Source organism: Streptacidiphilus sp. ASG 303 (genome assembly GCF_020991365.1).
GTDB lineage: Bacteria > Actinomycetota > Actinomycetes > Streptomycetales > Streptomycetaceae > Peterkaempfera.
In genome coordinates, this window is the sequence record NZ_JAJLRA010000031.1 from 1 (window position 1) to 56,526 (window position 56,526).

50 protein-coding genes are annotated in these 56,526 nt (G+C 75.2%); 30 read left to right on the forward strand and 20 right to left on the reverse strand.

The genetic code is table 11. The features are described from left to right. Positions 1 to 123 precede the first annotated feature (123 nt). Positions 124 to 708: a TetR/AcrR family transcriptional regulator gene (locus LO771_RS26045; protein WP_230747038.1), complete on the reverse strand. Its 585-nt coding sequence runs from the start codon at positions 706 to 708 to the stop codon at positions 124 to 126. A gap of 122 nt (positions 709 to 830) precedes the next feature. Here LO771_RS26045 and LO771_RS26050 point away from each other — a divergent pair, with 122 nt between their 5' ends. The 3 genes from LO771_RS26050 to LO771_RS26060 all read left to right on the forward strand — a co-directional run bounded on the left by LO771_RS26050 (position 831) and on the right by LO771_RS26060 (position 4,108). Then, a complete protein-coding gene (locus LO771_RS26050) occupies positions 831 to 2,048 on the forward strand; it encodes an alpha/beta hydrolase (RefSeq protein WP_230747039.1) in 1,218 nt (405 codons plus the stop codon). A 218-nt stretch (positions 2,049 to 2,266) separates the two neighbouring features. Next, on the forward strand, positions 2,267 to 2,779 hold the full coding sequence (msrA, locus tag LO771_RS26055; protein ID WP_230747041.1) for a peptide-methionine (S)-S-oxide reductase MsrA: 513 nt from the start codon (positions 2,267 to 2,269) through the stop codon (positions 2,777 to 2,779). Positions 2,780 to 2,950: 171 nt separating this feature from the next. Next, positions 2,951 to 4,108: a cystathionine gamma-synthase gene (locus tag LO771_RS26060; RefSeq protein WP_230747043.1), complete on the forward strand. Its 1,158-nt coding sequence runs from the start codon at positions 2,951 to 2,953 to the stop codon at positions 4,106 to 4,108. A gap of 81 nt (positions 4,109 to 4,189) precedes the next feature. Here LO771_RS26060 and LO771_RS26065 read toward each other — a convergent pair whose 3' ends face one another. After that, positions 4,190 to 4,678: a MarR family winged helix-turn-helix transcriptional regulator gene (locus LO771_RS26065; RefSeq protein ID WP_230747045.1), complete on the reverse strand. Its 489-nt coding sequence runs from the start codon at positions 4,676 to 4,678 to the stop codon at positions 4,190 to 4,192. A 317-nt stretch (positions 4,679 to 4,995) separates the two neighbouring features. On the opposite strand from LO771_RS26065, the gene ilvA reads away from it, so the two are divergent. The 3 genes from ilvA to LO771_RS26080 all read left to right on the forward strand — a co-directional run bounded on the left by ilvA (position 4,996) and on the right by LO771_RS26080 (position 8,388). Continuing rightward, the gene (gene ilvA, locus LO771_RS26070) at positions 4,996 to 6,213 is read left to right on the forward strand and encodes a threonine ammonia-lyase (protein WP_230747047.1); all 1,218 of its coding nucleotides are present in this window, start codon (positions 4,996 to 4,998) and stop codon (positions 6,211 to 6,213) included. A gap of 314 nt (positions 6,214 to 6,527) precedes the next feature. Next, positions 6,528 to 7,532: an ATP-binding cassette domain-containing protein gene (locus LO771_RS26075; protein ID WP_230747049.1), complete on the forward strand. Its 1,005-nt coding sequence runs from the start codon at positions 6,528 to 6,530 to the stop codon at positions 7,530 to 7,532. Between the two features lies 1 nt (position 7,533). Continuing rightward, complete coding sequence (locus LO771_RS26080; protein WP_230747050.1) at positions 7,534 to 8,388, forward strand: ABC transporter permease; 855 nt, start codon at positions 7,534 to 7,536, stop codon at positions 8,386 to 8,388. 139 nt (positions 8,389 to 8,527) lie between these two features. Here the strand turns inward: LO771_RS26080 and greA are convergent, their stop codons facing one another. Then, positions 8,528 to 9,025: a transcription elongation factor GreA gene (greA, locus tag LO771_RS26085; RefSeq protein ID WP_230747052.1), complete on the reverse strand. Its 498-nt coding sequence runs from the start codon at positions 9,023 to 9,025 to the stop codon at positions 8,528 to 8,530. A 329-nt stretch (positions 9,026 to 9,354) separates the two neighbouring features. Then, on the reverse strand, positions 9,355 to 9,777 hold the full coding sequence (locus tag LO771_RS26090; protein ID WP_230747055.1) for a DUF4307 domain-containing protein: 423 nt from the start codon (positions 9,775 to 9,777) through the stop codon (positions 9,355 to 9,357). Positions 9,778 to 9,902: 125 nt separating this feature from the next. On the opposite strand from LO771_RS26090, the gene mca reads away from it, so the two are divergent. The 4 genes from mca to LO771_RS26110 all read left to right on the forward strand — a co-directional run bounded on the left by mca (position 9,903) and on the right by LO771_RS26110 (position 14,422). Next, positions 9,903 to 10,784, forward strand: a complete 882-nt coding sequence (mca, locus tag LO771_RS26095; protein WP_230747057.1) for a mycothiol conjugate amidase Mca — start codon at positions 9,903 to 9,905, stop codon at positions 10,782 to 10,784. 95 nt (positions 10,785 to 10,879) lie between these two features. Further along, positions 10,880 to 11,122 (forward strand): hypothetical protein, encoded by a 243-nt coding sequence (locus LO771_RS26100; protein ID WP_374228251.1) that lies wholly within the window; start codon positions 10,880 to 10,882, stop codon positions 11,120 to 11,122. A gap of 177 nt (positions 11,123 to 11,299) precedes the next feature. Beyond that, positions 11,300 to 13,408, forward strand: coding sequence for a thioredoxin domain-containing protein (locus LO771_RS26105; RefSeq protein ID WP_230747059.1), 2,109 nt, complete (start codon positions 11,300 to 11,302; stop codon positions 13,406 to 13,408). Between the two features lie 153 nt (positions 13,409 to 13,561). Further along, entirely contained in the window at positions 13,562 to 14,422 is an 861-nt protein-coding gene (locus tag LO771_RS26110) for a GNAT family N-acetyltransferase (RefSeq protein ID WP_230747061.1), read from the forward strand. A 583-nt stretch (positions 14,423 to 15,005) separates the two neighbouring features. Here the strand turns inward: LO771_RS26110 and LO771_RS26115 are convergent. Continuing rightward, positions 15,006 to 15,803, reverse strand: a complete 798-nt coding sequence (locus tag LO771_RS26115; RefSeq protein ID WP_230747062.1) for a hemolysin III family protein — start codon at positions 15,801 to 15,803, stop codon at positions 15,006 to 15,008. A 274-nt stretch (positions 15,804 to 16,077) separates the two neighbouring features. On the opposite strand from LO771_RS26115, the gene LO771_RS26120 reads away from it, so the two are divergent. Beyond that, complete coding sequence (locus tag LO771_RS26120) at positions 16,078 to 17,895, forward strand: phosphoenolpyruvate carboxykinase (GTP) (protein WP_230747066.1); 1,818 nt, start codon at positions 16,078 to 16,080, stop codon at positions 17,893 to 17,895. 164 nt (positions 17,896 to 18,059) lie between these two features. Here LO771_RS26120 and LO771_RS26125 read toward each other — a convergent pair whose 3' ends face one another. Together LO771_RS26125 and LO771_RS26130 are read right to left on the reverse strand one after the other, a co-directional pair. Continuing rightward, positions 18,060 to 18,578, reverse strand: a complete 519-nt coding sequence (locus LO771_RS26125) for a hypothetical protein (protein WP_230747067.1) — start codon at positions 18,576 to 18,578, stop codon at positions 18,060 to 18,062. A gap of 193 nt (positions 18,579 to 18,771) precedes the next feature. Continuing rightward, a complete protein-coding gene (locus tag LO771_RS26130; protein WP_230747068.1) occupies positions 18,772 to 19,986 on the reverse strand; it encodes a pyridoxal phosphate-dependent aminotransferase in 1,215 nt (404 codons plus the stop codon). Positions 19,987 to 20,296: 310 nt separating this feature from the next. Between LO771_RS26130 and LO771_RS26135 the strand changes: the two genes are divergently transcribed. Next, positions 20,297 to 20,917, forward strand: coding sequence for an A24 family peptidase (locus tag LO771_RS26135; protein ID WP_230747069.1), 621 nt, complete (start codon positions 20,297 to 20,299; stop codon positions 20,915 to 20,917). Between the two features lie 98 nt (positions 20,918 to 21,015). On the opposite strand, the gene LO771_RS26140 is transcribed toward LO771_RS26135, so the two are convergent. Beyond that, positions 21,016 to 22,605, reverse strand: a complete 1,590-nt coding sequence (locus tag LO771_RS26140; RefSeq protein ID WP_230747070.1) for a chitinase — start codon at positions 22,603 to 22,605, stop codon at positions 21,016 to 21,018. A gap of 291 nt (positions 22,606 to 22,896) precedes the next feature. Beyond that, positions 22,897 to 23,937, reverse strand: coding sequence for an L-glyceraldehyde 3-phosphate reductase (gene mgrA / locus LO771_RS26145; RefSeq protein WP_230747071.1), 1,041 nt, complete (start codon positions 23,935 to 23,937; stop codon positions 22,897 to 22,899). A gap of 137 nt (positions 23,938 to 24,074) precedes the next feature. Here mgrA and LO771_RS26150 point away from each other — a divergent pair, with 137 nt between their 5' ends. From LO771_RS26150 to LO771_RS26165, 4 genes are all read left to right on the forward strand, one after another. Next, positions 24,075 to 24,866, forward strand: a complete 792-nt coding sequence (locus LO771_RS26150; protein WP_230747072.1) for an isoprenyl transferase — start codon at positions 24,075 to 24,077, stop codon at positions 24,864 to 24,866. A gap of 346 nt (positions 24,867 to 25,212) precedes the next feature. Beyond that, entirely contained in the window at positions 25,213 to 26,532 is a 1,320-nt protein-coding gene (locus LO771_RS26155; protein WP_230747076.1) for a PhoH family protein, read from the forward strand. 619 nt (positions 26,533 to 27,151) lie between these two features. After that, entirely contained in the window at positions 27,152 to 27,847 is a 696-nt protein-coding gene (locus tag LO771_RS26160) for a transglycosylase SLT domain-containing protein (protein ID WP_230747077.1), read from the forward strand. A 426-nt stretch (positions 27,848 to 28,273) separates the two neighbouring features. Beyond that, positions 28,274 to 29,713, forward strand: a complete 1,440-nt coding sequence (locus tag LO771_RS26165; RefSeq protein WP_230747130.1) for an AI-2E family transporter — start codon at positions 28,274 to 28,276, stop codon at positions 29,711 to 29,713. 123 nt (positions 29,714 to 29,836) lie between these two features. On the opposite strand, the gene LO771_RS26170 is transcribed toward LO771_RS26165, so the two are convergent. Continuing rightward, positions 29,837 to 30,373: an alkyl hydroperoxide reductase gene (locus LO771_RS26170; RefSeq protein WP_230747078.1), complete on the reverse strand. Its 537-nt coding sequence runs from the start codon at positions 30,371 to 30,373 to the stop codon at positions 29,837 to 29,839. Positions 30,374 to 30,375: 2 nt separating this feature from the next. Beyond that, positions 30,376 to 30,930: a peroxiredoxin gene (locus LO771_RS26175; RefSeq protein ID WP_230747079.1), complete on the reverse strand. Its 555-nt coding sequence runs from the start codon at positions 30,928 to 30,930 to the stop codon at positions 30,376 to 30,378. 140 nt (positions 30,931 to 31,070) lie between these two features. Here LO771_RS26175 and LO771_RS26180 point away from each other — a divergent pair, with 140 nt between their 5' ends. Next, positions 31,071 to 32,006: a LysR substrate-binding domain-containing protein gene (locus LO771_RS26180; protein WP_230747131.1), complete on the forward strand. Its 936-nt coding sequence runs from the start codon at positions 31,071 to 31,073 to the stop codon at positions 32,004 to 32,006. Between the two features lie 80 nt (positions 32,007 to 32,086). Here the strand turns inward: LO771_RS26180 and LO771_RS26185 are convergent, their stop codons facing one another. The 3 genes from LO771_RS26185 to LO771_RS26195 all read right to left on the reverse strand — a co-directional run bounded on the left by LO771_RS26185 (position 32,087) and on the right by LO771_RS26195 (position 36,494). Then, positions 32,087 to 33,301, reverse strand: coding sequence for an MFS transporter (locus LO771_RS26185; RefSeq protein WP_230747080.1), 1,215 nt, complete (start codon positions 33,299 to 33,301; stop codon positions 32,087 to 32,089). Positions 33,302 to 33,512: 211 nt separating this feature from the next. Next, positions 33,513 to 34,970, reverse strand: a complete 1,458-nt coding sequence (locus tag LO771_RS26190) for a catalase (protein ID WP_230747081.1) — start codon at positions 34,968 to 34,970, stop codon at positions 33,513 to 33,515. A gap of 126 nt (positions 34,971 to 35,096) precedes the next feature. After that, positions 35,097 to 36,494 (reverse strand): aspartate ammonia-lyase, encoded by a 1,398-nt coding sequence (locus tag LO771_RS26195; protein ID WP_230747083.1) that lies wholly within the window; start codon positions 36,492 to 36,494, stop codon positions 35,097 to 35,099. A gap of 179 nt (positions 36,495 to 36,673) precedes the next feature. Here LO771_RS26195 and LO771_RS26200 point away from each other — a divergent pair, with 179 nt between their 5' ends. Both LO771_RS26200 and LO771_RS26205 read left to right on the forward strand, forming a co-directional pair. Next, a complete protein-coding gene (locus LO771_RS26200; RefSeq protein ID WP_230747085.1) occupies positions 36,674 to 36,976 on the forward strand; it encodes a hypothetical protein in 303 nt (100 codons plus the stop codon). 30 nt (positions 36,977 to 37,006) lie between these two features. Then, entirely contained in the window at positions 37,007 to 37,813 is an 807-nt protein-coding gene (locus tag LO771_RS26205) for a DUF2637 domain-containing protein (protein WP_230747086.1), read from the forward strand. Positions 37,814 to 37,867: 54 nt separating this feature from the next. Here the strand turns inward: LO771_RS26205 and LO771_RS26210 are convergent, their stop codons facing one another. After that, a complete protein-coding gene (locus LO771_RS26210; RefSeq protein WP_230747133.1) occupies positions 37,868 to 39,526 on the reverse strand; it encodes a fumarate hydratase in 1,659 nt (552 codons plus the stop codon). Between the two features lie 196 nt (positions 39,527 to 39,722). Between LO771_RS26210 and LO771_RS26215 the strand changes: the two genes are divergently transcribed. Together LO771_RS26215 and LO771_RS26220 are read left to right on the forward strand one after the other, a co-directional pair. Further along, positions 39,723 to 40,460 carry a DUF1707 domain-containing protein gene (locus LO771_RS26215; protein WP_230747088.1) on the forward strand — a complete coding sequence of 246 codons (738 nt, stop codon included), beginning with the start codon at positions 39,723 to 39,725 and terminating at the stop codon, positions 40,458 to 40,460. 417 nt (positions 40,461 to 40,877) lie between these two features. Continuing rightward, a complete protein-coding gene (locus tag LO771_RS26220) occupies positions 40,878 to 41,285 on the forward strand; it encodes a WhiB family transcriptional regulator (protein ID WP_230747091.1) in 408 nt (135 codons plus the stop codon). A 73-nt stretch (positions 41,286 to 41,358) separates the two neighbouring features. Here LO771_RS26220 and glpX read toward each other — a convergent pair whose 3' ends face one another. Continuing rightward, a complete protein-coding gene (gene glpX, locus LO771_RS26225; protein ID WP_230747099.1) occupies positions 41,359 to 42,399 on the reverse strand; it encodes a class II fructose-bisphosphatase in 1,041 nt (346 codons plus the stop codon). Between the two features lie 181 nt (positions 42,400 to 42,580). Between glpX and LO771_RS26230 the strand changes: the two genes are divergently transcribed. Next, the gene (locus LO771_RS26230) at positions 42,581 to 43,105 is read left to right on the forward strand and encodes a DUF4245 domain-containing protein (RefSeq protein ID WP_308189007.1); all 525 of its coding nucleotides are present in this window, start codon (positions 42,581 to 42,583) and stop codon (positions 43,103 to 43,105) included. A 123-nt stretch (positions 43,106 to 43,228) separates the two neighbouring features. Here the strand turns inward: LO771_RS26230 and LO771_RS26235 are convergent, their stop codons facing one another. After that, positions 43,229 to 43,840, reverse strand: coding sequence for a malonic semialdehyde reductase (locus tag LO771_RS26235; protein WP_230747101.1), 612 nt, complete (start codon positions 43,838 to 43,840; stop codon positions 43,229 to 43,231). A gap of 160 nt (positions 43,841 to 44,000) precedes the next feature. Continuing rightward, complete coding sequence (locus LO771_RS26240; protein WP_230747102.1) at positions 44,001 to 44,246, reverse strand: exodeoxyribonuclease VII small subunit; 246 nt, start codon at positions 44,244 to 44,246, stop codon at positions 44,001 to 44,003. Positions 44,247 to 44,382: 136 nt separating this feature from the next. Here LO771_RS26240 and LO771_RS26245 point away from each other — a divergent pair, with 136 nt between their 5' ends. Further along, complete coding sequence (locus tag LO771_RS26245; protein ID WP_230747104.1) at positions 44,383 to 44,922, forward strand: GNAT family N-acetyltransferase; 540 nt, start codon at positions 44,383 to 44,385, stop codon at positions 44,920 to 44,922. 8 nt (positions 44,923 to 44,930) lie between these two features. Here the strand turns inward: LO771_RS26245 and xseA are convergent, their stop codons facing one another. Continuing rightward, on the reverse strand, positions 44,931 to 46,208 hold the full coding sequence (gene xseA, locus LO771_RS26250; RefSeq protein ID WP_230747105.1) for an exodeoxyribonuclease VII large subunit: 1,278 nt from the start codon (positions 46,206 to 46,208) through the stop codon (positions 44,931 to 44,933). Between the two features lie 105 nt (positions 46,209 to 46,313). Between xseA and LO771_RS26255 the strand changes: the two genes are divergently transcribed. Further along, the gene (locus LO771_RS26255; protein WP_230747106.1) at positions 46,314 to 47,300 is read left to right on the forward strand and encodes a 4-hydroxy-3-methylbut-2-enyl diphosphate reductase; all 987 of its coding nucleotides are present in this window, start codon (positions 46,314 to 46,316) and stop codon (positions 47,298 to 47,300) included. Between the two features lie 168 nt (positions 47,301 to 47,468). Further along, complete coding sequence (gene ppgK, locus LO771_RS26260) at positions 47,469 to 48,209, forward strand: polyphosphate--glucose phosphotransferase (RefSeq protein ID WP_230747107.1); 741 nt, start codon at positions 47,469 to 47,471, stop codon at positions 48,207 to 48,209. Positions 48,210 to 48,323: 114 nt separating this feature from the next. Here the strand turns inward: ppgK and LO771_RS26265 are convergent, their stop codons facing one another. Then, the gene (locus LO771_RS26265) at positions 48,324 to 48,884 is read right to left on the reverse strand and encodes a DUF6542 domain-containing protein (protein ID WP_230747109.1); all 561 of its coding nucleotides are present in this window, start codon (positions 48,882 to 48,884) and stop codon (positions 48,324 to 48,326) included. A gap of 268 nt (positions 48,885 to 49,152) precedes the next feature. Between LO771_RS26265 and ychF the strand changes: the two genes are divergently transcribed. The 5 genes from ychF (at position 49,153) to LO771_RS26290 (ending at position 56,190) form a co-directional block, all read left to right on the forward strand. Continuing rightward, the gene (gene ychF / locus LO771_RS26270) at positions 49,153 to 50,226 is read left to right on the forward strand and encodes a redox-regulated ATPase YchF (RefSeq protein WP_230747114.1); all 1,074 of its coding nucleotides are present in this window, start codon (positions 49,153 to 49,155) and stop codon (positions 50,224 to 50,226) included. Between the two features lie 346 nt (positions 50,227 to 50,572). Further along, positions 50,573 to 51,925: a DUF4190 domain-containing protein gene (locus LO771_RS26275; protein WP_230747115.1), complete on the forward strand. Its 1,353-nt coding sequence runs from the start codon at positions 50,573 to 50,575 to the stop codon at positions 51,923 to 51,925. A 156-nt stretch (positions 51,926 to 52,081) separates the two neighbouring features. Further along, positions 52,082 to 52,585: an RpiB/LacA/LacB family sugar-phosphate isomerase gene (locus tag LO771_RS26280; RefSeq protein ID WP_230747117.1), complete on the forward strand. Its 504-nt coding sequence runs from the start codon at positions 52,082 to 52,084 to the stop codon at positions 52,583 to 52,585. Positions 52,586 to 52,745: 160 nt separating this feature from the next. Further along, positions 52,746 to 53,141 carry a (deoxy)nucleoside triphosphate pyrophosphohydrolase gene (locus tag LO771_RS26285; RefSeq protein WP_230747118.1) on the forward strand — a complete coding sequence of 132 codons (396 nt, stop codon included), beginning with the start codon at positions 52,746 to 52,748 and terminating at the stop codon, positions 53,139 to 53,141. Positions 53,142 to 53,466: 325 nt separating this feature from the next. Continuing rightward, entirely contained in the window at positions 53,467 to 56,190 is a 2,724-nt protein-coding gene (locus LO771_RS26290; protein ID WP_308189008.1) for a SpoIIE family protein phosphatase, read from the forward strand. The last annotated feature ends 336 nt before the right edge of the window (positions 56,191 to 56,526 follow it).

Genomic DNA, 56,526 nt, shown 5'->3' on the forward strand with positions numbered 1-56,526 from the left:
CAACGCTGGCTGCACACGATCGAGGGGCGGTCCCATGAAGACCGCCCCTGATGAGACGTTCGCCCACTACACTCACGCGCGCAGGCCTCTGAACAGGCAAAACGTCGAAGTCCTGCTGGAGTACTAGCCGCCCGCCCGGTGCGACGCGGAGCGCGGGTCGATGAGGCCGTGCAGCAGGGCGGCGATGGCGGGGGCGGGGGTGAAGTCGTCCTCCGGGTCGACCAGCTGGCCGGCGAGCAGCCCGTCCACCAGCGCGAGCAGCCGGCGCAGGTCGCCTGCGGGGTCGTGCGAGCCGAGGTCGGCGAGGAGCGGGGCCAGCCAGGCCGCCAGCCGGCGGCGGGCGGCCTGCAGGGCCGTGCGCAGCGCCGGCTGCCGGGCCGCCTCGGCGAACACGGCGTGCCGTGCGAGCGTGAGCTCCCGGTCGGTGCTGCCCAGTGCCTCCACCACGCTGCCCAGCCGTACGGCGAACCCGTCGATGCCGCCCGCCCCCGTCCGCACGGCCGGGCCCGTCCACAGCGCCGTCTCCCGCTCCAGCAGCCGCCCCAGCACCCCGGTCAGCAGGGCCTCGCGGGTGCGGAAACGGTTCGACGTGGACCCGGTCGGCACGCCCGCCCGGGCGTCCACCGCCCGGTGGGTCAGCCGGCGGATCCCGCCGTGGGCGAGGACGCCGATCGCGGCGTCGAGCAGGAGCAGTTCGCGGTCCGACACGGAGGAAGACTACACCGGTAGTCGCATCGACTACCGGTGTAGTACGTTGACGGGACCCCGCCTGCCGCGGCCCCGCACCGCCCGCCCCGGGCGGCAGGACCGCACCCCCCGGAGGAGCCGCCATGCCGATCGGCTACCTGGCCACCGTGGGCGTGGTGGTCGTGGGCACGCTCCTGGCCCTGGCGCCGCTGCGCCGCCCCCGTCCGCTCGGGACGCTGAGCTGGTTCCTCAGCGCCGTCGTCAACGAGTCGCCCTTCGCCGGGCTCTCCTGGGTGCTCGCGGCGACGGTGCTCGCCTGCGCGCAGGGCGACTTCCACGGGCCCGCCGTCCTGGCCGCCTCGGGCGCGGTCTGCACCGTCGTCGCCGCGACCCCCGTCCTGGCCCGGCGGGCCCTGCGCGCGGGAGCGGCCGTGGACCGTGCGCTCGACGAGGGCCTCGGCCCGGGGTTCCGCGCCGCCGGCGGCGTCGGCGCCGTGGACGGCGTCGGCGGCACCGGCGACAGGCCCCCGGCGGGCCGCGTCCGCCGGCTGCCCTGGGCCCGGATCCTCCTCGCCCCGCTGCCCCTGTCCCGCCGGGGCGTCCGGCGGACCGCGAACCTCCCGTACGGCCCCCACGGCAGGCGCAACCGTCTGGACGTCCACCGCGGCCGGGACCGCTCCCCCGGCGCGCCGATCCTGATCCACCTCCACGGCGGCGGCTTCCGGACGGGCCGCAAGAGCTTCTACGCCCGTGCCCTGCTCCACGGTTTCGCCCGGCAGGGCTGGGTGTGCATCAGCGCCAACTACCGGCTGCGCCCGGGTGCCGCGTTCCACGACTTCGTGGTCGACGTCAAACGGGTGGTCGTCTGGGCCCGGGAGCACGCAGCGGAGCACGGCGCTGATCCGGCCTGCATCGTCCTCGCGGGGAGCTCCGCGGGCGCCCACCTCGCCGTCACCGCGGCGTTCACCGCCGGCGACCCGGCGTTCCAGCCGGGTTTCGAGGACGAGGACACGTCGGTGGCCGCAGCGATCGGACTCTACGGCTACTACGGCCGCATCGAGCCCGGGCCGCAGCCCTCGTCCCCGGCCGACCACGTCCACCCCGGGGTGCCGCCCCTGCTGATCGCACACGGCGACCAGGACACCTTCGTGCCGCCCGGGCACGCGCGGCGGTTCGTCGCGGACGTGCGCGCCGTCTCGGCCGGCCCCGTCGTCCACGTCGAACTGCCCGGCGCGCAGCACTCGTTCGACCTGTTCCACTCGATCCGGTTCGCGATCCTCATCGACGGCCTGCAGGCGTTCACGGCGTGGGTCCGTTCGCCCGGGCGGGCGGCCGGGCCGGGGGCGCCGCCGCCGACGTGACCGGACCGGTCGCCCCCCCCGGCCGCGGCGGTGGGGGCGCCCGACCGCGTCCCGGCCGTCCGCCGGCCGTCCGCCGGTTGTCCGCCGGTCGTCCGCCGGCCGGGCGGCCGCGGAATCGCCCGGAACCCCCGCGCGTTGGAACGGGAGGCCAGGGAGGCCGGTGGTGTGCGAGCCGGGCGGCCCGGGTGACCGAGCAGACCGACAGTGGAGGGGCCGTAATGGCAACGCAGACGCAGAGGGCCGTGCTGGCGGGGGGATGCTTCTGGGGGATGCAGGACCTGATCCGGCGGCTGCCCGGCGTGACGGCGACCCGGGTCGGGTACACCGGCGGTGACGTGCCGAACGCGACGTACCGCAACCACGGCACCCACGCGGAGGCCATCGAGATCCTCTACGACCCCGAGAGGACCGACTACCGCACGCTCCTGGAGTTCTTCTTCCAGATCCACGACCCGAGCACCAGGAACCGCCAGGGCAACGACATCGGCCTCAGCTACCGCTCGGCGATCTACTACGTGGACGACGAGCAGAAGCGGATCGCCGAGGACACCATCGCGGACGTGGACGCCTCCGGACTGTGGCCGGGCAAGGTCGTCACGGAGGTCGAGCCGGTCGGCCCCTTCTGGGAGGCCGAGCCCGAGCACCAGGACTACCTGGAGCGCTACCCGGACGGCTACACCTGCCACTTCCCGCGCCCGGGATGGCGGCTGCCCGTCCGCGGGGAGGGCTGACCGCCCGCGGGGAGGGCCGGCCGCGCGGTGCGGCCCTCCCCCGCGGGCGGGGGAGGGCCGGGCCCGGGGCCGCGCCGCCGGGCCGGGCCTGCGCCCCGCAGCCCCGGCGGTGCCCCGCCGCGGGCCGTACGGTGCGCTGGCGGCCCCGCGCGCGGGCTACGCTCGGACACCATGAGCGACCAGCACGGGCAGCACTACGCCTTCGAGACCCTTGCCATCCACGCGGGCCAGGAGGCCGACCCGCAGACGGGGGCGGTGGTCCCGCCCATCTACCAGGTCTCCACCTACAAGCAGGACGGCGTCGGCGGCCTGCGCGGCGGCTACGAGTACAGCCGCTCGGCCAACCCGACCCGCACCGCGCTGGAGGAGAACCTCGCGGCGCTGGAGGGCGGCCGGCGCGGCCTGGCGTTCGCCTCCGGCCTGGCGGCCGAGGACTGCCTGCTGCGCACGGTCCTCAAGCCGGGCGACCACATCCTGATCCCGAACGACGCCTACGGCGGCACCTTCCGCCTCTTCTCCAAGGTGCTCCAGCGCTGGGGCGTGGAGTGGTCGGTGGCCAACATGCACGACCCGGAGTCGGTCCGGGCCGGGGTGCGCACCACCACGAAGGTGCTGTGGGTGGAGACGCCGAGCAACCCGCTCCTGGGCATCGCCGACATCGCCGCGCTGGCCCAGATCTCGCGGGAGGCGGGCGCGCTGCTGGTCGTGGACAACACCTTCGCCAGCCCGTACCTGCAGCAGCCGCTGGCCCTGGGCGCGGACGTGGTGGTCCACTCCACCACCAAGTACATGGGCGGCCACTCGGACGTGGTGGGCGGCGCCCTGGTGACGGCCGACGCGGAGCTGGGCGAGCAGCTGGCCTACCACCAGAACGCGATGGGCGGCGTGGCCGGCCCGTTCGACTCCTGGCTGGTGCTGCGCGGCATCAAGACCCTCGGCGTGCGCATGGACCGGCACTGCGAGAACGCGGTGCGGATCGCCGACATGCTCACCGGCCACCCGAAGGTGGTGCAGGTCCTCTACCCCGGGCTGCCGGAGCACGCGGGGCACGAGGTGGCGGCCAAGCAGATGAGGGCGTTCGGCGGCATGGTGTCGTTCCGCGTGGCGGGCGGCGAGCAGGCGGCCGTGGACGTGTGCAACCGGGCGCGGCTGTTCACGCTGGGCGAGTCGCTGGGCGGTGTGGAGTCGCTGATCGAGCACCCGGGCCGGATGACGCACGCGTCGGCGGCGGGTTCGGCGCTGGAGGTCCCGGCGGACCTGGTGCGGCTGTCGGTCGGCATCGAGTCCGCCGACGACCTGCTGGCGGACCTCACCGAGGCGCTGGGCTGAGACGGCCCGCCCGGGACGGCCGTCCCGGGACGCCGGGCCGGGGCGTCGCCCCCGGCCCGGCCCCGCCGCCGGGGCGCGCGGTCAGCGGCTCGGCACCGCCGCCGGGTCCTGGGCGCCGCCCCCGGCGGCGTAGGACTCCATGGAGAGGTTGAAGCGGGCCAGCAGCTCGCAGAAGGCCTCCCGATCCTCCTGCGGCCAGTCGGCGACGAGCCGCCTGACCAGCTCCTGGCGGCTGCTGCGGACCTCCTCCAGCCGTTCGCTCCCCAGCGGGGAGAGGCCGAGGAAGACGGCCCGCTTGTCGTCGGGGTTCTGGACCCGCTCGACGAGCCCGGCGTCGACCAGGGGCGCGACCTGCCGGGTGACGGTCGAGGAGTCGATGCCCAGGGCGTCCGCGAGGGCCTTGACGCCCATGGGCCCCTGCCAGTCCAGCCGGTTGAGCAGCAGGAACGCGGCGCGGTCCATCGAGTTGCGCTGGCTGCCGACACCGCCGATGCGGACCTGCTCGACCCGGCGGGCGAAGATCGCCACCTGGTACTGCAGGCGGTCGTGGAGGACGTGGTCCGAGGTCATGGCGGCTCGCGGTGTTCGATCGGTGCTGTGCGCCGCGGCCCTCCGGGTGCCGGGCCCGGCGCCTCCGAGGGTACGCGGACCGGGCCCTCGCACGTAACGCCCCGAACCGCGCGAACTTTCGGCTCCGCCGTGCCCTCCGTGCCCCCTCCGTGGCTCCTCCGCGCCCCCTCCGTGCCCCCTCCGCGCCCTGCCGCGCCTCCTTCCGCGCCCGCGCCGGGCTCCTGCCGGCCCCCTCCCGGGCGCCCGCCGGAACGTCCTCCGGTGCGCCGCCGCCCGCACGCCCGGTCCGGGGCGCCGCGCCGTCCTACGCTGGCACCATGCACAGCTGGACGGTCACCGTCGACGACGTGCGCGGCGCGCACAAGATGCTCGCGGGCGTGGCCCGGGTGACCCCCATGGAGGGCAGCCGCCACCTCTCCTCCCTGACGGGCTTCCCGGTCCACCTCAAGTGCGAGAACCTGCAGCGCACGGGCTCGTTCAAGCTGCGCGGCGCGTACGTGCGGATCGCCGGCCTCTCGCCGGTGGAGCGCGCCGCGGGGGTGGTGGCGGCGAGCGCCGGCAACCACGCGCAGGGGGTGGCGCTGGCGGCGTCGCTCCTGGGGGTGCGCTCCACCGTCTTCATGCCGTCGGCCGCGCCGCTGCCGAAGGTGGAGGCCACCCGCGGCTACGGCGCCGAGGTGCGGCTGCACGGGCTGAACGTCGACGAGGCCCTGACGGCGGCCCGGGAGTTCGCGGAGACCGCGGGCGCGGTCCTCGTCCACCCCTTCGACCACCCGGACGTGGTGGCCGGCCAGGGCACGGTGGGGCTGGAGATCCTGGAGCAGTGCCCCGAGGTCCGCACGATCCTGGTGGGGACGGGCGGCGGCGGGCTGCTGGCGGGGATCGCGGCGGCGGTGAAGCCGCTGCGGCCGGACGTGCGGGTGGTCGGGGTGCAGGCGGCCGGCGCGGCCGCGTACCCGCCGTCGCTGGCGGCGGGGCGGCCGGTGCCGCTGGAGTCGTTCGCGACGATGGCCGACGGGATCATGGTGGGGATGCCCGGCGACGTGCCGTTCGCCGTGGTGGAGGCCCTGGCGGACGGGGTGCGCACGGTCTCCGAGGACTCCCTCTCCCGGGCGCTCCTGCTCTGCCTGGAGCGGATGAAGCTGGTGGTGGAGCCGGCCGGGGCGAGCCCGGTGGCCCTGCTGCTCCAGGAGCCGCAGGCGGTCGAGGGGCCGGTGGTGGCGGTGCTCTCCGGCGGGAACGTCGACCCGCTGCTGATGCAGCGGGTGCTGCGGCACGGCATGGCGGCGGCGGGCCGGTACCTGTCGCTGCGCCTGCTGCTGGTCGACCGGCCGGGGGCGCTGGCGACCCTGCTCGGCGTGCTCTCCCGGGTGGACGCCAACGTGGTGGACGTGGCGCACGTGCGGACCGCGCCGCAGATCGGCCTCGCGGAGGCCGAGGTGGACCTGCACCTGGAGACCAAGGGGCCGGACCACTGCGCCGCGGTCCTGGCGGAGCTGCGCGAGGCGGGTTACACGGTGCTGCGGCAGGGCTGAGGCCGGGCCGGGTCCGCCCGACCCGACCCGCCCCGGCCGTCGGCCCGACCCGTCCCGGCCTGCGGGAACGTCAAATCGGTGGGCCGTTGTCAGTGGCACCCGCCATGCTGGTACCCGCCCCGCGACGCCGTCGCGGGGCCGGACGGCGTGCGAGGGGTCCCTGCACCCCCTTCACGCCTTGACGCGATACATCGCGTTCTGCCATCGTCGTCGCAACACGCGATGTATCGCCTTTGGTGCATCCGCGTGCGCACGGTCCGGCACACACCGCTGTGCACACCGCACCGGCCGGCCACGGGAGAAGAGAGAGGCACATGGCGGCAGCCATCACCGCCGAAGGACTGGTGAAGACCTTCGGCGACGTACGAGCCCTGGACGGGGTCGACCTGGAGGTGCCCGAGGGCACCGTGCTCGGTCTCCTCGGTCCCAACGGCGCGGGCAAGACCACCACGGTCCGGGTGCTCACCACCCTGCTGCGCCCCGACGCCGGCCGCGCCGTCGTCGCCGGCGTGGACGTGCTGAAGGAGCCCAACCGGGTCCGCAGCCTGATCGGGCTCTCCGGCCAGTACGCGGCCGTGGACGAGTACCTCACCGGCCGCGAGAACCTCCAGATGGTCGGCGAGCTGTACCAGATGAAGCCCCGGGAGGCGAAGGCCCGCGCCCTGGAGCTGCTGGAGTGGTTCAACCTCTCCGAGGCGGCCGACCGCACGGCCAAGACCTACTCCGGCGGCATGCGCCGCCGCCTCGACCTCGCAGCCGCCCTGGTGGTCCGCCCGCCGGTGATGTTCCTCGACGAGCCGACCACGGGCCTGGACCCGCGCAACCGGCTCGCCCTGTGGGAGGTCATCGAGACCCTGGTCGCACAGGGCACCACCCTGCTGCTCACCACGCAGTACCTGGAGGAGGCCGACCGCCTCGCCCACGACATCGCCGTGGTCGACCACGGGCAGGTCATCGCCCGCGGCTCCGCCGACGAGCTCAAGGCGCAGATCGGCGGCGAGCGGGTGGAGGTCGTGGTCCACAACCGCGAGCTCATCCCGACCGCGCTGGAGGCGCTCACCCCCTACGCCAAGGGCGAGCCCGCCGTCGAACAGCACACCCGCCGGATCACCGTGCCCGTCAGCGGCGGCGCCCGGGTGCTCGCCGACGTCATCCGCGAGCTCGACGGCCGGAACATCATCATCGACGACATCGGCCTGCGCCGCCCGACCCTGGACGACGTCTTCCTCTCCCTCACCGGCCACGCCGCCGAGGACTCCGAGGAGGGCGCCGCCAAGGACGCCGACGGCAGCGGCACCACCACCGGAAAGGACGCATGACATGGCGGCGACCACCCCTGCGGCGATCGGGCACGCGGTGCCGCAGCCGCGCGGCGGCGCGGTGCAGGTGCTGCGCGACTCCTGGGTCGTGGCCAAGCGGAACCTGCGCCGCATGACCCGCATCCCGGAGATCGTCGTCTTCGGACTGATGCAGCCCGTGATGTTCGTGCTGCTCTTCTCGTACGTCATGGGCGGTGCGATCAAGGTCCCCGGCTCCGGCGGGGAGAGCGCCTACCGCGAGTTCCTGATGGCGGGCATCTTCGCCCAGACCGTGACCTTCGCGGTCGCGGGCGCCTCGGCCGGCGTCGCGGAGGACATGACCAAGGGCCTGGTGGACCGGTTCCGGTCGCTGCCCATGGCCCGCTCCGCCGTCCTGGTCGGCCGCACCATCGCCGACGTCGTGCAGACGGCCTTCACCGTGCTGGTGCTGGCGGCCGTGGCGCTGCTGGTCGGCTGGCGGATCCACGAGGGCGTGCTCAAGGCCCTCGGCGCCTTCCTCCTGCTGCTCATGCTCGGCTACGCCTTCTCCTGGATCGGCGCGCTGATCGGCCTGTCGGTCCGCAGCCCGGAGGCGGCCACCTCGGCCGGCCTGATCTGGCTCTTCCCGCTGACGTTCCTGTCCAACGCGTTCGTCCCGGTCTCCACCATGCCGGGCTGGCTGCAGGCCATCGCGTACTGGAACCCCTTCAGCGCCACCGTCCAGGCCTGCCGCAAGCTCTTCGGCAACCCCGGTGTGGACCCCGCCCACGTGTGGCCGATGGAGCACCCGGTGGAGGCGTCGCTGGCCTGGTCCCTGCTGATCCTGGCGCTCTTCTCCTGGCTGGCGGTGCGCAAGTACCGCAACGCCGTGGGCTGAGCCCCGCCGTCGGGGCCCGTCGGGCCCCGACCGGCCCGGGCCCGCCGCAACCGGCCCGGACGCGCCGGAGGGCGGCCGCCGGAACCCCGTGGTCCGAGACCCGGGGCCGGCGGCCGCCCTCCGTGCGTCCTGGGACGGCTCAGCCGCTGTAGGGCTTGGCCCCGGTGATCCTCACGGTGGCCTTCTTGCCGTTCGGCAGCTCGTAGGTGGCGTCCTCGCCGACCTTCTTGCCGTTGATCGCGGTGCCCAGCGGCGACTGGGGGGAGTAGATCTCCAGGTCGTCGCCGGCGACCTCGCGGGAGCCGAGCAGGAATGTCATGGTGTCGTCGGGGTCGCCGTCGAAGGCGACGGTGACGACCATGCCGGGGGCGACCACGCCGGAGTCCGACGGCGCCTCTCCGACCTGGGCCTTCTCCAGGAGCTGGGTGAGCTGGCGGATGCGCAGCTCCTGCTTGCCCTGCTCCTCCTTGGCCGCGTGGTATCCGCCGTTCTCGCGCAGGTCACCCTCCTCGCGGGCCGCCTCGATCTTCTTGGCGATCTCCACGCGTGCGGGACCCGACAGATAGTCCAGCTCGGCCTTGAGCTGGTCATACGCCGCCTGGGTCAGCCAGGTGACGTTATCGCTGGTCTGGGTCACAGGTGCTCCTCGTCGGTACTCGGCTTACTACAAAGCAACGCCCGCTCCCGGGCCGTCTGGGCTCGGAAGGGGCGAAACCACGAGGGTAACAATTCCTCGGGGCAGAGGGGGAGTGGCTTGCGGCGCACCGCAGCCCGCCTGCCCCGGGACGCGTGCCCGCCCTCGTCTTCGACTATGCCTCACGGGTACGACAGCCGGGGGCGTGGCCTGGGCGGCCGCGCGCTCCCCCGGGGCGGCCGCACGCCGGGGCGGGGGACCTCCGCGCCTCCCGGGGGCCTCCCGGGGCTGCGGGAGCCCCTGGCGGCGGCGGGCAGGTCCGGGCGCGGCGGCTACGGGCGGGGGGTGCAGCCCAGCAGCTCGGCGGTGGTGCCGCGGCGGACGGTGCGCAGCACGACGTCCTCCTCCAGGGCGGTGCCCTTCGCGGGGATCGCGACGTCCGCCTGTCCCACCGTCTCCTTCTCCGCCGACTGGGACCGGATCGTGCACACCCCGCCCACGCCCTCCTGCTTGCGCACCGAGACGTGCGCCCGCACCTGCGTGTCGGAGACCACGGTGAAGGACGTCACCTCGCCGTGCAGCCGACTCTCCCGCATCAGGTAGGAGGTGCCCAGCCAGACGACCAGCGCCGCGAAGAGCACGCCGCAGACCACGGCCGCGGCCCGGAGCCGCCGGTCCGCCCTCGCGTCGTCCCCGCCGAAGCGGCCGGACCGTCCGTACCGGCCCTCGGGGACCCTGGGCGCTGTGGTGCTCATCCGATCGTTCCTTCCCCGGCAAGGCCGCGGAATGCACGGGCCCTCCAGTCCGTCACTATAGGAGTGGCCGACCCCGGCCGGACGCGCCGGGGCGGCGCGGTACGCATGCGGAAGGAATTCTGGCGTTGACTGAGCAGCTGCGACTGATGGCGGTGCACGCCCACCCGGACGACGAGTCCAGCAAGGGCGCCGCCAGCATGGCCATGTACGTCGCCCGCGGCGTGGACGTGCTGGTGGCCACCTGCACGGGGGGAGAGCGCGGCTCCATCCTCAACCCCAAGCTCCAGGGCGACCCGTGGGTGGAGGAGAACATCCACGAGGTGCGCCGCAAGGAGATGGACGCGGCCCGGGAGATCCTGGGGGTGAAGCAGGCCTGGCTGGGCTTCGTCGACTCCGGGCTGCCCGAGGGCGACCCGCTGCCCCCGCTCCCGGACGGCTGCTTCGGCCTCCAGGAGGTCGAGAAGGCCGCGGAGCCGCTGGTGCGGCTGATCCGCGAGTTCCGTCCCCACGTGATCACCACGTACGACGAGAACGGGGGCTACCCGCACCCCGACCACATCATGACCCACAAGATCACCATCGCGGCCTTCGACGCCGCCGGCGACCCGGACGCCTACCCGGAGTCGGGCGAGCCCTGGCAGCCGCTGAAGCTGTACTACAACCACGGCTTCCCCATGGGCCGCATCCGAGCCCTGCACGCCTACCTCACCGAGCACGGCCTGGACTCCCCGTACGGCGAGTGGATCGAGGGCTGGGAGAAGAGCGGCCGCAAGGAGCGGGAGATCACCACCCGCGTGGACTGCGCCGACTACTTCGAGGTCCGCGACCGGGCCCTGATCGCCCACGCCACCCAGATCGACCCGGACGGCCCGTGGTTCCGCGTGCCGCGCGAGGTCCAGCGGGAGGTCTGGCCCACCGAGGACTTCGAACTGGCCCGCTCGCTGGTCGACACCTCCCTGCCGGAGGACGACCTGTTCGCGGGCATCACGGCCGACGTCACCGTCTGACCGCAGCCCCGCCCCGCCGCCCGCCCCGGCCGGTCCCGCCGTCCGACCGGCACCCCGGTGGCCCGGTCCGCGCCGGGCCGGGCCACCATGGAGATGTGAGCACCCCCATGACCGACCCCGCCGTCCTCGCCCACCTCACCTCGCTCGCCGTCGACGAGGACAAGGTGACCCCCGGCCTGCTGGGCTTCGTGGTCTTCGCCGTCCTCGGCGCCGCGACCTGGTTCCTGCTGAAGAACATGAACAAGCAGTTCAAGAAGGTCGACTTCGTCGAGGAGCCGGAGCAGGACGACGCCCCGGCCGCCCCGGGCGGCCGCCCCGAGGACTCCCGGACCGCCTGACCGGACCGCCTGACCGGACCGCCCGACCGGCTCGCCCGGCCGACCGGACCGGCCGACCCGGGAAGCCCCGGCCCGCCCGCGCCCCGGGGCCCTCAGGCGTGTCCGCCGCCGCCCCGCCCGCGCCGGGCGGGGGGCGTCCTCCCCGCACCGGGCGGGCGGATGGGCGAGGATGGTCGCATGCCGAACCGCCTCGCCGACGCCACCTCCCCGTACCTGCTCCAGCACGCCGGCAACCCCGTCGACTGGTGGCCCTGGTCGGCGGAGGCGTTCGACGAGGCGCGGCGGCGCGGCGTGCCCGTGCTGCTCAGCGTCGGGTACGCCGCCTGCCACTGGTGCCACGTGATGGCCCACGAGTCCTTCGAGGACGAGGCCGTGGCCGCCTACCTCAACGAGCACTTCGTCGCCGTCAAGGTCGACCGCGAGGAGCGCCCCGACGTCGACGCCGTCTACATGGAGGCCGTGCAGGCCGCCACCGGCCAGGGCGGCTGGCCGATGACGGTCTTCCTCACGCCCGACGCGGAGCCCTTCTACTTCGGCACCTACTTCCCGCCCGGCCCCCGCCACGGCATGCCCTCCTTCGGCCAGGTGCTCCAGGGCGTCGCCGCCGCCTGGCAGGAACGCCGTGAGGAGGTCGGCGAGGTCGCCGGCCGCATCGCCGCCGACCTGGCCGAGCGGACCTCCGGCTTCGGCGCCGCCGGGCACACGGCCCCCGGCGAGGACGGCCTCCACCAGGCGCTGCTGGGCCTGACCCGCCACTTCGACGGCAGGCACGGGGGCTTCGGCGGCGCGCCGAAGTTCCCGCCGTCGATGGTGCTGGAGTTCCTGCTGCGCCACCACGCCCGCACCGGCTCGGACGCCGCCCTGGAGATGGCCGAGCGCACCTGCGACGCGATGGCCCGCGGCGGCATCCACGACCAGCTCGGCGGCGGGTTCGCCCGGTACGCCGTGGACGCCGCCTGGGTGGTGCCGCACTTCGAGAAGATGCTCTACGACAACGCGCTGCTGCTCCGCGCCTACCTGCACCTGTGGCGGGCCACCGGCTCCCCGCAGGCCCGCCGGACCGCCCTGGACACCGCCGCGTTCCTGCTGGCGGAGCTGCGCACCCCCGAGGGCGGCTTCGCCTCCGCGCTGGACGCCGACAGCCCCGACCCGGCCACCGGCGAGCCCGCCGAGGGCGCCTACTACGTGTGGACGCCCGCCCAGCTCGCCGCCGAGCTCGGCGAGGAGGACGGCCGCCGCGCCGCCGCGCTCTTCGCCGTCACCGAGGAGGGCACCTTCGAGCACGGCGCCTCCGTCCTGCAGCTGCCCGAGGACCCGGACGACCTGCCCTGGTACGAGTCGGTCCGCGCCCGCCTGCTGGCGGCCCGCGCCCGCCGCACCCCGCCCGCCCGCGACGACAAGGTCGTCGCCGCCTGGAACGGCCTGGCGGTCGCGGCCCTCGCCGAGGCCGGCGCCCTGCTGGAGCGCCCGGACCTGCTGGAGGCCGCCCTCGCCGCCGCCGACCTGCTGCTCTCCGTGCACCTCACCCCCGAGGGGCGCCTGCTGCGCACCTCCCGCGACGGCCGGCCCGGCCCGAACGCCGGCGTGCTGGAGGACTACGCGGACGTCGCCGAGGGGTTCCTGGCCCTGCACGCGGTCACCGGCGGCCCCGAGTGGCTGCAGCTGGCGGGCGGTCTGCTGGACACCGTCCTCGTCCACTTCGCGGACCCGGACACCGGGGCGCTGTACGACACCGCGGACGACGCCGAGCAGCTCATCCGCCGACCCCAGGACCCCACCGACAACGCCGCGCCCTCCGGCTGGACCGCCGCCGCCGCGGCCCTGCTGTCCTACGCCGCCCACACCGGCTCCGAGCGCCACCGCACCGCCGCCGAGCGGGCGCTGGGCGTCGTCGGGGCGCTGGCCTCGCGCGCCCCGCGGTTCATCGGCTGGGGACTCGCGGCGGCGGAGGCGTACGCCGACGGGCCGCGCGAGATCGCGGTGGTGGGGCCGGCCGGCGACGACGCCACCGCCCTGCTCCACCGCACCGCCCTGCTCGCCACCGCGCCCGGGGCCGTCGTCACGGTCGGTGCGCCGGGCGGCACGGAACCGGGCGGCACGGAACCGGACGGCGGGGACACGGACGGCGGGGAGGCGGACGGGACCGGCGGCGAGGTGCCGCTGCTGCGCGGCCGGCCGCTGCTCGGCGGACGCCCGGCGGCCTACGTCTGCCGCCGCTTCACCTGCGACGCCCCGACCGCCGACGCGGCCGAGCTCGCGGCCGCCGTCGGGGCCCACGTGCAGTAGCGTCCCGGGGCCCGCGCGGCCGCGGCCCCCGGGACCGGCCCCGGCCCGGGGCGCCCGCGTGCCCGGACGCCCGCCTGCCGGGGTGCCCGGGCGGCGGGGCGCCGTCCGCAAACCGCTCGCGCCCCGGCCGTCCGGTCCCCCAGGATGTCCGCCATGGGCTGGCGGCTGACCGACGACGTGGAGGAGTTCCTGGACGAGGCGGGCGGCTTCCTGGCCGCCCACCCGGCGGAGAACTCCGTGCTCCTCACCGTGACCGACGCCGTGCGCGGCCGCGGGCCGCAGGCGTTCGGCGGCGGGCGGCCCCGGTACGGCTGGTGGCGTCCCGGGCCGGGGGAGGAGGTCGCCGGGGCCTGCCTGCGGACGCCGCCCCTCCCGCTGGTGCTCGGACGGATGCCCGCGGCCGCCGCCGCCGGGCTCGCGGCCGCCCTCGCGGCGTGCGACGGGGACCTCCCCGGGGCCGGCGGGGACCGCCCGGCCGCGGAGGCGTTCGCCGCCGCGTGGCGGGACGCCACCGGGGCCGCGGTCTCCGTGCGGCGCGAGGAGATCCTGCACCGCCTCGCCGCCCTCGCCGCCCCGGACCCCGCGCCGTCCGGCGCCGCCCGGGAGGCCCGCCCGGACGACCGCGACCTGGTCGTCGGCTGGTTCGAGGAGTTCAGCCGTGAGACGGGTGAGCGGCTGCGGGACTTCACGGCCGACGTCGAGGCCCGCATCGCGCGCGGCGGGGTCGTGCTGTGGGAGGACGCCGGACGGCCTGGTTCGATGGCCTGCGTGAGCGCGGAGGCCGCCGGGACGGTGCGGATCGGCCCCGTCCACACCCCGCCGGGGCTGCGCCGCCGCGGCTACGCGGCGGGCGCCACCCACGCCGTCGCCGCCCGCGCCCTGGCGCAGGGCGTCCGCGAGGTGCTGCTCATCACCGACCTGGCCAACCCCACCAGCAACGCCCTCTACCGGCGGCTGGGCTTCCGGCCGGTCGCCGACCGCCTGGTCCTGGCGTTCGGCCCCGGCGAGGCGTGACGTCCGGGCCGTGCGGCGGCGCCCGGCGGGTCGCGGCGCCCTGCCCGGGGCGGCGGCGCACCCTCCGCCGCCGGGGCCCCGGGGCCGCCGTGGCGGGAGCGTCCGGTGTGCCGCGCCGTGCAGCCCTCCATGCCGAATTGCCCGGAAGTTGACGTCCTGTTCGCCTCCCCGCATCTCCGCACTGTCACCGTGGGTAGGTAGGGTGTCCCGGTTCGGTCACCTTCGGTCGGCTGAGGGAGAAGGTGTGGACGGTCGGATCCTGGGCGGAGCGGCGGCGGCCGGCGCGGCCGGCGTGGTCGTGGGCGCCTACCTGCTCGGCGGGCGGCTGCTGGTGCTGGCCGTGGCCGGGGCGGGCGCGGGCTGGGCGATGGGGTACGTGGCCCGGACCTGGTCGCAGCGGCTGCGGGGGCGTACGGGCCCGGCCGGGCGCGGGCCGGCCGCGGGGGCGCCCCGGCGCGGAGCCGCGGCGGGCGACCACTGCGAGCGCTGCCGCCGCGCACGGGAGGCGCGCGAGGCCCGCGGGGGTCGGGCCCCGGGTGCCTCGCCCGGGGCCCGACCCCCGCGGGCCGGCCTTCCGCTCCTGTCAGCGGCCCGCCGAGTACGCCACCATCGACACGCCCACGTACTGCACGATGAAGGCGGCCAGGGTGAACGAGTGGAAGACCTCGTGGAAGCCGAACCAGCGCGGTGACGGGTTCGGGCGCTTGAGCCCGTAGATCACGCCGCCGGCGCTGTAGAGCAGGCCGCCGACCACGATCAGGGTGAGCACGGTGGCGCCGCCGTGGTGCAGGAAGTCCGGCAGGAAGAAGACCGCGGCCCAGCCCAGCGCCAGGTAGCAGGGCGTGTACAGCCAGCGCGGGGCCCCCACCCAGAAGACCCGGAAGCCGATCCCGGCGAGTGCGCCCGCCCACACCAGCCACAGCAGCACCCGCTGCCGCCCGCCGTCCACCAGGAGCAGGGTGAAGGGCGTGTAGGTCCCTGCGATTATCAGGAAGATGTTGGCGTGGTCGAGCCGGCGCAGCACCGCCTCGCCGCGCGGGCCCCAGGTGAAGCGGTGGTAGACCGCGCTCACGCCGAAGAGCAGCCACGCCGAGACCGAGTACACGGTGCAGGCGATGCGGGCCTGGGGGGAGCCGGCGAGGCAGATCAGCACGATGCCGGCCGCCACCGAGGCGGGGAACATGCCCGCGTGCAGCCAGCCGCGCAGCTTGGGTTTCACGGGGCGCACCGCCTCGGCCACGTGGTCGGCCACGCGGTCGGCGGCGCGTTCGAGGGAGGCCAGGGGGCCGTCGGGCGTGCCGGAGCCGGTGCCGCCGGGCGTCCGCGCCGGTGCGGGAGCGGGTGCGGTCTTCGCGTGGTCCGGGATGTCCTCCGCAGTCATGGCCACATGCTACCTACGCACCCGTAGGTTACCGAGGGGTATGACGTGGCGCTCGTCACTCGGTCGGGCGCGCATGAGTGCAACCAGCGCGCCCTTGTGCCTTCGATGCGACGGATTTTCCGGTTCGTCGCCCGTTTGATCACTGGAAAGTCACGGAAGAAGCCCCTTCGACGTGAGGGGCGCTATGTCGTTAAAAGCCCCACGGGGATACCCTGCCGACAACCCTCAACCCCGACGCCGGCTCAAGGACGAACCGGCGTGAAACGGAGCGATCGTGTCGTACGAGAACTCTGCCCTCGGCAACTCCGCCCCCACCAAGCACAAACGACTTCTGGCCTGGGTGAACGAGATCGCGGAGCTCACCCAGCCCGACCGCGTCGAGTGGTGCGACGGCTCGGAGGAGGAGTACCAGCGGCTGTGCGAGCTGCTGGTCGAGAAGGGCACCTTCACCCGGCTCAACCCGGAGAAGCGCCCCAACTCCTACTACGCCGCCTCTGACCCCAGCGACGTCGCCCGCGTCGAGGACCGCACGTTCATCTGCTCCGAGAAGGAGGAGGACGCGGGCCCGACCAACCACTGGAAGCACCCCGACGAGATGCGCGGCATCTTCGCCGACGTCTTCCGGGGCTCCATGCGCGGCCGCACCATGTACGTCGTGCCCTTCTCCATGGGCCCGGTCGGCTCCCCGCTGGCCGCCTACGGCGTCGAGATCACCGACTCCGCCTACGTCGCCGTCTCGATGCGCGTCATGACCCGCATGGGCCGGGCCGTGCTCGACCACCTCGGCGAGGACGGCGACTTCGTCCGCGCCGTGCACAGCGTCGGCGCCCCGCTGGAGCCCGGCCAGGACGATGTCGCGTGGCCCTGCAACACCACCAAGTACATCTCGCACTTCCCGGAGACCCGCGAGATCTGGTCCTTCGGCTCCGGCTACGGCGGCAACGCCCTCCTCGGCAAGAAGTGCTACGCGCTGCGGATCGCCTCGACCATGGCCCGCGACGAGGGCTGGCTGGCCGAGCACATGCTCGTGCTCAAGCTCACCCCGCCGACCGGCGCCCCGAAGTACGTCGCGGCGGCCTTCCCGTCCGCGTGCGGCAAGACCAACCTCGCCATGCTCCAGCCGACCATCCCGGGCTGGAAGGTCGAGACCATCGGTGACGACATCGCCTGGATGCGCTTCGGCGAGGACGGCACGCTGCGGGCCATCAACCCCGAGGCGGGCTTCTTCGGCGTCGCCCCCGGCACCGGCACGGCCACCAACGCCAACGCCATCGACACCCTGTGGGGCAACACCGTCTTCACCAACGTCGCGCTGACCGACGACGGCGACGTCTGGTGGGAGGGCCTCACCGACGAGCCCCCGGCGCACCTCACCGACTGGCGCGGCAACGACTGGACGCCGGAGAGCGGCACCCCCGCCGCCCACCCCAACGCCCGGTTCGCCGTCCCGGCCGCGCAGTGCCCGACCATCGCCCCCGAGTGGGAGGACCCGGCCGGCGTCCCGATCTCGGCCATCCTCTTCGGCGGCCGCCGGGCGAGCGCCGTCCCGCTGGTCACCGAGTCCTTCGACTGGCAGCACGGCGTCTTCCTGGGCGCCAACGTCGCCAGCGAGAAGACCGCGGCGGCCGAGGGCACCGTGGGCGAGCTGCGCCGCGACCCGTTCGCGATGCTGCCGTTCTGCGGCTACAACATGGGCGACTACTTCGGCCACTGGATCAAGCTGGGCAAGCAGGCCGACCCGGCCAGGCTGCCGAAGATCTACTACGTGAACTGGTTCCGCAAGAACGCCGACGGCAAGTTCGTCTGGCCGGGCTTCGGCGAGAACAGCCGCGTGCTCAAGTGGATCGTCGAGCGCCTGGAGGGCACCGTCGAGGGCGTGGAGACCCCGATCGGCATCCTGCCGACCGAGGACACCCTCGACCTCAAGGGCCTGGACCTCACCCAGGACGACATCGAGCTGCTGCTCTCCGTCGACCGCGAGATCTGGAAGCAGGAGGCCGCGCTCATCCCGGAGCACCTGGAGCTCTTCGGGGACCACACCCCGCGCGAGCTGTGGGACGAGTACGAGAAGCTCGTCGAGCGCCTGGGCTGACGGCCCCTCAGCAGCACTCCACCGCACGGCCGGAGCCCCGGCCAGGCGATCGCCCCGACCACCGATCGCCTGGACCGGGACTCCGGCCGTCGGCGTGCCCGGGCCCCGGTGCCGCGCCCGGTCCCCGGCGCGGCCGGGCCGGGAGGCGGCCGGGCCGCCGCCCCTCAGGCCGCGGGGGCGGCCCCCGGGGCGCGGCGGGCGGCGTCGTGGGCGTCCATGCGGAGGCAGGCGAGCATGGCGGTGGCCGTGTCCTGCTGCGCGGCGGCCACGACGAGGACCCGGCCGGCCAGGGCGTGGGCCCGGGCGTGGAGGTCGGCGAGGCCGCGCCCGGCCGGGGCGGGCGCGGGGGTGGGGCGGCCGCCGGGCGGCGGCCCGCCCGCGGGCGCGAGCTCCGCGATCCGTGCCGCGATGCGCCGGGCGGCGTCGTCCAGGTCGGCGCGGTGCGCGGCGAGCGCCGGGTCGGCCGCGCCGCCGGCGGCGTCGGTGGCGCGCCGCAGGTCGGTGGTGGCGTCGAGCAGGGCGCCGAGGTGCCGGGCGAGCTGCTGCCGCAGGTGGGCGGGCCGGGCGGACGGCGCCGCCACGCGGTCGCTGCTGTTGTGGCGGACGGCGTGCGGGTGCGCGGGGGCCGTGGGGGCGGGCTCCCGGAGCGTGTGCACGGACCTGTGCCGTATCGGCTCGTACATGGGCGCTCCCTGCGGTGAGGTCATCCGGAACTGGACTTGGACCAAGTCTAAATCCGGAGCGGCCGGGACGCGGGGGCGGCCCGCCCGGGCCGGAGCGGTGGTTCGGGCCGCGGGACGGCACGTGCCGCGGAAGGAGAGCGGAAGGGGAGTGGAAGGGGGCGAGGGACGGGGCCGGGAGCGCCGCGGCGGCCGGTCAGGGCTGCGCGTAGCCCTCCAGGAAGTCCCCGATCCGGGTCACCGCGTCGGTGACGTCCTCCGGCCGCGGCAGGGTCACCAGCCGGAAGTGGTCGGGCTCGGGCCAGTTGAAGCCGGTGCCCTGCACCACCAGGATGTGCTGGGACCGCAGCAGGTCCAGCACCATCTGGGCGTCGTCCTTCACCTTGTGGACCTTGGGGTCCAGCCGCGGGAACGCGTACAGCGCGCCCTTCGGCTTGACGCAGCTGACCCCGGGGATGTCGTTGAGCAGCCGCCACGCCGCGTCCCGCGACTCCAGCAGCCGCCCGCCGGGCAGCACCAGGTCCTTGATCGACTGCCGGCCGCCGAGCGCCGCCGCCACCGCGTGCTGGGCCGGCATGTTGGCGCACAGCCGCATGTTGGCCAGGACCGACAGCCCCTCGATGTAGCTGGAGGCGTGCTCCTTGGGGCCGGACAGCGCCATCCACCCCGAGCGGAAGCCCGCCACCCGGTACGCCTTCGACAGGCCGTTGAAGGTGACGCAGAGCAGGTCCGGGGCGAGCGAGGCGGTGGGGGTGTGGGTGGTGCCGTCGTAGAGGATCTTGTCGTAGATCTCGTCCGAGTAGACCAGCAGCCGGTGCCGCCGGGCGATCTCCACCAGGCCCTCCAGCACCTCCACGGGGTAGACCGCGCCGGTCGGGTTGTTCGGGTTGATCACCACGATCGCCCGGGTGCGGTCGGTGACCTTCGCCTCGATGTCGGCCAGATCCGGGTACCAGTCCGCCTGCTCGTCGCAGCGGTAGTGCACCGCCGTGCCGCCGGCCAGGCTCACCGACGCCGTCCACAGCGGGTAGTCCGGCGCCGGGACCAGCACCTCGTCGCCGTCGTCCAGCAGGGCCTGCATCGACATCTGGATCAGCTCCGAGACGCCGTTGCCCAGGTAGACGTCGTCCACGGTGAGGCCGTGCAGGCCGCGCTCCTCGTAGTGCATGACCACGGCGCGGCGGGCGGCGAGCAGGCCCTTGGAGTCGCCGTAGCCGTGGGCCGTGGCGAGGTTCCGGAGGATGTCCTGCAGGATCTCCGGGGGCGCCTCGAAGCCGAAGGTCGCCGGGTTCCCGGTGTTGAGCTTCAGGACGCGGTGGCCCTCGTCCTCCAGCCGCATGGCCTCGTCGAGCACCGGCCCGCGGATGTCGTAGCAGACATTGGCGAGTTTGCTGGACTGGATCACCTGCATGCCGGCCACTCTACGGGTCGTCCCCGCCCGCCGCCCCGTGTTGTCCGCCACGCGAATCAAAACCCGCCCGCACGCCCACGGCGCTTCCCCCCGCCCGCGCGCCCCCTGTGCCCGGCCGTCCCCGAGTGCCGCCGGAGGGGCCGCGTCCGGGAACGGCGCCGCCTAGACTCGCGCGCGGCGGCCCGCGCCCGCCCGCCGCCGGGCCCGGACGCGGAGGACCGCGCACCGGGAGGCCGCACAGCCGGGCCCGCACAGCCGGGGCCGTCCGCAGAGCCCGCACAGCCGGGCCCGTCCACAGGGGGAGGACGCCGTGCCGCATCCGGACACCGCCGGCGCACTGGCCGGGGCAGCGCTCGGACTGGCCGCCGGGCCCTGGCTGCGCGCCACCGCCGCCCGCCACACCGGCGCCCCCCGGCTGCCCGCCGTGCAGGCCGCCGCCGCGGCCGCCCTGGCCCTGCTCGGCGCCGCCGTCGGCCTCGCGCCCGTCGCGGCCCCGCTCTGCTGGGCGGCGCTGCTCGGCGTGCCCCTCGCCTTCGTGGACGCCGCCGAGCACCGGCTGCCCGACGCGCTGACCCTCCCCGCCTTCGCCGGCACCGCGGTCCTGCTCGTCGCCGCGGCCCTCGGCTCGGGGAGGCCCGGCGTCCTGCCGCGCTGCCTGCTCGCCGCCCTCGCCCTGGGCGCGCTCTACGGCGCGACGGCGCTGGTCGCCCCGATGGGCCTCGGCGACGCCAAGCTCGCCCCCACGCTCGGCGCGCTGCTCGGCTGGTACGGGTGGGGCGCCGTCCTCGCGGGCGTCTTCGCGGGCTTCCTGCTCGCCGGGCTCCACGGCGCGGTGCTGCTCGCCACCCGCCGGGCCCGCGGCGCCGACCCGCTGCCCTTCGGCCCGTTCATGCTGGCGGGCGCCCTGGCGGCCGTGCTGCTGGCGGCCTGAGCCGCTCCGGCGCCCCCGGACAGCCGGATCCCGGTCCCGGACGTGCGGCGGCCCCGGCGCGCGCGGTGCGCCGGGGCCGCCCGCCGTGGGGCCGCCGTCTACGGCAGGGCGTGGACGTGGGCGCCCACCGTGTCCGAGAAGGCGTTGCCGTTCGCCGCGTCCCAGTTGGCCGACCAGGCCATCGCGCCCCTGATGCCGGGCCACTTCGCCGGCGGCACGAAGGAGCCGCAGTGGTCGCCGGCCGCCAGGCAGTCCAGGGCGTCGTCCACCACGGACGGCTGCACGTACCCGCTGCCCGCCGCGCTCGCGGAGGCGGGGACGCCGATGCCGACCTGGGAGGGGTCGAGGCCCCCCTGGACCTGGGTGCAGACCTGGGAGGTGATGAAGTCGACCGTGCCCTGGGAGTGGACCCTGCCGTCGCAGCCGTTCATCGGACCCGAGTTGTAGAACTGGGTGTTGACGACGGTCAGGACGTCCTTCACCGCCAGCGCCAGCCGGAAGTAGGCGCTGTCGGTGCTGTCCATCCCGAGGGTCTCGGGCGCCATGGTGAGCACGAAGCCCGGCCCGGCCTCGGACGCCAGGGTGTGCAGCGCCTGGGCCATGGACGTGGCGTCGACGCCGTTCTCCAGGTCGACGTCGATCCCGTCGAAGCCGTACTGCCGCATCAGCGCGTACGCGCTGTCGGCGAAGTTCGCCGCCGTGGCGGAGTCGGTGACCGAGACGTTGCCGTTCTGCCCGCCGACCGAGAGCACGACCTTCTTGCCGGCCGCGTGCTTCGCGGCGACGTCGGCCTTGAAGTCGTCGTCCGTGTAGCCGCCCAGCTTCGAGGAGAGCGCCGGGTCGAGGGCGAAGGTGATGCCGCCGGGCCGGGACGGGTCGGCGTCGGCGAAGGCGACGGCGACGATGTCGTACGCGTCCTGGACGTCGCGGAGCCGCTGCACCGCCGCCCCGTTGTCGAAGTCCTGCCAGTAGCCGGTCACGAGGTGCCCCGGCAGGCCGCCGGACGGGGGCTGCGAGGCCGACGGCGGCGGGGCGGAGGCTGGGGACTGCGAGGCCGGCGGCGGGGAGGTCGCGGGCTGCGAGGCCGGCGACGCGGACGACTGCGCCGTGGGGGACTGCGAGGGCTGCGCGGTCGGGGACGCCGACGGGGAGGGGCTCGCCGCGCCGCCGGGACCGGTCAGCACGACGTCGTCCGCGCCGAAGGCGCCCTGCGCGTACCAGCCGTGCACGTAGACGGTGACGCTGGTGGTGGAGGCGCCGGTGCGGAAGGTGGTGCTCAGCTGGCTCCAGGACGACGAGGTCGTCCAGGTGGAGACGTCGGTGGTCCCGTTCCCCTTCGTCCCCAGGTACACGAAGGGGCCCCGCACCCAGGCGCTCAGCGTGTAGGCGGTGTTCGGCCGCACGGACACCTTCTGCCGGCACTGCCCGGTGTCGGTGGCGCTCGGCGTGGACTTCAGGGCGTACGTGCCCGCGTGCACGGACGCCGTGGTGACGGACGCCTTCCCGGAGCAGGTCCAGTTCGCCCCGGAGCCGGCCTCGAAACCGCCGTTGACGACCTGGTTGCCGTCGGCGGCGCTGGCACCGCCCGGTGCGAGGGCCGTCGCGGCCGCGGCCGCGGCGAGTGCGGCGGCGCCGGCGGCGAGGGCTCCGACGGCGCGCCTGCGCCGTCTGTGGGCAGCACGTCCCATGGATGCGGGTCTCCTTGCGTGCGGGCGGCCGCCGCGACCGGGGGAGGACGCGAGGGCCCGGTGGGGAGGAAGGGAAGGGGGCGCGGCGCGACCCGTCCCGTGCACCCGGGGCGCGCCGGAACCGCGCCCCACACCGTGGGCTGGACCCCTGCCGGGCGTCAAGGCCGGTGCATCCCCTTACGGCTCCCTTAAGGAAGGCATCAGGAAGGCTGAAGGCCCGCCCCCGCCGGTCGCGGTGACGGGCCTTCCCGCAGTGCCCCGGGGAGCGCTCCCCGGTCCCCGGGCGCCCCCTCAGGCCTCCGTGGAACGCGCCCAGAGGTTGAGGTCCGCGTCGGTGGCGTACCGGTCGATCTCCGCCAGCTCCTCGTCGGTCAGGCGCGGCCCGTGGACCGCCGCCACGTTCGCCTCCAGCTGGGCGACCGACGAGGCGCCGATCAGCGCCGAGGTCACCCGCTCGTCGCGCAGCAGCCAGGTCAGCGCCAGCTGGGCCAGCGTCTGGCCGCGGCGCTCCGCGATGCCGTTGAGGGCGCGCAGCTTGCCCAGCGTCTCCTCGGTGAGGGAGGACGGGTCCAGCGACTTGCCCTGGGTCGCGCGGGAGCCCTCGGGGACGCCGCGCAGGTACTTGTCGGTGAGCAGCCCCTGGGCCAGCGGCGCGAAGCCGATGCAGCCGGCGCCCGCCTCCTCCAGCACGTCCAGCAGGCCGTCCTCCTCCAGCCAGCGGTTGAGCATGGAGTAGGAGGGCTGGTGGATCAGCAGCGGCACGCCCAGGTCGGCGAGGATCGCCGCGGCCTCGCGGGTCCGCTCCGCGTTGTAGGAGGAGATGCCGACGTACAGCGCCTTGCCCTGCTGCACCGCGGAGGCCAGGGCGCCCATGGTCTCCTCCAGGGGCGTCTCCGGGTCGAAGCGGTGCGAGTAGAAGATGTCGACGTGGTCCAGGCCCATGCGGGTCAGCGACTGGTCGAGGCTGGACAGCAGGTACTTGCGCGAGCCCCACTCGCCGTACGGGCCGGGCCACATGTCGTACCCGGCCTTGGTGGAGATCACCAGCTCGTCGCGGTACGGGCGGAAGTCGGCGGCGAGGTGGCGGCCGAAGTTCGCCTCGGCCGAGCCGTAGGGCGGGCCGTAGTTGTTCGCCAGGTCGAAGTGGGTGACGCCCAGGTCGAAGGCGCGGCGCAGGATGGCGCGCTGGGTCTCCATCGGCCGGTCGTCGCCGAAGTTGTGCCACAGGCCGAGCGAGACGGCCGGCAGCTTCAGCCCGCTCCGGCCGGTGCGGCGGTACTCCATGCGGCCGTCGTAGCGGTCCTCGGCGGCCCGGTGGGGGGAAGGGATCATCAGGTCGGGGCCTTTCGAGTTTGTTGTTCGTGTAAACAATAACGGCCCCGGGCCGCCCGTCCACCAGGGGGTTTCGTCTGCGTACGGCCGACCGGAGTACCCTGCTCGCGGGCAAGCGCACGGAGGGGCTGAGCACCATGGGTCTGCGGGACCTGGTCTATCGCACGCCGGGTCTGCGGAACCTGGTCTACGGGGTGTACGGGCGCCGCGTCGAGGCGCACCTCGACCCTGCCCGGACGCCGCGGCACGTGGGCGTCATGCTCGACGGCAACCGCCGCTGGGCCCGGGCCGCCGGCATCAGCACGGCCGACGGGCACCGCCGGGGCGCCGACAAGATCCAGGAGTTCCTGGGCTGGTGCGACGAGACCGGCGTCGAGGTCGTCACCCTCTGGCTGCTCTCCACCGACAACCTCGGCCGCCCGGCCGAGGAGCTGGTCCCGCTGCTGGGGATCATCGAGGACGCGGTGCGGGGCATGGCCGAGGCCCGCCGCTGGCGCGTGCACCCGGTGGGCGCCCTCGACCTGCTCCCGGAGAGCACCTCCCGGGTCCTCAAGGACGCCGAGCAGGCCACCCACGACGTGGACGGCATCCTCGTCAACGTCGCCGTCGGCTACGGCGGCCGGCACGAGATCGCCGACGCGGTGCGGTCGCTGCTCCAGGAGCACGCGGCCCTCGGCACCTCCCTCGACGACCTGGCCGACACCCTCGACACCGAGTCCATCGCCGCCCACCTCTACACCCGCGGCCAGCCCGACCCCGACCTGGTGATCCGCACCTCGGGCGAGCAGCGGCTGTCGGGCTTCCTCCTCTGGCAGAGCGCCCACAGCGAGTTCTACTTCTGCGAGGCGTACTGGCCGGCGTTCCGGAAGGTGGACTTCCTGCGGGCGCTGCGGGACTACGCGGTGCGCAACCGGCGCTTCGGGGGCTGAGGCCCCCGCCCGTCCGTCCTCCCCGCCTGTCCTCCCCGGCGGCAGGCCCTTCCCGTCCCGCGCGGCGGGCGGGTGCCGCCCGGGCGAACGCCGTGTGAACGGGACCGGACGGGACCGCCCGCAGGGCACCCGGTCCTCCCGCTCCGGCCGCGACGGGTGCGGAAAGAGTCCGATACCCCCCTCCCACAAGGGCAAACGCCCCCGGCGGATGATCCGTCAGTTGCTCTTCGGCCGCATGCACCGGTCACTGCGAGGGAATACTCCCGCCAGACCGGGACCTCGCCCATCGGGGCCGCGGGGACCGGTGAGCCGCGGATGACGAAGGGTCATCCGCCCGGGAGGCCTTGTGGTCAGTTCCAAGAGCCGCCGGACGCACGACCGGCGCACGTACGTTCTCGACACCAGCGTGCTCCTGGCCGACCCGATGGCCATGACCCGTTTCGAGGAGCACGAGGTCGTGCTCCCGGTGGTCGTGGTCACCGAGCTCGAGGCCAAGCGGCACCACCCGGAGCTGGGCTACTTCGCCCGCCAGGCGCTGCGGCTCCTGGACGACTACCGGGTCCGGTTCGGGCGGCTGGACGAGCCGATCCCGGTCGGCGAGATCGGCGGCACCATCAGGGTGGAGCTCAACCACTCCGACCCCTCCGTGCTCCCGGCCGGCTACCGGCTCGGCGACAGCGACACCCGCATCCTCGCGGTCGCCCGCAACCTCCAGGCCGAGGGGTACGACGTCACCGTCGTCTCCAAGGACCTGCCGATGCGCATCAAGGCGAGCTCGGTCGGCCTCCTCGCGGAGGAGTACCGGGCGGAGCTGGCCATCACCTCCGGCTGGACCGGCATGTCCGAGCTCCAGGTCTCCGGAGAGGAGGTGGACGCGCTCTTCGCCCAGGACGGGGTGGACATCGAGCAGGCCCGCGACCTGCCCGTGCACACCGGCCTGGTGCTGACCTCCGAGCGCGGGCGCGCGCTGGGGCGGGTCGCCGGGGACGGCCGGGTGCGGCTGGTCCGCGGCGACCGGGAGGCGTTCGGACTGCGCGGGCGCAGCGCCGAGCAGCGGGTCGCCCTCGACCTGCTGCTCGACCCCGAGGTGGGCATCGTGTCGATGGGCGGGCGGGCCGGCACCGGCAAGTCCGCGCTGGCGCTCTGCGCGGGGCTGGAAGCCGTGCTCGAGCGCCGGCAGCACCGCAAGGTGATGGTGTTCCGGCCGCTGTACGCGGTCGGCGGCCAGGAGCTCGGCTACCTGCCGGGCAGCGAGGCCGAGAAGATGAGCCCCTGGGCGCAGGCGGTCTTCGACACCCTCTCGGCGGTGACCACCGCGGACGTCATCGAGGAGGTCGTCGGGCGCGGGATGCTGGAGGTGCTGCCGCTGACCCACATCCGGGGCCGGTCGCTGCACGACGCGTTCGTGATCGTCGACGAGGCGCAGTCGCTGGAGCGGAACGTGCTGCTCACGGTCCTCTCCCGGATCGGCCAGGGCTCCCGGGTGGTGCTGACCCACGACGTGGCCCAGCGCGACAACCTGAGGGTGGGCCGGTACGACGGGGTGGTCGCGGTGGTGGAGAAGCTGAAGGGGCACCCGCTCTTCGCCCACATCACGCTGACCCGTTCGGAGCGGTCGCCGATCGCGGCCCTCGTCACCGAGATGCTGGAGGACGTGCAGCCGTAGCAGCCGTAGCAGCCGGAGCGGCCCCGGCGGCCGCAGCGCCAAAAAAGGACAGAAAAGAATAATTAGCGTCAAAAGGGGTCGGGCTTTCGCCCGGCCCCTTCCTCCTTTCCGCGCCCCTTCCGTTCCCCTTCCCGGCCGCCGCCCCTTTCGTCCGCTTTCCGGCCCCGCCGGCCGGCGCCCCCGGCGGCGCGGGACCCGCCCCGTCGCGCCCCCGGCGCGCCCCCAACTCCCCTGCTCCGCCCGGCGGAGGGCCCGGAAGACTAACGCCGCCTTAAGGCCCGCGGGGGGAGAACCCCGAAGTCCCAGGTGGATGAGGCGTGTGAATTTCGACACGCAACCGGGAATTGCGTGGACACGTCTCCGTCGGGCATGGTGTGGGTTCTGTCAGGCCCCGCGTACGGCGTGACAAGCCGCCTCCGGGCGGCGGCGTCGCCACTTCACGGTGACGGTGTGTGCGAACAACTGAAGACCGGTGAAGCCGTACGCCGCCCGAGATCCACGTCCCGTCCCACCGGGGCGGCGGGCCAGCGCCTCCCGTGACCGGCACCGGTGGAGGCCAGCGACAGGGGCTAGGTCGCGTCCGCACGGTCACGCGCGGTCGATGCTGGAAGGAAACCATGTGACTCGGATCTCGGTCCGGGGAGTCGCCGTGGCCTCCGCCACCGCCGTCACCGCAGTCGGTGCCGTCGTGGGCGTTGCGTCGGGCAGCGAGGGCAAGACCACGCAGACGGTCGATGTCGCCGGCGCCACCCTGCTCGCGGACATCCCCTCCGGCGCCCAGGCGCAGACCATCAGCGACAACATCGGCCGACAGGCCGACGCACAGGCCAGCGCCGCCGACGCCGCCGCCAAGAAGGCCGCCGAGGAGGCGGCCCGCAAGCGCGTCGCCGAGGTCGCCAAGGCCAAGGCGGAGGCCGAGCGGAAGGCCAAGGCCGCCGCCGAGGCGGAGGCCAAGCGCAAGGCCGAGGCCGCCAGCCGCGCCAAGGCGCGCGCGCTCCTCGCCGCGCCCGTCGTCGACGTGTCCCCCGGATCGGTCCAGGCGCTGGCCCGCTCCATCATCGGCAACGACACGCAGTTCCAGTGCTTCTCGAACATCGTGGAGCGCGAGAGCGGCTGGAACTACCAGGCCACCAACGCCGGCTCCGGCGCCTACGGCCTCGTCCAGGCGCTGCCCGGCTCCAAGATGGCCTCGGCCGGCGCGGACTGGCGCACCAACCCCGCCACCCAGATCAAGTGGGGCCTGAACTACATGAACTCCCGGTACGGCAGCCCCTGCGGCGCCTGGAGCTTCTGGCAGGCGCACAACTGGTACTGAGCCGGCCGGCACCGGGCGACCGGTTCCGGGAGGGGCCCACCCGTCCCGGCACCGCGCCCTGCGCGCCCCGGCCCCGTGCAGCACGGCGGGCGGACGCCCCCGACCCTCCCGGGTCGGGGGCGTCCCCGTCCGTACGGCCGCCGCCGGGGCTGCCGGAAGGGGTCGCCCCGCCGGCGGACCGCCCGGGCGGGGTGTGTGCGGCCCGCCCGCACCGGCTCCCGTTCCCGGGCCCGGTGCGCCGGAAACCGCCGTGATCGCCGCCTTTGACCCGGAATCATCTCCGACTCCCCGGACCCTCCCGCGTCCTGCACGAATTGGACACCCGGACAGCGGGTACGGTCGAGCACACATCCGGCGTGCGCGCCGGGACTCACCGCAGGCCGCAGCCCGGCCGCGCAGAGCCAGGGGAGAGGGACGGTGTCGCCAGTGTCGCGGGCCGACAGACGCAGCGTGGTGGCGTGGGGGAGGTCCGCCGCGGCCCGGCTGGAGGAGCGCCGCCGCGAGGCCGAGCGGAGGGACCCGTACGGGGACGAGCCGTCGCCCGCCGGACCGGCGCAGGCCGCCCCCGCCGGACCCCCCGCCTACGAGCGGGACCTCCACCCGGGCCGGGCGGCCACCCCGGCGGAGGCGGTGCCCTGGGGGGTCCGGGTCGCCGCCGAGGGCGCCTGGCGGCTGCTGCTGCTGGGCGCGGCGCTGTACGTCGTCTTCCGGGTGGTCACCACCCTGCGGCTGGTGGCGCTCGCGTTCATCGCCGCGATCCTCATCACGGCCCTCCTGCAGCCCACCGTCGCCTGGCTGCGCCGGCAGGGGCTGCCGAAGTCGCTGGCCGCGGCGGGCACCTTCCTCAGCGGACTGGTGGGCATCGGGCTGGTCGGCTGGTTCGTTGTGTGGCAGGTGTCCACCAACCTGGGGTCGGTCACCAGCCGCGTCCAGGAGGGCGTCGACAAGCTGCGCGGCTGGCTGGTCAAGGGGCCGCTGCACCTGACGGACAAGCAGATCGGCGACTTCGCCAAGCAGATCTCGAAGGCGATAGGGACCAACTCCGAGGCCATCACCTCGGCCGGCTTCACCGGCGTCACCATCGCGGTGGAGGTGCTGACCGGCGTCGTACTGGCGGCCTTCTGCACCTTCTTCCTGCTCTACGACGGCGAGCGGATCTGGCAGTGGACGCTGCGCGGCCTGCCCCGCCACTCCCGGTACGCCATGGCCGGGGCGGGCCCGCGGGCGTGGGCGACGCTCACCAGCTACGTGCGGGGCACCGTGCTGGTGGCCTTCATCGACTCGGTCTGCATCGGCATCGGCCTGGCGTTCCTGCACGTCCCGCTCGCCGTGCCGCTCGCGGTGATCATCTTCCTGGGGGCGTTCGTCCCCCTGGTCGGTGCGCTGGTCACCGGCACCATCGCCGTGCTGATCGCGATCGTCACCCAGGGCGTCTTCACGGCCGTGATGGTGCTGGTGGTGCTGGTGCTGGTCCAGCAGATCGAGGGGCACCTGCTCCAGCCGCTGATCCTCGGCCGGGCCGTGCGGGTCCACCCGCTGGCCGTGGTGCTGGCGGTCGCGGCCGGGTCCATCCTCGCCGGCATCGGCGGGGCGGTCGTCGCGGTGCCGCTGGTGGCGGTCACCAACACCGTGGTCGGGTACCTGCGCCGCCGCAACGCGGCGGGGAACGAGGTCTTCACGGCTCTGGAGGCGGCCAAGGAGGAGCACGCCCTGGAGGCGGCCAAGGAGGACCGCACCCGCGAGGCGGCCGGGCCGGACGCCGCCGCGGAGGCCGCCGCCCCGCCGCTGCCGGACGCCGCGGTGCCCGCGCCGCCGGAGCGGCCCCTGGCGGCGGACGGCGGGAGCGCGCCGGTCGGGGACTCCTGAGCACCTCCGGGCCCCCGGCTGCCTCCGGGACCCCGCAACGCCGAGAGCCGAAGGCCGCCCCGGGCAGGAGCCCGGGGCGGCCTTCGGCGTGCTGTCACGCGGGGGTGCCGCGCGGGGGTGCCGTCACACGGAGGCGAGGACGCCCTCGGCGTCCAGGGTGGTGGCGACCGCGGCGACGACCGCCGCGATCCTCGTCGCCTCCTGGACGGTCTCGCGGGGCACGCCCGCCTTGCGGAGCACCTGCTCGTGCGAGTCCAGGCACATGCCGCACCCGTTGATCGCGGAGACGGCGAACGACCACAGCTCGAAGTCGACCTTGTCCACGCCCGGGTTGCCGATGACGTTCATCCGCAGGCCGGCCCGCATCGACCCGTACTCCTTGTCGGAGAGCAGGTGCAGCGTCCGGTAGTAGACGTTGTTCATCGCCATGATCGCGGCGGCGGACTTGGCGGCGGTGTACGCCTGCTCCGACAGGTGCTCGCGGGCCTGCGGCTCCAGCTCGGCCAGCACGCGCGCGCTGCGCGAGGCGATCGCGCAGGCCAGCACGGTGCCCCAGAGCTGCTGCTCGGGCAGGTCGGAGTTGCCGACGACCGAGCCCAGGTTGAGCCTGAGGTCCTTGGCGTAGTCGGGGAGGGCGGCCTTCAGCTCGTCAAGGGCCATGGTCACTCACCCGCGAGGAGCGCGACGGGGTCCAGGGTGGTCTCGCCCTTGTTCCAGTTGCAGGGGCACAGCTCGTCGGTCTGCAGGGCGTCGAGCACCCGCAGGACCTCCTTGGGGTTCCGGCCGACGGAGCCGGCGGTGACCATGGTGAACTGGATCTCGTTGTTCGGGTCCACGATGAAGACGGCGCGCTGGGCGTAGCCGTCCTCGCCCTCGACGCCGCAGGCCCGCATCAGCTCGTGCTTGGGGTCGGCCAGCATCGGGAAGGGAAGGTCGCGCAGGTCGGGGTGGTCCTTGCGCCAGGCGTGGTGCACGAACTCGGAGTCGCCGGAGACGCCGAGGACCTGGGCGTCGCGGTCCGCGAACTCCTCGTTGAGCTTGCCGAAGGCGGCGATCTCGGTCGGGCAGACGAAGGTGAAGTCCTTGGGCCAGAAGAAGACGACCCGCCACTTGCCCTCGTAGGTCTTCTGGTCGATCTGCGCGAACGCCTTCTCCGGGTCGAGGTCGACGCAGGCGGTCAGGTCGTACTCGGGGAACTTGTCACCGATGGTGAGCACGTTCGCTCCTCCTTGAGATCATCGAGGGTGTTCCGTCCCGGTTGCGTATGGTTCCGCACCGCAGGGACGTGATCCACACTGGCATGCGACCCTTTGATCCGTGAAATAGCTAGAATCGAGACTTCTGATCGGAGGTCGTTATCAGTAGTCGCAAGACCCCGTCGGTCGCCCAGCTCCGCGCCTTCGCGGCGGTCGCCGACCACCTGCACTTCCGCGACGCCGCCGCGGCCATCGGCACCAGCCAGCCCGCGCTCTCCGGAGCCGTCGCCGCCCTGGAGGAGGCGCTGGACGCCCAGCTCGTCGAGCGGACCACCCGCAGGGTCCTCATCACCCCGCTGGGCGAGCGCGTCGCCGACCACGCGCGCCGGGTGCTCGCCTCCCTGCACGCTCTCACGGAGGAGGTCGATGCCGCACGCCGCCCCTTCACCGGACCGCTCCACCTCGGCGTCATCCCCACGATCGCCCCCTACCTGCTGCCCGCCGTGCTCCGCCTCGTCCGCCGCGGCTACCCGGACCTGGAACTGCACGTCCACGAGGAGCGCACCTCCTCGCTGCTGGAGGGCCTCGGCAGCGGCCGGCTCGACCTGCTGCTGCTCGCGCTGCCCGCCGGGGGCACGCTGCCGGTCCGCGAGATCCCCCTCTTCGACGAGGACTTCGTGCTCGTCGTCCCGCCCGGCCACCCGCTGGCGGGCCGCACCGACGTGCCGCGCGACGTGCTGCCCGACCTCGACGTGCTGCTGCTGGAGGAGGGCCACTGCCTGCGCGACCAGGCCCTGGACATCTGCCGCGACGTCGGCGCCGACCCGGCCGCCGCCACCACCCGCGCCGCCGGGCTCTCCACCCTCGTCCAGCTCGTCGCCGGCGGACTCGGCGTCACCCTGCTGCCCGCCACCGCCCTCGACGTGGAGGCCGGGCGGGGCGGCGGGCTCGCCGCCGTCCGCTTCGCCGACCCGGCCCCCGGGCGCCGCGTCGGCCTGGCCTTCCGGGCCGGCTCCGCCCGGTCCGCCGAGTACGAGCGCTTCGCGGCCTCGCTGCGGCAGGCGCTGCGGCCGCTGCCCGTCCGCATCGTCGACTGACCCGGGCCGCGCGCCGTACGGCCGACCGTGCCGCCGGCCGTACGGGCCCGCCGCGCCGCCGCCTGCCGCCCGCGCCGCCGTCAGCGGCCGGCCGGCGCCGCCTCGTCCGCAGCCCGCGGCGCGGAGTGCGCCACCAGCCGCGAGCCGCCGCGCCCGCCGCGGTCCGCGGCCCAGGAGACGACCGCGAGCAGCGCGCCCACCCCCGCCAGGGCGGCCCCCACCAGAGTCGGCGAGGTCCAGCCGAACCCGGCGGACAGCGCCGCCCCGCCCAGCCAGGCGCCCTGCGCGTTGGCCAGGTTGAACGCGCCCTGCACGGTGGCCGAGGCCAGCGTCGGGGCGTGCCGCGCCTTCTCCATCACCAGCGTCTGCACCGTCGGCACGATGGCGAAGCCGAAGAGGCCCACCAGCACCACGGTGACCGCCGCCGACCACTGCGCGTGCGCCGTGGCCGCGAACGCCGCCAGGGTGAGCGACAGCAGGACGAACGCCGCGCAGACCCCGGGCCGCAGCGCCCGGTCGGCGACCCAGCCGCCCACCGCGTTGCCGATCGTCATGCCGACGCCGAACAGGGCCAGCACCAGCGTCATCGACCCCGGCGCGAAGCCCGCCACCTCCGTCATCAGCGGCGCGATGTAGCTGTAGCAGGCGAAGAAGCCGCCGCAGCCGAACACCACCGTCGCCAGCGCCAGCCACAGCTGGCCGCTGCGGAACGCCGACAGCTCCCGCCGCAGTCCGGCGTGCTCGTGGGAGGGCAGCGCGGGCACCAGCCGGGCGATGGCGGCGGTGCCCAGGGCCCCGGTCGCGACGACGACGAGCATCGTGGCCCGCCAGCCCAGGTGCTGCCCGAGGAGGGTCGCGGCGGGCACGCCCACGATGTTGGCCACCGTGAGCCCGGCGAACATCACAGACACCGCGCGGGCCCGCAGGTGGGGTGCGGCCAGCTCCGCCGCCGCCACCGCGCCCGCGCCGAAGAACGCGCCGTGCGGCAGGCCGGTGACGAACCGTGCCCCGGCCAGGAACCAGAAGCCGGGCGCGACGGCGCACAGCAGGTTGCCCGCCGTGAACAGGCCGGCCAGGCCGACCAGGACGGCCTTGCGGGGCAGCCGGGCCGCGGCGGCGGTGAGCAGCGGGGCGCCGACGACGACGCCGACCGCGTACGCGGAGATGAGCCAGCCCGCCCGGGGCACGGACACCCCCAGGTCGCCGGCGACCTGCGGCAGCAGGCCCATCGCGGCGAACTCGGTGGTGCCGATGGCGAAGGCGGTGACGGCCAGGGCGACGAGCGCCAGGGGCATGGGGGATCGCTCCCGTGGGTCGGGGTGCGGGCAGGGCGGACCGGGCCGTTCCGGGGAGGGGCGGGCCGGGCGGCGGGCCGTCGCCGTTGACGCCTCGCCCGTCCAGCGAACCACACGACGGCGGCCGCTGTTCCCCGCGTGGGGGAGCAGCGGCCGCGGACGGCGCCCTCCGGCCGGGTCCGGCGGGGCCCGCCGGACCCGGCCGGGCCGGTCAGGCCCTGCCGATGCCGGTGGCGATCCGGTCGCCGAGGTCCTTGTCGATGCTGCGCCAGTACTGCACGGCGCGGGTCAGGACCGGGTCGGAGACGCCGTCGGAGAGGTGGCCGGTGACGTTGGACACCAGCCGGTCGCGGGCGGCGTCGTCGAGGACCTCGCGGACCAGGGTCCCGGCCTGGCCGAAGTCGTCGTCCTCGCGGTGCAGCGGGTACGCCTCGCGCACCATCCGCCCGGCGACGTCCCAGCCGACGGGCTCGCCGAAGCGGCCCGGGTCGGCGGCCGGTCCGCCGTAGGAGTTGGGCGCGTACACCGCGGCGGTGTCCGCGGGCTCGTACCGCATCGGCCCGTCCTTGGAGTAGGAGTGCACGGGGGAGTGCGGGCGGTTCGGCGGCAGCTGCGCGTAGTTGGGGCCGATCCGGTACCGGTGGGTGTCGGCGTAGGAGAAGATCCGGCCGAGCAGCATTTTGTCCGGGGAGACGCTGATGCCGGGCACCAGGTTGGACGGCTCGAAGGCGGCCTGCTCGATGTGGACGTGGTAGTCGTCCGGGTTGCGGTTGAGGGTCATCCGGCCGACCTCGATCAGCGGGTAGTCGCCGTGCGGCCACACCTTGGTCAGGTCGAAGGGGTTGAACCGGTAGTCCCACGCCTCGTCGAACGGCATGACCTGGACGTACATCGTCCACGACGGGTGCTCGCCGCGGCGGATGGAGTCGAACAGGTCGCGGCGGTGCGCGTCGGCGTCCTCGCCGGCCATCGCGTCGCCCTCGTCCTGGGTGAGGAAGGCGATGCCCTGGTCGGTCTTGAAGTGGTACTTCACCCAGAACCGCTCGCCGCCCGCGTTGATCCACATGTAGGTGTGCGAGCTGTAGCCGTTCATGTTCCGCCAGGTGCGCGGGATGCCGCGGTCGCCCATCAGCCAGGCCACCTGGTGCGCGGACTCCGGCGAGAGGGTCCAGAAGTCCCACTGCATGTCGTGGTCGCGCAGCCCGGAGTCCGGCCGGCGCTTCTGCGACCGGATGAAGTCCTGGAACTTCATGGGGTCGCGCACGAAGAAGACCGGCGTGTTGTTGCCGACCATGTCGTAGTTGCCGTGCTCGGTGTAGAACTTCAGCGCGAAGCCGCGCGGGTCGCGCCAGGTGTCGGGGGAGCCCAGCTCGCCGGCCACGGTGGAGAACCGGGCGAGCATGTCGGTCCGCCTCCCCGGCTGGAAGAGGTCCGCCCGGGTGAACCGGCTGACGTCCTGGGTGACCTCGAAGACGCCGTAGGCGCCGCCGCCCTTGGCGTGCACCACGCGCTCGGGCACCCGTTCCCGGTTGAACTGGGCCATCTTCTCGATCAGGTAGTGGTCGTGCAGCAGGATCGGGCCGAGGGCGCCCGCGGTGAGCGAGTCGGAGTCGCTCTCGACCGGGATGCCGGTGTTGCCGGTGGTGTACGGGACGGTGGAGTCGGACATGAGGGGACCTTCCGGAGTTGGTTCTTCCGGTTCGCTCGTGACGCGTTCCTCAGCCGCACGCGGCTGGGACGCCGACGGCCGGGGCCCGCAACCCGGCCCCGGGCCGGTCCTCCTCCGCCTGCCCGGTCAGGGCCGGGTCATCCGCAGCACGTCCAGCGCCTCGTCCAGCTGCTCCTCGGTGAGCAGTCCCCGCGCGACGTACCCGCGCTCCAGCACCACCTCCCGGATGGTCCTCCGCTCGGCGAGCGCCTGCTTGGCGACCTTGGCCGCCTCCTCGTAGCCGATCCAGCGGTTGAGCGGGGTGACGACCGAGGGCGACGACTCGGCGTACTCCCGCAGCCGCTCCGCGTTCGCCGTGATGCCGTCGACCGCCCGGTCGGCCAGCAGGCGGGCGGCGCTCGCCAGCAGCCGCACCGACTCCAGCACGTTGCGGGCGATCACCGGCAGCATCACGTTGAGCTCGAAGCTGCCGGAGGCGCCGGCGAAGGCCACCGCCGCGTCGTTGCCCACCACCTGCGCGGCGACCATCGCGACGGCCTCCGGGACCACCGGGTTGACCTTGCCCGGCATGATCGAGGAGCCGGGCTGCAGGTCGGGGAGGTTGATCTCGGCCAGGCCGGTGCGCGGGCCCGAGCCCATCCACCGCAGGTCGTTGGCGATCTTCGTGAAGCCGACCGCGACCGTCCGCAGCTGCCCGCTCAGCTCCACCAGGCCGTCCCGGGCGCCCTGGGCCTCGAAGTGGTTCCGGGCCTCCGTCAGCGGCAGGCCCGTCTCCCGGGCCACCTCCGCGATCACCGCGGCGGCGAAGCCGGGCGGGGTGTTGATCCCGGTGCCCACCGCCGTACCGCCCAGCGGCAGCTCGGCCACCCGGGGCAGCGTCGCCCGCAGCCGCTCCACCCCGTACCGGACCTGCGCCGCGTACCCGCCGAACTCCTGGCCGAGGGTGACGGGGGTGGCGTCCATCAGGTGGGTGCGGCCCGCCTTCACCACCCCGGCGAACTCCTCCGCCTTGCGCTCCAGCGCCGCCGCCAGGTGCTCCAGGGCGGGCACCAGGCCGCCGGTGACGGCCGCGGTGGCGGCGATGTGGATGGAGGAGGGGAAGACGTCGTTGGAGGACTGGCTCGCGTTGACGTCGTCGTTGGGGTGGACCGGCCGGCCCAGGCGCTCGGCCGCCAGCGTCGCGATCACCTCGTTGGCGTTCATGTTCGAGGAGGTGCCGGAGCCGGTCTGGAAGACGTCCACGGGGAAGTGGTCGTCCCAGCGGCCCTCCGCGACCTCGGCCGCCGCCTCGCGGACCGCCTCCGCGGTGTCCTTCTCCAGGACGCCGAGCTCCGCGTTGACCTTCGCCGCCGCCGCCTTGATCCTCGCCAGCGCCTCGATGTGCGCCCGCTCCAGCCGCTGCCCGGAGACGGGGAAGTTCTCCACCGCGCGCTGGGTCTGCGCCCGCCACCTCGCCTCCGCGGGCACCCGCACCTCGCCCATGGAGTCGTGCTCGGTGCGGTACCCGTCCGTGCTGCCGGTCATCGTCTCGGCCTCCCTCTCCAGGTTCCCCTCGTCGCAGCGCCGGTTGACGGCGTCCTTGTTCCCCTGTCCCGCAGCAGCGGGAGGATGCGCAGCTCAGCGGCGTGCGGGGTCCGTCCGTCATATCTAAGGACCCCCGAATGCCGCACATGCCGGGGGCGGCGGGGCGTCGTTGGGGAGGCGTGACCTCTCCGCACACCCTCCCCGGACCGCCCCCCGACCCGGGTCCGCCCGATCCCGGTCCTCCCGATCCGGCCGGGCCCGAGCCGCGCGGCGAGAGCTGCTCCCGGCTCGGCGAGTGGCTCTTCGTGCCGCCCCCCGCCGACGACCGGGACGGCGCCGCCGCCTTCCTGGAGCGCGGCGGCGAGCAGGTGCGGCTGGAGCACAGCGCCCGGCTCGTCGCCGACTTCGCACGGCTGATCCGGCAGATCGAGTCCGACTTCACCCGCAGGTCCGGCGCACGCGCTGCCCGGGCCGGCGGGTGACGCGGACCGCACGAGGGGAGCGGGCACGCCATGTACGACACCAGGGAGACGTACCTCCCCTACCGGGACCCGGGCGCCGAGGAGTACGCCGACGGCCAGTACGCCGACGGCCAGTACACCGACGGACAGTACGACGTCGGGCAGTACGCCGCCGGGCCGCACGTCACCGTCCACCCGCAGGCCGGCTGGTACGCCGACGGGCCGCCGGCCGACCCGGCGACCTCCTACCGCCCCCTCGCGGACCTGCTCGACGCCGCGCAGGACCCCGCGGCAGGGCTCCTGCCGCCGCTCGCGACCGACGACGAGGACACCGTCCCGTCCCCGGTCGCCTACGACCTGCCCCGGCGCCGCCGCCCGGTCCCGCACCGGCGCCGCCGGCCCCTGCCCGCCACCTGGTCGCAGCTGACCAGCTCGGCGTTCGGGGTGCTGACCACCTGCACGGTCACGGCGGTCTCCCTGCTGGGCTGGGCCTTCGCCTACGCGCCGCTGCAGCGGCTGGCCGCGGCCCACGTCGGCAGCGGACTGGCCGGCCTCTGGCCGGTGATCATCTACGGGCCGTGGTTCGTGGCCTCGCTCTCCATCCTGCGCGCGGCCCTGGAGCGGCGCCGGATCGCCCACTCGTGGGTGGTGCTGGGCGTCTTCTCCGGCATGGCGGCGGTCCTGTGCGTGGCGTCGGCGGCGGCCACCCCCGCGGACGTGGTCGTGGCGGGCCTGCCGCCGGTCACGGCGGTGGTCTCCTTCCACCAGCTCGTCCGGCAGATGACGGCGACCCGGCGCGGGCGGCACGGCCCGGTCCCGCCGCCCGCGGCTCCGCGCCCCAAGGGCGCCCGCCGCTGAGCACGCGCGGGGGCCCGCGCCGGAACCGTCCGGCGCGGGCCCCCTGCGGGCGCGTCAGCTCCCCGGGCGCACCGGGATGGAGCCGATGAAGGTCTCGGACGGGGCGAGCGAGGTGAAGAAGTCGTTGCCCTTGTCGTCGACCACGACGAACGCCGGGAAGTCCTCGACCTCGATCCGCCAGACCGCCTCCATGCCGAGTTCGGCGTACTCCAGCACCTCGACCTTGCGGATGCAGTCCTGGGCGAGGCGGGCGGCCGGGCCGCCGATGGAGCCCAGGTAGAAGCCGCCGTGCTTGGCGCAGGCGTCGGTGACCTGCTGCGAGCGGTTGCCCTTCGCGAGCATCACGAAGGAGCCGCCGGCGGCCTGGAACTGCTCCACGTAGGAGTCCATCCGCCCGGCCGTGGTGGGGCCGAAGGAGCCGGAGGCGAAGCCCTCGGGGGTCTTGGCCGGGCCCGCGTAGTACACCGGGTGGTCCTGGAGGTACTGCGGCATGCCCTCGCCCGCGTCCAGCCGCTCCTTGATCTTGGCGTGGGCGATGTCGCGCGCCACGACCAGGGTGCCGGTGAGCGACAGGCGGGTCTTCACGGGGTACTTCGACAGCTCGGCGCGGATCTCGTCCATCGGCCGGTTCAGGTCGATGCGGACGACCTCGTCGTCCAGCTCGTCCTCGGTGGTGTCGGGCAGGTACCGCGCCGGGTCGGTCTCCAGCTGCTCCAGGAAGACGCCCTCGGCGGTGATCTTCCCGAGCGCCTGGCGGTCGGCGGAGCAGGAGACCGCGATGGCGACCGGGCAGGAGGCGCCGTGGCGCGGCAGCCGCACCACCCGCACGTCGTGGCAGAAGTACTTGCCGCCGAACTGCGCGCCGATCCCGATCCGCTGGGTCAGCTCGTGGACCTTCTTCTCCAGCTCCAGGTCGCGGAAGCCGTGGCCGGTCGGCGAGCCCTCGGTGGGCAGCTCGTCCAGGTAGTGCGCGGAGGCGTACTTGGCGGTCTTCAGCGCGAACTCGGCGCTGGTGCCGCCGACCACGATCGCCAGGTGGTACGGCGGGCAGGCGGCGGTGCCCAGCGAGCGGATCTTCTCCTCCAGGAAGGAGAGCATCCGCTTCTCGTTGAGGACGGCCTTGGTCTCCTGGTAGAGGAACGACTTGTTGGCGCTGCCGCCGCCCTTGGCCATGAAGAGGAACTTGTAGGCGTCGCTGTCGGTCGCGTACAGCTCGATCTGGGCTGGCAGGTTGGAGCCGGTGTTGCGCTCGTCCCACATGGTCAGCGGGGCCATCTGCGAGTAGCGCAGGTTGAGCTTCGTGTACGCGTCGAAGACGCCGCGCGAGACGGCCTCCTCGTCGCGGCCGGCGGTGAGGACGTTCTGGCCGCGCTTGCCCATGACGATGGCGGTGCCGGTGTCCTGGCACATGGGGAGGACGCCCGCGGCGGCGATGTTGGCGTTCTTCAGCAGGTCCAGCGCCACGAAGCGGTCGTTGGGGCTGGACTCCGGGTCGTCCAGGATGCGCCGCAGCTGCGCCAGGTGGGCCGGGCGCAGGTAGTGCGAGATGTCGTGCATCGCCTCGGCGGTGAGCCGGCGCAGCGCCTCGGGCTCGACCTGGAGGAAGCGGCGGCCGCCCGCCTCGAAGGTGGAGACGCCCTCGGTGGTGATCAGGCGGTACGGGGTGGGGTCGGCACCCAGCGGGAGAAGGTCGGAGTAGGCGAACTCTGGCATGGCGGCCATCGGCGGGTGGTCCTCACTGACTGCGGTCTGTCCGCTGACTGCGGTGCTGGGTCGACGTCGACGAAGCGCCTTCCAGGTTAGAGGGCCGCCCGCGGCCGGACCGGGCCAGGTGGCCCCGCGTGACCGGGCTCACCCGGAGCCGCCCGATCTGCTGTTCGGCGGGGGTCCTGCTGACTAGCCTGGGGCCGTGGAGAACTCGCCTGCCCAGGACCCCGCGGCCCCGGACCCGGCCGCCCAGGCCCAGGCCGCCCCGGACCTGCTCGCCCAGCGCACCGCGCCGCCGGTGCCGATGACCAAGCCCGTCGCCGAACCCGACCTGCGCGCCTCCGACGCCGACCGCGAGCGCGTCGCCGACGTCCTCCGGGACGCCTTCGCCGAGGGCCGGATCGACGCGGACGAGCACGCCGAGCGCATCGAGGCCGCGTACGCGGCGAAGACGCTGCGCGAGCTGGAACCGCTGACCCTCGACCTCCCGGCGCACCGCCCCGGCGCGGCGCCGCGCCCGGCCGCCGCGCCCGCCGGCCCGCCGCCGCCCCCCGCCCGCTCCTACGCGCCGAACGCGGTGGCGGTCTTCGGCGGGGCCGTCCGCAAGGGCCGCTGGCGGGTGGGCCCGCACATCAGGGCGGTCGCGGTCTTCGGCGGGGTGGAGATCGACCTGACCGACGCCGTCTTCGAGTCGCCCGAGGTGGTCATCGACGTCACCGCGGTCTTCGGCGGGGTCGAGATCAGGGTGCCGGACAACGTCTCGCTGCACGGCGGCGGGGCCGGGGTCTTCGGCGGCTTCGACGTCCGCGAGCAGACCGCGGAGGACCCGTACGCGCCGGTGGTGCGGGTGCGCGGCGCCGCGGTCTTCGGCGGGGTCGAGGCCCGGGCGAAGCGGGGGAAGCAGCTCAAGGAGTGGGTGCGCAAGCAGCTCGGCTCCTGACGGGGGCCCCGGCACCGGTCCCGGACCGCAGCCCCCGGCCCCTGGCCTCGGCCCCCGGCCCCCGGCCCTCGGCCCCGGACCGCGGGCCGGATCCGGGGCGGGGTGCCGGAGCGGTGTGCCGGGGGGCGGGACGTGCGGGGGAGGGGCGTGCGGGAGGCGCGCCCCGGCGCATGTGCCACATGCACACGCCTCGTCACGCCGGGCCCGCCTCCTTGACTTTTGGTGGAAAGAGTTGGGCGGCAACTGCGTGTGGTGTGCATGAATCGGCGTACCGCCGGGTAGTTCCTCCTCCACATCGTCTGTTGTGCGGCTGTGGGTTCCGCAGGGTCTGTGAGTCGGCCGAGGGTAGCTGCGGAACGTGATCGTCCGGTCGCACACTGGCACGAGCCCCCGCCGAGCCGTCGTCAGGAGTACCCCGTGCTGCACCCGATCGAGTCCACGAAGAGCGCCACCGACCAGAGCGTTCCGGGGCAGTTCAGCCCCAGCCAGAGCGGACAGCAGAGCGGGCAGCACGCGGACGACACCCCCTGGCACTCCGGAGCCGCCTGCCGCCGGGACGAGGCCGGGCTCTTCTTCGCGCCCTCCAAGGAGCCCACCGCCGCCCGGCTGGCCCGGGAGGAGGCGGCCAAGCGGGTCTGCGCCCGCTGCCCCGTCCTGCTGGAGTGCCGCGAGCACGCGCTCGCCCAGCCGGAGCCGTACGGCGTGTGGGGCGGCCTGACCGCCGCCGAGCGCCGGGTCGTGCTCGCCCGGCGCAGGCGCCGCGAGGTCGAGCTCCGCGCCGACGTCCAGCGCGCCTCGCGCGGGCGCATCGCGGCCGCCGGGTGACGCCCGGGGGCGGCCCGGAGGCGGAGAGACAGGACGCGCCGGGCGTGCGCCCGGCCCGGCACCCGGCCGGCGCTCAGTTGGCGCGGTCGAAGTCCACGGAGCTGTAGGCCCGCAGCTTGGACAGCTTGTGGGTGGAGTGGATCTCGCGGATGGTGCCGCTCTTGGAGCGCATCACCAGCGAGCTGGTGGTGGCCGTCTCGGAGCGGTAGCGCACCCCGCGCAGCAGCTCGCCGTCGGTGATGCCGGTGGCGACGAAGAAGACGTTCTCGCCGCTGACCAGGTCGTCGGTGCTCAGCACCCGGTCCAGGTCGTGCCCGGCGTCCAGCGCCTTCTGCCGCTCCTGCTCGTCCTTGGGCCACAGCCGGCCCTGGATGACGCCGCCCATGCACTTCATGGCGCACGCGGCGATGATGCCCTCGGGGGTGCCGCCGACGCCCAGCAGCAGGTCCACGCCGGTGCTCTCGCGGGCCGCCATGATGGCGCCGGCGACGTCGCCGTCCGAGATGAACTTGATCCGCGCGCCCGCCTCGCGGACCTCCTTGGCCAGGCCCTCGTGGCGCGGGCGGTCCAGGATGACCACGGTGATGTTCTCCACCGCGGTGCCCTTCGCCTTGGCGACCCGGCGGATGTTGACCGCCGCCGGAGCGGTGATGTCGACGAACTCGGCCGCCTCGGGGCCCGTCACCAGCTTGTCCATGTAGAAGACCGCGCTGGGGTCGAACATCGTGCCGCGGTCGGCCACCGCCAGCACCGAGACCGCGTTGTTCATGCCCTTGGCGGTGAGGGTGGTGCCGTCGACCGGGTCGACCGCCACGTCGCACTCCGCGCCGGTCCCGTCGCCGACCCGCTCGCCGTTGTACAGCATGGGGGCCTCGTCCTTCTCCCCCTCCCCGATGACGACGACGCCGTTCATCGAGACGGTGTGGACGAGGGCGCGCATGGCCTTCACGGCCGCGCCGTCGGCCCCGTTCTTGTCCCCGCGGCCGACCCAGCGGCCCGCCGCCATCGCGGCGGCCTCCGTGACGCGGACGAGCTCCAGGGCCAGGTTGCGGTCGGGGGCCTCGGGGGCCACCTCCAGCTGCGCCGGAAGGTTGTGGTTCGTGTGGGCGGTCATCAGCGGTACCTCTCTGTACGCGACGGCCGGAATGAGGGTGGGCCGATCGTATCCGTGCCGCGCGAGGCCTGTCTGTGGCGCAGCACCCGTCGTGGGCTGCACCGATGCCGGTAGCCTGCCCGGACCGCGGCGGCGCACCCCGGTTGCGGGGAAGCGGCCCGGTATGGGTCACCATGGGGGCGTGGCGAGTGATGCGAAGGCGAAGAGGGGCCGGCAGACGGTGCGGGACATGGTCCTGTCCCTGCTGGCGGTCGGAGCGGTGGCCGCGGTGGTGTACGTGTTCATCCCGCACTCGGGCGGGGAGCCGGTGAGGACGGTGTCGTACGGCACCGAGCTGGCGACGGCCCGCCGGGCCGCCCCCTACCCCGTCCTGGCCCCGCAGGGCCTGCCCGCGCAGTGGCGGGCCACCTCGGTGCGGTACAGCGCCGACGACGGCGGGCACGCCACCTGGCACCTGGGCTTCATCACCCCCTCCGGCCGCTACGCCGCGGTCGAGCAGAGCGACGACTCGGCGGGGTCCGTGGTCCGCGCCCAGGTCCAGGGCGCGCGGCCGGACGGCACCGCCCCGGTCGCCGGCCGGCCGTGGGCCCGCTACCAGGGGACCCGGTACCGCGCCCTGGTCGTGGACGGGAAGGGCGGCACCACCGCCGTCACCGGCACCGCGACCTACCAGGAGCTGGCCCGGCTCGCGCAGTCGCTGCGCTGACCCCGCCCGGCCCGGCCCGGCCCCGCGCCCGCCGCGCCGCCGGCCCCGGACGCGTCGGAGGCCCCACCGGTCCCGGTAGGGCCTCCCGTGCGCCGCGGTGCCGCGGCGTGGTGCGTCGGACCGTCAGACGGTGGTGACGACCTCGTCGTACTCCAGGCGCGGCAGACGGGGGCGCCAGGAGTTCTCGGCCGCACGGCCGATGTTGACCACGGCGAGGACGCCGTGGTTCCCCTCGGGGAAGAACTCCTTGGTGATCCCCTCGGCCTCGAAGCCGGTCATCGGGCCGGCGGCCAGGCCGGCGGCGCGCACGCCCAGGATGAAGTAGCCGACCTGGAGGGCCGCGTTGAAGGCGCCGGCCCGCTCGCGGACCGGGCGCTCGCTGAAGAGCAGGTCCTTGGCCTGCGGCATCACCGGGAAGAGCCGCGGCAGTTCCTCGTGGAACTCGTGGTCGGTGGCGAGGACCGCGACCAGCGGCGCCTTGGAGGTCTTCTCCTTGTTGCCGTCCCACATGTGGGCGACCAGCCTCTCGCGGGCCTCGGCCGAACGGACCAGGAGGACGCGCAGCGGCTGCTTGTTGTAGGCCGTCGGCGCGTACTTGACCAGGTCGTAGATCGCGCGCACCTGCTCGTCGGTCACCGGCTCGTCGGTGAAGGCGCCGACCGTGTGGGCCTCGCGGAAGAGCAGGTCCTGCGCGGCGGGGTCCAGGGCCAGGATGTCGTTGGCGGCGGTCGTCATCGGGGAATCCACCTCGTGGGCTCGTCGGCGGGCGGCCGGGTTGCCGCCCGTCCGCCACAACATAGGTGAACATTCAACCATTCCCGCCGTGCATGACGTGCGCCGCTCCGCGGTGCGCGGGTCCGGTTGCGCGGCGGCCCCTGTCCGTCGGCCCCGCCGGTCACTCCTCCGGGCCGGACCCCCCGCCGTCGGCGGCCAGGGCCGCGTCCAGCCGCTCCCGGGCCCCGTCCAGCCACCGCCGGCACACCCCGGCCAGCTGCTCGCCCCGCTCCCAGAGCGCCAGCGACTCCTCCAGCGTGGTGCCGCCCGTCTCCAGCCGCCGCACCACGTCCAGCAGCGCGTCGCGCGCCTGCTCGTAGCCCAGCGTGCCGTCCGCGCCGCCCTGCGGGGTCTCCTTCTTCGCCATGGCTGCCAGCGTAGGGGGCGCCGCCCACACGGGCCGCCCGCCCGGCCGCAGGAACGGCGGACCGCCGGCGGCCCGGCGGCCCGGCGGAGCGGTGGAGCGGTTGGCGGGGGCCCGGTCCGCCGACTACCGTCCGGCCATGCCCGACGCCCGCCCTGCCGGTCCCGCCCGGCCCGACGCCCGCCCTGCCGCGCCGGGCGTCCGCGCCGCCCGCCCCGGTGACGCGCCCGAACTGGCCCGGCTGCGCCTGCTGATGTTCCAGGCCATGGCCGGCGACAGCAGCCGGGTCCGGTCCGGCCCGTGGCAGGACGCCACGGAGGCCCTGCTCCGCCGGGAGCTCGCCGACCCCGGCAGCCGCTTCGCCGCCTTCGTCACCGACGACCCCGACCGGCCCGGCCGCCTGGCCTCCTGCGCCGTGGGAACCCTGGAACCGCGCCTGCCCGCCCCCGCCCACCCCGGGGGCCTCTTCGGCTTCGTCTTCAACGTCTGCACCGACCCGGCGCAGCGCGGCCGGGGCCACGCCCGGGCCTGTACCGAGGCACTGCTCGCCTGGTTCGACGCGCGCGGCGCCACCCGCGTCGACCTGCACGCCACGCCCGGCGCCGAGGCGCTCTACCGCGGCCTGGGCTTCACCGACCACCCCGTCGCGCTCTCCCGCACCGTGCCCGCCGGCGGCTGAGTCCCGGCTCAGTCCCGGCCGTCCCCCGCGTCGGTGCCGGACGCGCTGCCGGACCCCGTACCGGCGCCGGACGCACCGGCCCCGGAGACCGTCACCGTGAAGCCGCCCTCGGCGACCCGGGCGCGCAGCTCCTCGCCCGCCGAGACCTCCGCGGCGGCGCGGACCACGGCGCCGTCCGCCCGCTGCAGCACCGCGTAGCCGCGCCGCAGGGTCGCGGCGGGGGAGAGGGCCACCACCCGGGCCAGGGTGTGCTCCAGCTCGGAGGACGCCCGGTCGAGCCGGTGGTCCAGGCTGCGGCGGGAGCGGTCCAGCAGCGCCGCGACCTCGGCCTCGCGCTCCTCCACCATGCGCAGCGGCGCCGCCAGCACCGGCCGGCTGACGGTCGCGGCCAGGCCCGCCTCCTCCCGCTCGACCCGGGAGCGGACGGCCTGCCGGGCCCGGTCGCGCAGCTGGCCGATCCGGGCCAGCTCCTCGCCGACGTCCGGCACCACCCGCTTGGCCGCGTCGGTGGGGGTGGAGGCGCGCAGGTCGGCGACGAAGTCCAGCAGCGGCTGGTCCGGCTCGTGGCCGATGGCGCTGACCACGGGGGTGCGCGCCGCCGCCACCGTGCGGACCAGCTGCTCGTCGGAGAAGGGCAGCAGGTCCTCGACGCTGCCGCCGCCCCGGGCCACGATGATCACGTCCACCTCCGGGTGCTCGTCGAGCTCCCGCACCGCCGCCACGACCTGGGCGACCGCCGACGCCCCCTGCACGGCGACGTTCCGCACCTCGAAGCGGACCGCCGGCCAGCGCAGCCGGGCGTTCTCCAGCACGTCGCGCTCGGCCGCCGACGCCCGCCCGGTGACCAGGCCGACGCAGCCCGGCAGGAACGGCAGCGGCCGCTTGCGGTCGGCCGCGAAGAGCCCCTCCCCGGCCAGCCGCCGCTTCAGCTGCTCCAGCCGCGCCAGCAGCTCGCCCAGCCCCACCGGGCGGATCTCCGCCGCCCGCAGCGACAGGGTGCCGCGCCCCGCGTACCACTCGGGCTTGGCGTGCACGACGACCCGCGCGCCCTCGGCCACCACGTCGGCGACCGGGTCGAACACCCCGCGGAAGCAGGTCACCGTCATGGAGACGTCCTCCGACGGGTCCCGCAGCGTCAGGAAGACCATCCCGGCGCCGGGCCGCCGGCTCAGCTGCGTGATCTGGCCCTCCACCCACACGGCGCCCAGCCGGTCGATCCAGCCGCCGATCATCGCGGAGACCTTGCCGACCGGGATCGGCGCTTCCGGGGAGGTGTCGAGGCCCATGCACCGAGACTAGCGGCGGGCCCCGACACGGGGACCCGGCGGCGGGACCCGGCGGCGGGACCCGGCGGCGGGCGGCGCCGCCGACCGGCCCTCTACGATGGGGCCATGCCTGCAACCGCCCAGCGCCGCGTCCTGCTCGCCGCCCCCCGCGGCTACTGCGCCGGCGTCGACCGTGCCGTCATCGCCGTGGAGAAGGCCCTGGAGCAGTACGGGGCGCCCATCTACGTCCGCAAGCAGATCGTGCACAACAAGTACGTCGTGCAGACCCTGGAGAAGAAGGGCGCCGTCTTCGTCGAGGAGACGGAGGAGGTGCCCGAGGGCTCGATCGTCGTCTTCTCCGCCCACGGCGTCGCGCCGTCCGTGCACGACGAGGCGGAGCGGGGGAGGCTCGCCACCATCGACGCCACCTGCCCCCTGGTGACCAAGGTCCACAAGGAGGCCGTGCGCTTCGCCGACGAGGACTACGACATCCTCCTCATCGGCCACGAGGGCCACGAGGAGGTCGTCGGCACCATGGGCGAGGCCCCCGACCGCATCCACCTGGTGGACGGTCCGGAGGACGTGGCGGAGGTCCGGGTCCGCGACGAGTCCAAGGTCGTCTGGCTCTCCCAGACCACCCTCTCGGTGGACGAGACCATGGCCACCGTCGGCCGGCTCAAGGAGCGCTTCCCCGCCCTGGTCAGCCCGCCCAGTGACGACATCTGCTACGCCACCCAGAACCGCCAGGTCGTCGTGAAGCAGATCGCCCCCGAGACCGACCTGCTGATCGTGGTCGGCTCGCGGAACTCCTCCAACTCGGTCCGCCTGGTCGAGGTCGGCCTGGAGTACGGCGCCCGCGCCGCCCACCTGGTCGACTTCGCCGACGAGATCGACGAGGCCTGGCTGGAGGGCGTCGCCACCGTCGGCGTCACCAGCGGCGCCTCCGTGCCGGAGGTGCTCGTCCAGGGCGTGCTGGAGTGGCTCGCCGCCCGCGGCTACGAGGACGTGCAGACCGTGCGCTCGGTCGAGGAGCACCTGCAGTTCTCGCTCCCCAAGGAGCTCCGCCGCGACCTGCGCGCCGAGGCCGCGGGCAGGACGGCCGGACCGGCGTAGCCGCGGCGCACGGCAGGGCAGGACTCCGCCGCCCCGCTCCGGGTATCAGACCGGGAGCGGGGCGGCGCAGCGCCCCCCGCGCCGGGCGGCCGGCGGACACGGCGGGCGAGGAGCTCCATGGGCGAGGAACCCCACGGGCGGGGAACCGGGCGAGGAACGAGGACGGACGTGAAGGCATTCGGCGTGGACATCGGGGGCTCCGGCATCAAGGGCGCCCCCGTCGACCTGGTGCGCGGGGACCTGGCGGAGGAGCGGCACAAGGTCCTCACCCCGCACCCTGCCGCCCCGGCGGCCGTGGTGGACACCGTCTGCGAGGTCGTCGAGCACTTCGGGCACCGGGGCCCGGTCGGGATCACCTTCCCCGGCGTGGTCGTCGACGGCCACACGCTCACCGCCGCCAACGTCGACGAGGGCTGGGTCGGCCTGGACGCGACGGACCACTTCGAGCAGGCCCTCGGCCTGCCGGTCGCCCTGCTCAACGACGCCGACGCCGCCGGGGTGGCCGAGATGGCGTTCGGCGCCGGACGCGACCGCGGCGGCGTGGTCATCACGCTGACCTTCGGCACCGGCATCGGCAGCGCCCTGTTCGTGGACGGCGTGCTCGTCCCCAACACCGAGCTGGGGCACCTGGAGCTGGACGGCCACGAGGCCGAGAAGCGCGCCTCCTCGGCGGCCCGCGAGAAGCACGACCTGAGCTGGCCCAAGTGGGCCGAGCGGGTCGACGCCTACCTGGCCCACGTGGAGATGCTCTTCTCCCCGCAGCTGGTCATCATCGGCGGCGGCGTCAGCCGCAAGGCCGACAAGTTCCTGCCGCACCTGAAGCGGCGGCGGGCCGAGATCGTGCCGGCGCAGCTCCAGAACAACGCGGGCATCGTGGGCGCGGCGATGGCCGCCGCCAAGCTCGGCTGACGCCGCCGCGGACCGCCGCGGCGGCTGTGCCCGCCGGGGCGGTCCTGCCCGCCCGTACCGGCCCGCGCCCGGCGCCCGCGCCCGCCCGCGACGCCTCCTGCGGCAACCCGCGGGTCAGCGCCCGCGGGACCGCCGCAGCGCCACCCAGCGGGCCGCGGTGATGGCGGCGGCCAGCCCGGTGCCGGCGAACAGCCACCCGGCCCGGGTCGCCAGCCCGGCCGCCAGCCCCACCACGTGACCGCCGACGCCCCGGCCCGAGGTGTGCCCGGTCGCCAGCAGCGCCAGCGCGAAGGCGATCGGGCCGCTGATCGGCGCGGCCGCCAGGTCCGCCGGACGCACGCGCACCGCCACCTGGAAGCAGACCGCGACGTACACCAGGCCGAAGAGCACCCCGGGCCCGCCCAGCAGCGCCCGGTCCGCGACCGCCCCGGCCGCGGTCGCCGCCACGGTCGCCACCCCCGTGCCGACCGCGGTCAGCCGCCTGCTGGGCGCGGCCGCGCCGCGGCCGGCGACCGCGCCCTCGGGCCGCCGCCGGGCCCGTGGCAGCCGCAGCCGCCCCCGGCCCGCCGGGTCGGACGGGGCCGCGGGCCCGGGCACGGTGGGGCGGGGTCCGCCCTCGTCGGACGCCCGGCCGCGGGGCCGGGGCGGCTGGGTACGCGTACGCTGCTGCTCCACGCCTCCAACGTACGGTCACATGAACGCCACTCTCCGCCACGGACACGCGGCGCCGCCCCCCGTCACCCGAACGCCTGGCGTGGCGTGCGGGCCGGCAGCCTGCTGCGACGCGGCCCGGACGGCGCGGCCGGCGGGCGGTCCGCGGCGGCGGGCCGGTGCCGCCGCCCGCCGTCCGAGGGGCGGTCCCGGGCCCGGCGCCGACCCGTAGACTTGTGGATCGGCCCTCTCCCGGGCCGCCCCCCGCCCCTCCTCCACGGGAAGTCGCCACGTGTCGCTCACGATCGGAATCGTCGGCCTGCCGAACGTTGGCAAGTCGACCCTGTTCAACGCCCTGACCAAGAACGACGTGCTGGCGGCCAACTACCCGTTCGCCACCATCGAGCCCAACGTGGGCGTGGTCGGCGTCCCCGACCCGCGGCTGGACACGCTGGCGGAGATCTTCGGCTCGGCCCGCAAGCTCCCGGCGACCGTCGACTTCGTGGACATCGCGGGCATCGTCCGCGGCGCCTCCGAGGGCCAGGGCCTCGGCAACAAGTTCCTCGCGAACATCCGCGAGTCGGACGCCATCTGCCAGGTCATCCGGGCCTTCGACGACCCCGACGTGGTGCACGTCGAGGGCAAGGTCTCGCCCAAGGACGACATCGAGACCATCAACACCGAGCTGATCCTCGCCGACCTCCAGACCATCGAGAAGGCGCTGCCCCGGCTGCAGAAGGAGGCCCGCCTCAAGAAGGAGACGGCTGCCGTCGTCGCCGCCGTCGAGCAGGCCCAGAAGGTCCTGGAGGCGGGCGACACCGTCTTCCACGCCGGCCTGGACCCCGAGCCGCTGCGCGAGCTGCACCTGCTCACCGCCAAGCCCTTCCTCTACGTCTTCAACGTGGACGAGGAGGAGCTGTCGGACGAGGACTTCAAGGACGCCCAGCGGGCGCTGGTCGCCCCCGCCGAGGCCATCTTCCTCAACGCCAAGATCGAGTCCGAGCTGATCGAGCTGGACGACGAGGAGGCCCTGGAGCTGCTCCAGTCCATGGGCCAGGAGGAGCCCGGCCTCGCCACCCTCGCCCGGGTCGGCTTCGACACCCTGGGCCTGCAGACCTACCTCACCGCCGGGCCCAAGGAGGCCCGCGCCTGGACGATCCGCAAGGGCGCCACCGCGCCCGAGGCGGCCGGTGTCATCCACACCGACTTCCAGAAGGGCTTCATCAAGGCCGAGATCGTCTCCTACGCCGACCTGGTCGAGTGCGGCTCCGTCCCCGAGGCCCGCGCCAAGGGCAAGGCCCGCATGGAGGGCAAGGACTACGTCATGCAGGACGGCGACGTGGTGGAGTTCCGCTTCAACGTCTGACGCGTTCGGCAGGAAGGCCGTCCGACCCGCGGCGGAGCGGGCCGGGCGGCCTTTCCGCACGCGGGCGGGCCGCCCGGCGGCCGGTACCGGAACCGGGTGCGGCCGGCCGGGGCCGGAACGATGCCTGCCCGTCCGGCTCCGGTGCCGGGCCTGGGACGAGCCTCTTCGGCGGGTCGGCCGCCCCTCCTGGGCCTCCGTGGGTGGAAGCCCATCGGATCCGCCCCCTGCCGGCGGGCTCCCCGGCCCCTCCCGCCCGGGCCGCCGTCCCCGGTGCCGGGGCGGTCCGCTAGAGTCGCGCGGCCGCCGACCGTCGGCGCGTGCACGAACGAGACCGGGGGCCGCGCCCATGTCCATACCGCCGACCGGCACCGAGCCGGACCCGGGCGATCCCGGCGCCCCCGGTGACCACGGCGGCCACGGCGGCCACGGCCCGGCGGACCCCGCCCCCGCCGCCTCCGCCCCGGCGGACGCCCCCGCCGCCTCCGCCTCCGCCCCGGCGGACGCCCCCGCCGCCTCCGCACCGGCGGCGGCCGCCGACCCGTGGGCGCCCCCGGGGCCGGGGAAGGAGCCCGTCCGCCCCCTCCCGCCCGTCCCCGGCCAGGCCGCCTCCGGCCTGCCCGCGCCGCCGCCCCCGCCGTGGCCGTACGGGCCGTTCCCCGGCGCCGCCCCCGCCGGACCGCCGGAGGGCACCAACGGCTTCGCCGTCGCCTCCCTGGTCCTCGGGCTCACCTGCCTGGTGCCGCTCTCGGCGGCCTTCGGCATCGCCGCCCTCATCCAGCTCCGCAGCCGCAACCAGAAGGGCCGCGGCCTGGCCATCGCCGGCCTGGCCCTCTCCGCGGTGTGGACCGTGCTCGCCCTGCTGGCCGTGTTCGTCGGCGGCGTGTACCTCATGTCGCACCCCGACCTCGCCGAGGTGCACCGCGACGCCCACGGCCGGGTCGCCGGGAGGACCGCCGCGGACTACTCCGACCTGCGGGCCGGCGACTGCTTCGACCACCGGGACCCCGACGGGGGGCTCCCGGTCGACCTGGTCCCCTGCGCCGTCCCCCACGAGGCCGAGGCGTACGGCAGGACCGGCCGCCTCGCCCCCGGCGCCTACCCCGGCGCGGCCGCCGTCCGGAGGGTCGCCGAACGGCGGTGCACCGTGCTGGCCGAGGCCTACAACCCCGACAGCTGGTCCTACCCGGACACCGTGGAGCTCCGCTACTACGCCCCCGACCGCGAGGACTGGGCGGACGGGGACGGCACCGCCCTCTGCATCCTCACCGACACGGCCGGCCCGCGGACCGGCACCCTGCACCGCCCCCGCTCGTCGTTCACCGCGCCGCAGCTGCGCTACCTCGACGCCGTACGGGGGCACAACGATGCCCTGGACGCCCAGCCGGACGGGGAGCCGGAGGACGACCCGGCGGCCTACCGCGCCTGGGCCGGGACCGTGGCCGCCGCGCTCTCCGGCGAGGCCGCCGACCTCGGCGCGGACGGCTGGCCGCCCGCGGCCCGAGGGCCGGTGACGGCGCTCGCCCGCGAGAGCCGGGCCGCGCTGCCGCACTGGCGCAGGGCGGCCGCCGCCCGCGACGCGGACACCCTCGAGGCCGAGCTGTCGCTCGCCTACGCCCGCAGCGGGCACGCCGAGGCGGTGCTCGCACGGGCCGCCCTGGGCCTCGCCACCGGCAGCGACACCGCGGACGCCGCGACCTGAGGCGCCGCGGGCGCCGTGAACCGGGCGCCGTGAACCGGGCGCCGTGAAACGGGGCGCCGCGACCTGAGACGCCCGCCCGGGGCGCCGGGTCCGCCGTACCGGTCCCGGCCGTCCCGCACCCGCCCCCCGGCGCCGTCCGGTCGCTACGCTCGGAGCATGCGGATCTCCGTCTCCTCCGACATGGACGAGGGCGTCGCCCGCGCGCTCGTCGACGAGCTCGGCCGCCGCGGGCACACGGTGGCCCTCCACGGTGCGCTGGCCCCCGAGGACAAGGCCGACTGGGCGTTCTGCTCCGAGGCCGCGGCGCGCGACGTCGCCGAGGGCCGCGCCGACCAGGCCGTGGTCTGCTGCTGGACGGGCACCGGGGCGTCCATCGCCGCCAACAAGGTCCCCGGCGTGCGCGCGGCCCTGTGCACCGACGCGTACACGGCGGCCGGCGCCCGCCGCTGGAACGACGCCAACGTGCTGGCGCTCGGCCTGCGCCTCACCTCGCGGGCGCTGCTGGGCGAGATCCTGGACGCCTGGTTCGACGGCGAGCCCAGCCCGGAGCCCGAGGACCGGGAGAACGTCCGCCACGTCGACCGCATCGGCCGCACGCCGGCCGCCGTCCCGGACCACCTGCTCGTGATGCGGCAGGAGGACGACGCCCCTTCCGCGTGACCCGCCGCGCCGGCCGGGCGGTTCGGGGCCCGGCCGTACCGGGACGGGGAGCACGGCTGCCCGGGGACGGGACCGCCGGACGGGACCGCTGGGCCGGGACGGGCGCACGGCGCGGGGAGGCGGACGGGGCCGTCCCCGGGCGCCCGTAGGCTCTTCCCCCATGGAGAACCGTGTCGTGGTCGGCGCCGCCCTGCTGCACCGGGGCCGGGTGCTCGCCGCCCGGCGCAGCGCCCCTGCGGAGGTGGCCGGCCGCTGGGAGTTCCCCGGCGGCAAGGTGGAGTCCGGGGAGACCGTCGAGCAGGCGCTCGCCCGCGAGCTGCGCGAGGAGCTGGGCGTGGAGGCCCGGGCGCTGGCGCCGCTGTCCGGGGAGTGGCCGGTCCGCCCGGGGCTGGTCCTGCGGATCTGGACCGCCGAGCTGCTCTCCGGCGATCCGAGCCCGCTCCAGGACCACTCCGAGGTGCGCTGGCTGGGCCCGGACGACCTGGACTCCGTCGACTGGCTGGAGCAGGACCGCGGCGTCCTGCCCGAGGTGGCCGGGCTGCTGCGCCGGCCCTGACCGGCCCCCGGGGCCGCCGCGCCCCGCGCTCCGCAGGACCCCGTACTCCCGCGCGCCCCGCGCCCCGCCGGACCCCGCGTCCCCGGCCGCCCCGTCGCACGTCCCCGCCGCTCGGCACCCACGCCGGACACCCCCTCCGGACCCCTCGGCCGGACACCCCGTCCGGCACCCCCGCCGGGCTGCAAAGATGACCCGTACGCCTGGATAGGCCCGCTTTCGTGCGGGTATGTGACTCTCGGGCCGCAGTGCTCAGGGCGCGCGGCCGCGGGAACCGAACCGCATGGCCACATCGGGGCGGTGCGTCACAGAGCCGGAGGACCCCTCGGTGCCGAGCGCGGACAGCGGCACGGGCGAGCGGTGGAGCGGCCGGCCGGGACGCCGGCCGCACCGGGCCGCCGCCCGGGCCCTGCTGCGCCGCGCCCGGGCCGGGACCGCCCCGGAGCCGGCCTCCGGCGGCCACGACGCCCCCGCCTCCGCCCCCGACCCCGCGTCGGTGGTCCGGCAGTCCCCGGTGCCGGGGGTCCGCAGCCGCACCCCCGCCCGGTTCCCCGTCCCGCCCCCCGCGGCCGGCCCCGGCACGCAGGCGGGCACCGCGGGGAGCCTCTTCGACGTGGTCCGGGTCGCCGTCGCCCTGCTCGACACCTCCGGCCGCGTGGTGCTGTGGAGCCCCGCCGCCGAGGAGCTCCTCGGCTGGCCCGGCCAGCACCTGGTGGGGCGCCGCCTGGAGGAGGTGATGGTCTCCCCCGACCGGGCCCACCGGCCCCGCCTGGCCTACGAGCACGCCATCCGCACCGGCAGCTGGCACGGCCGGATCCGGGTCCACGACCGCGAGGGCCGCTACGTCGCCCTGGACCTGCGGATCTCCCTGCTGGCGGACGGCGACGGGGTGCCCTTCCTGCAGCTCGCCTTCACCGACGCGGACGCCCTCCAGGCCGTGGAGCGCGACCTGGCGGTCCGCGACGCGCTCTTCGAGCAGGCGGCGCTCGGCATCGCCGTCCTCGACACCGACCTGCGGTACGTCGGCGTCAACTCCGAGCTGGCCCGGATGAACGGCCTGCCCGCCGCCGAGCACGTCGGCTGCGCCACCGGCGAGGTGCTGCCCGAGCGCACCGCCGACGAGGTCTCCGCGATCCAGCGCCAGGTCCTGGCCACCGGCGAGCCGATCGTGGACGTCACCGTCGCCTCCCCCAGCGCCCGCCGCCCCGGCTACCGCTCCCTGTCCTACAGCCGCCTGACGGACCGCTCGGGCCGGGTCCTCGGCGTCGCGGGCATGGTCATGGACGTCACCGACCGGTACCGGGCGGTGGCCAAGGTGGAGCACGCGCGGCGCCGCCTCTCCCTGCTCAACGAGTTCGGCTCCCGCGTCGGGGACCTGCTGGACGCGTCCCGGATCGCGCAGGAGCTGGCCGGCTCCGTGGTGCCCCGCCTCGCCGACTACTCGGGCGTCATCCTGCTGCAGGCGGTCGCCTCCGGCGACGACCTGCCCCGCCACCCGCACAGCAGCCGCACCGAGCTCGTCCAGCTCGGCGTCGGCTCGGTCGCGGAGGGCCCCCTGGTGCGGGCCATGCTGCGGCGCGGCTCGCGGATCGCCTTCACCGACGAGTCGGTCTTCGGCCGGGTGCTGCGCTCCGGGGAGCCCGGGATGCTCTCCACCCCGGCGCAGATCGAGAACGCCACCTTCCCCGGCGACCCCCGGGTCCATGCCGCCCTCGACCTGGGCGTCCACGCCATGCTGGTGGTCCCGCTGCGGGCCCGCGGCATCGTCATCGGCCTGCTGGCGGTCAGCCGCGCCGGGCGCCGGGAGGCCTTCGACCGCGACGACCTGGCCTTCGCCGTGGAGCTCGCCGACCGGGCCGGCAGCTCCCTGGACAACGCCCGCCTGTACGCCCGCGAGCGGGCCGCCGCCCTCACCCTCCAGCGCACCCTGCTGCCCCAGCAGGTCCCGCAGCCGCCCGGCGTCGAGGTCGCCTACCGCTACGTCCCCGGCAGCAGCGGCGCCGAGGTCGGCGGCGACTGGTTCGACGTGATCCCGCTGCCCGGCGACCGCACCGCGCTGGTGGTCGGCGACGTGATGGGGCACGGCCTGCGGGCCGCCGCCACCATGGGCCGGCTCCGCACCGCCGTGCGGACCCTCGCCGGCCTGGATCTTCCGCCCGCCGTGCTCCTGGAGCACGTCCACCAGCTCGCCGACGACCTGGTGCAGGGCCCCGACGACGCGCTCATCGCCACCTGCGTCTACGCCGTCTACGACCCGGCGACCCGGCGCTGCGTCCTCGCCAAGGCCGGGCATGTCCCGCCGCTGCTGGTCGTCCCCGCCGTCGGCACCCCCCTCGCCGTGCCCTCCTCCGGGCCGCTGCCGGGCGGCACCGCGCGGGTGCTGGACCTGCCCTCCGGCGCGCCGCTGGGGGTGGGCGGGGTGCCCTTCGAGTCCGTCGAGCTGGAGGTCCCGGAGGGCAGCCTGCTGGCCCTGTGCACCGACGGGCTGGTGGAGTCCCGCGACCGCGACCTCGACGTGGGCCTCGCCAGGCTGCAGGACGTGCTGGAGAAGCCGCACGCGTCCATCCAGGAGGCGTGCGAGGCCGTCCTCGGCATCGTGGAACGCGGCCGCGAGCCCGACGACGTGGCGCTGCTGCTGGCCCGGCTGGGGCGCACCCCCGCGCAGCGCACCGCCGGCTGGACGCTCCCCGCCGAGCCCAGCGCCGCCTCCCGTGCCCGCCGCCTCGCCCGCGCCACCCTGGTGGACTGGGGGCTCGAAGGGCTCGGCGACACCGCCGAGCTGCTGGCCAGCGAGCTGGTCACCAACGCCGTCCGGTACGCCAGCGCGCCGATCGGGCTGCGGCTGACGGTCGGTGAGGACGCCCTGCTGCTGGAGGTGTCCGACCCGGTGCCGGAGCCGCCGACCGAGCGGCGGGCGGAGGGGACCGACGAGGGCGGCCGCGGGCTGGAGCTCGTACGGCGGCTGGCGGCGCGCTGGGGCACCCGCACGGAGGGGCAGGGCAAGGTGGTCTGGCTGGAGCTGCCGCTGCCCGCCCCCGGCCGCGGGGCGTGACGGTCCGCGGGGGCCGTGGGGCGGGCGGCGCCGGCGTGCGGACCGGACCGGGGTGCGGCCGCCCGGCGGAGGGGCGGGAGGGGCGGGAGGACGGGTGAGCCGAACGGCACCGGAATGCGTAGTCCGGGCCGTGGACGCGTGCGGACGGAGGCGGCCGGGCAGGTGGCGGCGGCGGACGGCCCCCGGGGGCGGAAACCTTCCCTCGATTTGATGTTGTGACATCGAGGGCATGGGCGATGCCGCTGCGATGATGAATACTCGTGGTCTCGACACCCGGACGGCTCCGGCCGGACGGGAGGCGGCGGAGTCCGACCGGTGAAGGGAAGTCGTCCCGTG

What these genes read in the sequence shown, in the direction of transcription:
- LO771_RS26050 (WP_230747039.1), top strand. Translation starts at nt 831, where the DNA reads ATGCCGATCGGCTACCTGGCCACCGTGGGCGTGGTGGTCGTGGGCACG.
- msrA (WP_230747041.1), top strand. Translation starts at nt 2,267, where the DNA reads ATGGCAACGCAGACGCAGAGGGCCGTGCTGGCGGGGGGATGCTTCTGG.
- LO771_RS26060 (WP_230747043.1), top strand. Translation starts at nt 2,951, where the DNA reads ATGAGCGACCAGCACGGGCAGCACTACGCCTTCGAGACCCTTGCCATC.
- LO771_RS26065 (WP_230747045.1), bottom strand. Translation starts at nt 4,678, where the DNA reads ATGACCTCGGACCACGTCCTCCACGACCGCCTGCAGTACCAGGTGGCG.
- ilvA (WP_230747047.1), top strand. Translation starts at nt 4,996, where the DNA reads ATGCACAGCTGGACGGTCACCGTCGACGACGTGCGCGGCGCGCACAAG.
- LO771_RS26075 (WP_230747049.1), top strand. Translation starts at nt 6,528, where the DNA reads ATGGCGGCAGCCATCACCGCCGAAGGACTGGTGAAGACCTTCGGCGAC.
- LO771_RS26080 (WP_230747050.1), top strand. Translation starts at nt 7,534, where the DNA reads ATGGCGGCGACCACCCCTGCGGCGATCGGGCACGCGGTGCCGCAGCCG.
- LO771_RS26090 (WP_230747055.1), bottom strand. Translation starts at nt 9,777, where the DNA reads ATGAGCACCACAGCGCCCAGGGTCCCCGAGGGCCGGTACGGACGGTCC.
- LO771_RS26105 (WP_230747059.1), top strand. Translation starts at nt 11,300, where the DNA reads ATGCCGAACCGCCTCGCCGACGCCACCTCCCCGTACCTGCTCCAGCAC.
- LO771_RS26110 (WP_230747061.1), top strand. Translation starts at nt 13,562, where the DNA reads ATGGGCTGGCGGCTGACCGACGACGTGGAGGAGTTCCTGGACGAGGCG.
- LO771_RS26115 (WP_230747062.1), bottom strand. Translation starts at nt 15,803, where the DNA reads ATGACTGCGGAGGACATCCCGGACCACGCGAAGACCGCACCCGCTCCC.
- LO771_RS26125 (WP_230747067.1), bottom strand. Translation starts at nt 18,578, where the DNA reads ATGTACGAGCCGATACGGCACAGGTCCGTGCACACGCTCCGGGAGCCC.
- LO771_RS26130 (WP_230747068.1), bottom strand. Translation starts at nt 19,986, where the DNA reads ATGCAGGTGATCCAGTCCAGCAAACTCGCCAATGTCTGCTACGACATC.
- LO771_RS26140 (WP_230747070.1), bottom strand. Translation starts at nt 22,605, where the DNA reads ATGGGACGTGCTGCCCACAGACGGCGCAGGCGCGCCGTCGGAGCCCTC.
- mgrA (WP_230747071.1), bottom strand. Translation starts at nt 23,937, where the DNA reads ATGATCCCTTCCCCCCACCGGGCCGCCGAGGACCGCTACGACGGCCGC.
- LO771_RS26150 (WP_230747072.1), top strand. Translation starts at nt 24,075, where the DNA reads ATGGGTCTGCGGGACCTGGTCTATCGCACGCCGGGTCTGCGGAACCTG.
- LO771_RS26170 (WP_230747078.1), bottom strand. Translation starts at nt 30,373, where the DNA reads ATGGCCCTTGACGAGCTGAAGGCCGCCCTCCCCGACTACGCCAAGGAC.
- LO771_RS26185 (WP_230747080.1), bottom strand. Translation starts at nt 33,301, where the DNA reads ATGCCCCTGGCGCTCGTCGCCCTGGCCGTCACCGCCTTCGCCATCGGC.
- LO771_RS26190 (WP_230747081.1), bottom strand. Translation starts at nt 34,970, where the DNA reads ATGTCCGACTCCACCGTCCCGTACACCACCGGCAACACCGGCATCCCG.
- LO771_RS26195 (WP_230747083.1), bottom strand. Translation starts at nt 36,494, where the DNA reads ATGACCGGCAGCACGGACGGGTACCGCACCGAGCACGACTCCATGGGC.
- LO771_RS26205 (WP_230747086.1), top strand. Translation starts at nt 37,007, where the DNA reads ATGTACGACACCAGGGAGACGTACCTCCCCTACCGGGACCCGGGCGCC.
- LO771_RS26210 (WP_230747133.1), bottom strand. Translation starts at nt 39,526, where the DNA reads ATGCCAGAGTTCGCCTACTCCGACCTTCTCCCGCTGGGTGCCGACCCC.
- glpX (WP_230747099.1), bottom strand. Translation starts at nt 42,399, where the DNA reads ATGACCGCCCACACGAACCACAACCTTCCGGCGCAGCTGGAGGTGGCC.
- LO771_RS26235 (WP_230747101.1), bottom strand. Translation starts at nt 43,840, where the DNA reads ATGACGACCGCCGCCAACGACATCCTGGCCCTGGACCCCGCCGCGCAG.
- LO771_RS26240 (WP_230747102.1), bottom strand. Translation starts at nt 44,246, where the DNA reads ATGGCGAAGAAGGAGACCCCGCAGGGCGGCGCGGACGGCACGCTGGGC.
- LO771_RS26245 (WP_230747104.1), top strand. Translation starts at nt 44,383, where the DNA reads ATGCCCGACGCCCGCCCTGCCGGTCCCGCCCGGCCCGACGCCCGCCCT.
- xseA (WP_230747105.1), bottom strand. Translation starts at nt 46,208, where the DNA reads ATGGGCCTCGACACCTCCCCGGAAGCGCCGATCCCGGTCGGCAAGGTC.
- LO771_RS26255 (WP_230747106.1), top strand. Translation starts at nt 46,314, where the DNA reads ATGCCTGCAACCGCCCAGCGCCGCGTCCTGCTCGCCGCCCCCCGCGGC.
- LO771_RS26275 (WP_230747115.1), top strand. Translation starts at nt 50,573, where the DNA reads ATGTCCATACCGCCGACCGGCACCGAGCCGGACCCGGGCGATCCCGGC.
- LO771_RS26280 (WP_230747117.1), top strand. Translation starts at nt 52,082, where the DNA reads ATGCGGATCTCCGTCTCCTCCGACATGGACGAGGGCGTCGCCCGCGCG.
- LO771_RS26285 (WP_230747118.1), top strand. Translation starts at nt 52,746, where the DNA reads ATGGAGAACCGTGTCGTGGTCGGCGCCGCCCTGCTGCACCGGGGCCGG.